This window comes from Methanosphaera cuniculi, assembly GCF_003149675.1.
In the GTDB taxonomy this organism is placed as follows: Archaea; Methanobacteriota; Methanobacteria; order Methanobacteriales; family Methanobacteriaceae; genus Methanosphaera; species Methanosphaera cuniculi.
The window spans coordinates 57,672-115,342 of the sequence record NZ_LWMS01000020.1 but is presented as its reverse complement, the minus strand read 5'-3'; the positions used below and the strand labels follow the sequence as shown (position 1 = coordinate 115,342).

Here is a 57,671-nt window from a genome sequence, read left to right as displayed (position 1 = left end):
TTAGGTGATCTTCTTAAAATACATAAACCAAAACCAGATTCACATAAAAATCAGAATGGATCCATACTAATTATTGGATCAAATAAAGATTACATTGGAGCTGTAGTATTTGCAGCAACAGCAGCACTAACACAACATGTAGATCTTGTTTATATTGTAGTACCTGAAAAATCAGCACCAATCATCAAACAATATAATCCAGAATTCATAGTACGAAGTACACCAGGTGATACACTTACAGATGAAAGCTATGATATGATATCAGATCTAATTGAAAAAGTTGATGCAATACTTATAGGATCAGGATCAGGAGTAGATGTAAGAACTGGTAAATTATTTAATCATATTATAAAAAGTGTAGATAAACCAGTAGTAATAGATGCTGATGCACTAAAACTTGTAGATATTGAAAATACACGAAATAAGAAAGTTATAATAACACCTCATGTACATGAATTTATGACATTTACAGATGAAAAACTACCTGATATGATGGATGAAAAAATAGAATTACTACAAAAACTCTCAGATGAATACAACCTGACAATACTACTTAAAGGTGTAGTTGATATAATAACAACACAAAAAGATTATAAATTAAATAATACTGGTAATGCAGGTATGACTATGGGTGGAACTGGTGATATACTAGCAGGTTTAACATGTGCACTTGTTACAAAAACAGATTCATTATTTGATGCAGCATCAATAGCAGCCTTTATAATAGGATATGCAGCAGATAAAGCACAAAAAGAACATGGAGATTACTATAGTATTGATGATATTTTTAATAATATTAAAAAAATAGAAGGTATATAATTACCTAAAAATATTTCTTCTATTTTTTTTTATCTAAGCTATAAGTGATAATAGTATTAACAGTAGTACTCCCGGAACTCCACCAAATCCTGAAATTACTACTGTAAGTAGATTAATTGGAATAAAAATACCAGGTATTAGATTTGCAATAAATAATAAAATCCATCCACCAAGCAAGTATCCTAGTATTTTAAGAATTGTACCACCATATTTAAAGATAATTTTTAATGCAATAATAATAACTAGAAGAGCTATTAAAAATTGTAGTATTTCATAAAACATTTAAATGGTAAACCTCCTTTTTTTGTATTTTTTTTAATCTTAATTTTATTTATTTTATTATTTCATCCTATATTTTAAAGTATTTTTTATTTTTCATGTATTAATTAAGGTTATATTTTTATGTTCTTTTTAATAGATTGGATATTATATAATATATATTTTTTATTTTGACTTAAAAAAAAAGTAGATTATTATTTTATAATACATAGGATGTGTAAATTGTGGGTTCATTAAAATATGTGGTATTTAATACCGAAATTGGTGAAGTCGCTCTTATCTGGGATGGTGATAATGATGTTATTAAACAAGTTATTCTTCCTGATGAAAGTGGTAAATATAACTACTCAAAAAATAATTTCTCAGGAGTACTCCTTGAGGAAAATTTATCAGATTATATTATGAGTATTATTGAGGGAATTAAAGATGTTGTAAGGGGTGTTGAGGTTAACTTTAATGATGTTGAGCTTGATTTTTCAGATTTAACAGATTTTCAACAAAAAGTTCTTGAAAAACAACTTGAAATTCCATATCAACATGTGGTAACCTATAAGATGCTTGCTCATTTAATTGGTAAAGATAAAAGTGCAAGACCTGTTGCTAATGCTTTAGCTTCAAATCCATTTCCACTTATAATTCCATGTCATAGAACTGTTCGTGCTGATTGGCATGTTGGTGGTTATAATGGTACATCTGATGGTAGTGTTAAGAAGTTTCTTTTAGAACGTGAAAATGTTCAGTTTGATAAGGATGTTGTTAAAAAACGCTACCGGTTAACTTATGATAATTTAAGACCTTCTATGAGTGTTTTATGATTCACTCATAATATCTTTTTTTTTAAACATGAATTTATTATAATTGTGATACTTTTAAGTTAAATCTACATAAGTTATAAGTTATAATAGAATAAGTTCTTAATTATAATACATAATTTAACATATAATTACTAAAAAAATAAAGTTATTCTAAAAATAAATTTTAGGGAGGAGAAGTAAATAAGTTATCTTATTTAAAAATCGTTTGAGTACAAATATTTTTTTTTAAGTCTTATATTTTTTCATCTTCATCAAGAGCAAGTCTCATTGTATCTGAATCTTGTGGCATGTAGTAGAGGAAGTCTTCTGCTGCACGTCTTACATCTGATGATCCGATAATGTAACGTCCTGCAATGATGATATCTGCTCCATTTTCTAGTGCTGTTGTTACTTTTTCTGGAGTTACTCCACCTGCAACAGCGATAAGTCCACGTTCACCGAGTAATGATTTAATTTCTTTAATATTACCCCATTCGGATTGTTGTTCATTATCATTATCACGCATTGTTTCAGAATCAATATTTCTGTGTAATAATACTATATTTGGTTTAAGTTTGAGTTGTTCAAGTTTAGCTGGTATGTCTGATACATTCATCATATCAAGGATTGAGTAAATTCCTTGTTTTTGACATTCATGTATTGCTTTTTCTATTGATTCGTTTGTTCCAAGTCCTGATATTGCTACTGCATCAGCTGTTTCATCTGCTGCCATTTTAACTTCTACACGACCAACATCGAGTGTTTTAAGATCAGCAATGATGAATGCTCCAGGTCTTTCTTCACGGATTTTACTTATAATTTCTACACCGAATTTTTTAACTAGTGGTGTTCCTGCTTCTATAAGTATTCTTTCACGTTTTGGAAGTGCTTGGATAATACTTCTCATTTTATCTTCATTATCAAGATCTAATGCTACTTGTAAGTAAGGTGGGTTCCATAATTTCATAGCTTTGAATCCCATTATTGGGTGTGTTCCACGGTCTTTTTCTGCTAATACTTTATCAACAGATGGATAGTTTTCAAGTGCTCTTTTTATTGCAAGTTTTGTTGCACCATAGTTGTATTGGTATATTTTACGGTAGTCTTTTGCTGATGGGTCAATGAATACATTTACCATAAGTACTATATCATCTACAATATCTTTTGGTATAATTTCTTCTTCTACTGCATCTGCTACTGCTCGTCCTACTGCTGTTTGTGCAGGACCAAAGATTTTACTTGCATCATCAAGGTTTTGTACTGTTACTTTTGGTATAATTAGTGTTGCTGGTTTTGTTGCAAGGTTTGGTCTAATTACAGCAAGTAATGGTGTGTGTCCTACAGACATGCTTGCCATATTTGTTGCAAATGCTGTACCTACAGGTCCTTTTTTATCTCCAATAAGTAAGTCAATATGTGCAAGTTCTGGTCCATCTCCGATTAATGCTTCTCCTATTTCATACATAATATTTTATTCTCCAAAATAATTCCTAAAAAATTTTCTTTTTATTATTAAATTAAATTATTCTATAAAAATTTATTATATCTTCTCTTTTTTTATTCATATAATAGCAGATTACATCATAATATCTTTGATTTTCTACTATATCCAAAAAAAAGTTGATATTATAATATTATATTAGTATCTTATTAATTATTAAATTAATGTTTAATATTAAAAAGAAATTATTAACCTTATGAAAATAAATAATAAATAAAAGAATGTTTAATAATTAATTTACCACAACACCCTATTAGTTTTAAGGAAAGATGAGAAAAATGAAAATAGATACACATATTCACAGTAAATACTCAAAAGACTCAATAATGCCACTAGAAGATATTATAAGATGTAGTCGTGAAAAAAACTTAAAAGCTATTGCAATATCAGATCATGATGAAATTGGAGCAATAGAAGCTATAAAAGATGTAGAACATGATGGAATAATTGTAATACCAGCAGAAGAGGTAAGTACATCAGAAGGACATATTGTAGCACTTGGAATTACAGAATACATAAAACCACTCCAGACACCTGAGGAGACAATTGACCAAATACATGATAATGGTGCTATAGCAATAGCAGCACACCCATACTGTTTTTATCGAAGTGGTGTAGGATCTATGGTAACAGGTCTTAATATTGATGCTATTGAAACACGAAATTCACGTTATATTTTAGGAGTTTCAAATTACAGAGCAAAGAAAACTTCAGAAAAATATGACATTCCACCAATAGGATCAAGTGATGCACACTTTATAGAAGGAATAGGAAGTTGTTATACACAAATACCAGAAGCTTATGATGTAGAAGAAATACTTAAATATATAAAAAAAGGAAAAACATCAGCACATGGAATAAGAACACCAATGAAAGCAATAATACGTGAAGTAATACGAAAAAAAGGACAAAGAACAAAGCCAAAAATAGAATAAAATAAGTTTAAATTTAAAAAAAATAGTCTAAGGGAAAAATAAGTTATATCTTACTTTTTTTTATCCCTCATTTTCAGAAATTAACTCTTTTTCATCATCATATAAATCTTCTTCTGATGGTGCATAGAATCTATCACCAATAATAGTTGGTATGATAGCACTAAGAATTAATACACCTGTAATAATACTATACTCTGTTGTTGTGATAAGATTATTAGTTTCACCATATAATGCTGCTACAAGACCAAATGTTAAACCAGTACTAAGAATTAATGTAATATAAATTTGATTCCTACTAAGAGCACGTCTAATGACAGGATATGCACCAATAAATTTTGCAACTTGACGTACAGCAAAAAGTGCAATAAACAAACTAAAAGCACTAAGAATAATAGGAATTGATACCTTAGTTCCACCAATAATAAAGAATATTGGAGTAATTACACTAAATACAACAATCTGAAGTCTTTCAATCATATTATTTTTATTATTTTCACTAAATGGTTTAGAAAGCAATGCTCCTAATAAAAATACTGGAAGTAATGCCTGTCCTCCTCCAAGAGTTGCAAAAAACATAAGTAAAATAATTAATAAAATCACATACTTAATTTCAATTTCATTACGTTGCATACTAAAAGTTTTACTTTCAAAAAGAACATCTGAAAACTTATAAGCAAATGCTAAAATAACAACAGATGCAATAATGAATATGAGTGTGTAAATATCTTGTTTCATAAATAAAACACTCAAAGTTAACGCTGTACAAACATTAATAATGAAAGTAGAACCCATAAGGATTGTACCCATATTCTTACCTGATAAACCATGATCAAGAATCACAGAATACACAATAGCAATAGATGTTTCAGATAAAGCAGTAGCTGTTAGTAAAGATGCAACAAAACCCCATCTAAATGAATAGTATGCAAATAAGAATACAAATATAAATGAAATTAAAAACGATCCAATACCAATACCAAGACATGTTTTAATATTACGACGAACAATATCAAAATCAATTTCAGTACCTGCAAGGAAAGTTAAAAGCATACCGCCAATACCAGCAATATAAACCATCCAAGATTCAGGCTGTAAAAGTCCAAGATTTCCTGCAATAATACCAAGAACAATCTCAATAACAGAAACAGAAAAACTCAACTTAACTGAAATAAAACTTGAAAGAAGAATTAAAACAGCAAGAACCAATGGAAAAAAATCTGCAACTACAATAAATAAAACCTCCCATTAAAATAAATGTTATCTAATTATTATTTATATTAAACATTATTATTAAAACTTTATACAGTAAGATAAGAAAATCTATAAAACATAATTAACTAGAAAAATATGGTTATTTAGGTTAAAATTTTAAAGATTTAATGAAAATAAAGAAATTTTACAAAAATACTATAAAAAAGAGAGGTGAGGATATGGATTTGAAAATTTCATGGTTATAACTATGAGTATTTTTCCAATTAAAGAAATGGATATTTTTTTTTCTCATGTATAAATTTTAAGTTCATATATGTGTTTATCTACTATTATGTGTGATGCATAAGTATTTTTATATCTTTTTTTTGGATAATCAAGTAGTGTTTTATTTCTAGTTGTATCTGTAAATGTATAATACTCTGCATATGTGTTTATTGTGTTGTTTATCTTTGATATTGTATCTGTTGTATTTATGTTGTTATCTGTTTTATATGATAATATACTAAGAATGTTTTCATCTTCATAGTTTGTATTTTTAAGTTCAACTAGTATGTCTGATGGTTTTATATATTTATCTTCTACTTCATAGACTACATGTTCATTGTCAAATATGTAGTATCCAAGTCCTATTAGTGTTGTTAATATTATTATTCCAATTAGTGCATCATATACTAGAAAGTATCCTTTTTCATTCATAACGTTTTCGTATTTCATCTACTATAAAATTCTTTTTATCTATGGCTTCACGTGTTTTTTCATCTATTATATGGGCTGATTCATCAAAGTTATTATCTGTTAGTTGGTCAATAATCTTTTTTATTGGCGTGTATGCTGATTCTCTGAATTTTGGTTTTAGAATTTCACTATTTCCATATTTATCTTCAATGCAAGTATATCCTGTATCTGTGATTTCACCAATAATATCAACTTTTATGTTTTCTGATCTTAACATTTTCATGATATTATCTGCTTCATTTTTATCTGCAATAATCATAACTGAATCAATTGAAACTCCTAGTGGATCTATTGCTAGATCTTCTAGCATTCCAAGTACGTGTGGATTTATAAGGTCTAATATTTTTTGTTTATATAATTTAATTCCAAGGTGTGTGGTTTTATTTATTTCATTTGTATCTCCGTTAATTCCACCATTTGTAATATCTGTCATTGCATGTATAACATCAGATTTAGGGTAGTTATTTAGTAGTTCTGCTGCTTTTATGAATTGTATATTCATGGTTTGTTCAATTACATCTGTATAATCATTATATATTGATGTTGTTGTAATTGTTCCTCCACCACAACCTTCTGTCATTAGTATTACATCACCAAGGCATGCTTCACTTCGTGCTGTTGGTTTATGATCTGATATTCCTACAGCTCCAACAGCTCCTGTTAGTCTATCTCCTAGTACCATATCTCCACCTATTCTTAGTGTACTTCCTGCTACTAGTGGTACATTTGTTAGTTCTGATACTGCACATATTCCTGCTGTAAAATCTAGTATTTTTCCAATATCTCCATCATCAGCTAGGTGTATGTCACTTATTAATGCTACTGGTGTTGCTCCCATTACACATACATCACGAAGTGTAGCTCGTGCTGTATGAAATCCTGCTAAGAAAGGATAATCACCAAGACGTGAATGTATTCCATCAATGGCTGTTGTAATATAATGTGTATCATCTACTTTTATTACTCCTCCATCATCTTGTGCTATTGGATCTACTAATGCATTGGTTTTTGTATTTTTGATTATTTCAGCTATTTTACTATGCACATAGAAGTCTCCTTCACCTCTAGATCCTACTCCAAATTCACCCATTTTAATGTTGGTATGTGGATATGTAAGAAGATGTTCTATATTTTCATGATTTAGATTTTGTGTGGTTATTATTTCATCTACTACTGTTTTACTTAGAAGTTCTGCTTTATCTTCAGGTATTTGTTTGTAGTGTATGATTATATCTTTTAGATTATCTATTAGTTCATCTTCATTTTTTTCATTTTTTAAGCTTGTTTTTATAAATTCTTCTATGTCCATAAGTATAAACTCACATATATTTTTTTTAGATAAAAAAAAGGGGTAGAGTAATTTTTTTTTTTAGTGTCTATATTATTTTTTTTGATAAATTATTCTTTTTTTTAAGATTATGTAGTATTTTTATTGTTAATATGATAAAAAAAGTTTTATTTATTTTAAAAAAAGTAAAAAGATAATAAAAAAAAAGGAGTAGTAATGAGGGAAATTAAAGTATTTTTTTTTATTCTATTGTATTTACAAATTTACGTAGAATATTTAATCCATCTTCTCCACTTTTTTCTGGGTGAAATTGTAGAGCATGGATATTATTTTTTCCTATTGCTACTGGTACTTTTATTCCATAATCTGTATAAGCTGTTATTATACTTGGATCTTCAGGTTCTATATAATATGAATGTACAAAGTACATATACTTATTATCTGCATCAGTAAGTAGACTTGTATTGTTCTTATCTGTTTGATTTACTGTTATTTGATTCCATCCCATATGTGGTATTTTATATTCATCTGGTAGTTTAAATCTCTTTGCTTCTCCTTTAAATATGTCAAGTCCTTTAACATCTGGTGTTTCTTCACTTCCTGTAAATAGCATTTGTAAACCAAGACATATTCCAAGTAGAGGTTTATCATCATGAATATGATCATATATGAGATCTTTATAGTTGATGAGATTTTCCATTACAGCTCCAAATGCTCCTACACCTGGTAGTATTAGTGCATCAGCATCACGTATCATATCTTTATCTGATGTTATGCTTACATCTGAACCTATTTTTTTAAATCCATTATATATACTTCTAAGATTTCCACTTCCATAATCTAACATTACAATGTTTTTACTAATAATAATCACCACTTATTATATGATATTATAGTGTTCGACTTACACGTTCATAGTCTTCTAAGTTTTTAAATGATTTGGTTGCATCAATTCCCATCTTGGTTGTTGTTCCATCAATTTCTGCTACTGGGTCAAGTGATGATCCTCGTGCTTTTGGTATTATAATTACATCATCATCTGCTTTAACACGTGTTGCTATTGCATATTCTACATCATTAGGATCAAATATGTCAATATCATCATCTACTATTACACAATGTTTTAGTGATGGATGTGCTGATAATGCTGCCATAAGTACGTTTTTAGCATCACCTTCAGTTTGTTTTTTAATTGATACTACAGCATGAAGCCAACAACATCCTCCTTCTGTTAGTACTACGTTTTGTACTGTTGGTAGTGTGTTTTTAACACTATTATATATTCTTGGTTCTTGTGGTAAACCTTGAAGTAGTTTATGTTCATTTCCAGCAGGTAGTATTGCATGATAATATGGATCATCTTTATAATGCATACGTGTTAATTTAATTACAGGTTCATCACGTATCTTATCATATGTATCAGTTAAATCAACAAATGGTCCTTCAGGTTTTCTTTCTTGTGGCATTATTTTACCTTCAAGTAGTATTTCACATTCTGGTGCTTGAATATCTACAGTTTCACAGTTAATAAGTCTAAGATTACCTTCTTTAAATGTGTTTGCAACTTCAAGTTCATTATCATTTATTGATATGCTTGTTGTACTTGCAAGTAGTACTGATGGATCAAGTCCTATTGCTATTGCTACTTCTAGTGGTTCATTTAATTCTTCTGCCTTTTTATAGTAGGTGTATAGATTTCTTGGTACTATTCTTATTCCTAGTTCATCTTTTGAATCTACTACCATTCGGTGTATTGATGCATTGGTTTGCTTGGTTTCAGGATCTTTTGCTATTACTACTCCTGCTGTTATGTATTTTCCCATATCTTCTGGGTAGTATTTGAGTATTGGTATTTTACTTAGATCTGCAGGTTCATTATTTGGGTATACTTCATCATAGTTTACTACTGTTTCAATTGGTGTTGGATTATTTGTTGCATTTATTATGGTTTGTGTTAGTTCATCTACTGTTGTATTTACAGATTTTGCTATTTTATTTCTAGTATTACATATTCCTGATATTATGTTCATATCTGAGTTTTTTATGTTTGTAAATATTACTGTGTCTGTTGGGTGTTGTTTTAGGATTTTGGTTATTTCATATTCTGTTGATACTTCATCATCTATTTCTATTATATTTTCCGTATCTACTTGGTCAATTAGGCGTGTCATAATTTATCTCCTTTTTATTATAAAACTTCTTTATTCATAGTAGTTGTTTCTATGTAGGGAGTTTGTAAATTTGTTTAATGCTTCTTTTATATTTTCATCATATATTGATAGTATACGTGCTGCATATAATGCTGCATTTTCACCTGCATTTAATCCCATTGTTGCTGTTGGAACACCTGGTGGCATTTGTACCATTGATAGGAGTGAGTCTATTCCCTTAATGTGACTGCTACATGGTACTCCTATTACAGGTTTGGTTGTGAGTGATACTATTGCACCTGATAGTACTGTTGATAGGTTAGATACTACAATGTATAATTCTACTTGATTATTTACATCTTTTATGTATTTTTCAAGTTTTCCAGGTGTTCTAGTGGCTGATATTACTTTATATTGGCTTTTTATATCGAGTGTGTCGAGTGTTTGTGTTATTTTATGTACTATTTCCATGTTTGAATAGTTTCCAGATAGTATTAATACACGAGTGTCACTGTCAAGTTCTAGTTTTTTATCAATTACTTCTGGTGGATGTTCTACTCTTTTTGTTCTTTGGTAGTGTTTTCCTGCTATTTTTGATATTACATCATCTTCTGCTATTTGCATTTTTTCATCATAGCCTTTTCGTACATTTATTAGTTCTTGTTGTACATCTTTATCATTACATGCAATTATCTGACATGCTAGCCATGCTGCATTATCTCCACGGTCTATTCCCATTGTTGCTACTGGTGTTCCTAGTTGCATTTCTGTACTTGCAAGTAGTGCATCTATTCCTTCCATACTTCCATTTACTGGTACTGCTATTACTGGTTTTGTTGTATAGGATGCTATTACACCAGGAAGGTGTGCTGCTAGTCCAGCAATTGCTATGAATACTTCTACTTCATCACTACAATTAAGTACCACATCTTTTATTCTATCATGTGTTCTGTGTGCTGATGCTACACGTAAATCATAGTTTATATTCATATCTTCTAATACATTTACAGCTTTTTGTGCAATTTTATAATCTGATCCACTTCCGAGTATGATCATTACTTTTGTTTGAATACTAAAAATCCCCCAAAAAATTATTATTATTTTTTTTTTATCAAATATGTTTTGTATATTATATAATATTGTTTTTTATATTATTTTTACTTTATTTTTTATAAAACAATGATGTGGTTGTATTTTTTTATAATAAAAATAAATACTTTATATGATAATCAATATAATATTTAAATATTAAGATAAAAACCAGTTAAAGTTAATAATTATATAATATAATTCATTAATGGAATATGAAAAATATTTTTTTTTAAATAGAGTGGAAAATTGATTATTTATTAGGGAGTTTTGGATATTGAATTTCTTACCAGAATGTGTTCTAATATTACTTACCATGTTATTTTTCCTAGGTTTTGGAGGAAAACCTAAGAAGTATCATAATGTTTCTGTTATAATTCCAGCATTTAATGAGGAAAAATCAATAGAACATGTAATTAATGTGGTAAAATCTATTAGTAGCATAAATCAGATAATTGTAGTTGATGATGGATCGGATGATAGTACATATGATATTGTCTCACATATCCCGGGTGTATTATTACTTCATCATAAACATAATAAGGGAAAAGGATCTGCTATGAATACAGGTCTTAAAAAGGTTGATAATGATGTAATTCTTTTCCTGGATGCTGATTTATGTGAAATTAGTAAAAAACAGGTAGAAGCAATAATTAATCCAATTCTTAATGGTGATGCTGATATTACAAAAACTAAATTTAAAAGAGCAGCAGGGCGTGTAACTGAACTTACAGCTAAACCATTACTTCAATTTTTCTTCCCAGAACTAGGTTTTGATCAACCTTTAAGTGGACAGTTTGCAACAACTAAGAAGTTTATTGATACAATTGATCTTGAAAATGATTATGGTGTTGATATAGGAATAATACTAGATGCTGAAGCTCAGGGTCTTAAGATTGTAGAAGTTGATATAGGATCAATTGTACATGATCATTCAACACTCAAAGAACTTAATCTTATGGCTAATGAGGTTGTACGTACAATTGTTGATCGTGCAATAAATTATGGTCGTCTTACAATGGTGGATGATCTTGGTAATTCTATACGTATGGAGATTATGGGATTATCACTTATTACATTTGGAATTTTTGGTATATTTTTCATAAAATTTATGAATTTAATAGTATCTGTTGCAATTATAGTAATAGGTCTGATAATATCAATATATTATATTGTGCGTATTATTAAAATGTCAATACGTGTATATCGTCAGAGTAATCTTTCATCACGTGAGATGATTGTTGTATTTATGAAAACACATTTTCCAATAATAATATCAATAATCATATTACTATTTATATCAGCATCACTTCTTGGATCTGTTAGTATATCATCAAATCAGATATCAATAGAACCTATAAGTAAAAATATGATAATTCCAACATCAAGTCATTCAAATCAGAGTGTAGATATACGAGGACCATATATTATATCTAATGCTCTTGAAAATGAACAAAATCTAATACGACTTCCAACGTCGGCTCTTAATACGTTGCAAGCTAATTATGGAGATTATATTTATATAAATGATGAAAGATATCAGCTGGAACAATCAGTAAATCGAGAAAATGACTTAATACGTATACCATCAGATGCACGTGAAGCACTAGATGTAGAACCTGATACAACAATACGTGATTCAGATTTAAAATCAGAATTTGATGGAGCATATCTTGTTCATAATATTGACATAAATGATATGTCAAATGAAACAATAAACAATACAACTAATGTTAATCTTAACACAACAAATATGAGTGTTGGAACATATCTAACAGATGATTCAACTGATGAAATGGTATTAACAGTATATATTAATAATACAGAAATTGGAAAAACAACAGCATCAATAGAAGAGAATGCTACATATTCAATATATATAAATGGACAAATAGAAGATAATCTGAAAATAAATACAACCACAAATGGATCTGTATTTAACATGACATATGATAATAACACCATAGTTAATGTAACAATGGAATCTACAAATTCAACTTCAAATGTGAAGTTTGCAAATGATCAATCATATGTTAAATTCCTTAACATCCATATAAATGATACAAGTGACTAAAAATTTTATTAATTTTTTTCACTTAATAAAAATTTATTTTTTTTTCTCTTTTTTTTCATATAAAATAAGTTTAAAATTTAAAGATAGTAGATTAAATGAAAGGAAAATAAAAATATAACTATTATAATTTAGAATAAAATTACTAATTATTATAATCTGATATTAAATCCCTTTCTTTTGTTATGTCATCATTATTATATACTTTTTCTAGAATGAAATATTTAAAAGCATATTATGAAAAAAGATGATAAAACCTAAAAAACTAGTAAAAACTTTATAATTTAATGAATTAATAAAAATAAATTTAAAAAAATTAAATATAATATGAGATAAAGAATATGATTCATACAATAAACTAAAATCACATAAGAAAGTTGAAAAAATAAAACAATAAAATTAAATTAATATAAAGAAATATAAATTAAAATATAATAGAAAAAAATTAATTTCTGAAATTCTAAAAAAATTAAGGGAATAAAAAAAATAACTATATGAGAGAATATAATAATAAAAAAAATTTTTTCTAAAAAAAAATAATAACTTACAACGGTGATACAAATGAATGAAACCATAGGAATGATACTATGTGGTGGATTTGGAAAAAGACTAAGACCAGTAACAGAAACAGTACCAAAACCACTCGTAGAACTAAAAGATGATTACACAATACTAGATAAACAAATCTTTGACTTCAAAAGTGCAGGAATAAAAAAAGTAATACTACTCACAGGATTCTTAGGTGAAAAAATAGAGGAAAGATATTCAGACAACTACATGGGTGTAGAAATAGAATATGTAAAAGAAGACCAACCACTAGGAACACTCAATGCAATAAGACTCGGAATGGAACACATCGATGATAACACACAATGTGTAATAAGAAACGGTGATGTAGTAGCAGATCTTAGTATCAAAAAAATGGTAGAACAAGGAGAAAAATCACCATATGACTTCAGCATATTCATAACACGAATGGTATCACCATATGGAATAGTAGAACTCAGTGGAGATAAAATAGTATCATTTAAAGAAAAACCAGTACTAGACTACTATATAAATGGTGGAATATACTTCTCTAAAGGAAAACTAGACTTTGGATCATACCAAACAGGAGATATTGAAAAAACACTATTTCCGGAACTAGCAAAAGATAAAAAACTCGGATACTACCGTGAAAATGATCTATTCTGGATGGCAGTAGATACAAACAAAGAACTACAACAAGTACAAAATGAGTACAGAAACCGTGAAGATAAACCATGGGGATATGAAAAAATACTCATAAACACAGAAAAATATCTAACAAAAGAACTCTTCATCAAAGAAGGATACCAAACAAGTTACCACTACCACCCAAATAAGGATGAAACAATGTACATTGTAAGTGGACGTGGATACATAGAATTTGAAGATAAAAAAGAATACTTCAGCACAAAAGATACAGTAAGAATTGAACCACAAACACCACACACAATAGTAGCACTAGAAAACACAGTACTTCATGAAGTATCAACTCCTGATTTAGATGATACAGTAAGAATCAAAGACTTCTATGATGCTGAAACACCAACAGGAAAACGATAAAATTATAATATTTTAAATTTTCCTAATATTTACCCCTCTCTTTTCTTTTTTTTTAACAAATAACTAATTTAATTAAAACTTTTTTTTAAAGATAAATATCTTTTACTTCCAAAATCAGATAAAAAAGAGTTGGAAATCCATAATGAAGTAATAATTAAAGATGTTAAAATAAAAAATCCAAATGACAATGGAAAACTTGATGCAATTTTAATTAAAATAACTTTAAATTAATAATAAGGGGGGAATTCTTTTTGAATATTATATCGTTGTTTTCAGGAGCTGGTGGTTTAGATCTTGGATTTGAAAATCAGGGTTTTAATATTATATGGGCAAATGAGTATGATAAAAGTATTTGGGATACATATAGATATAATCATAAAGATACATTTCTTGATACACGTTCTATTTGTGATATAAATTCTGATGAAATACCATCCCAAATACGTGGTATAATTGGTGGTCCACCATGTCAAAGTTGGTCAGTTGCAGGTTGTATGAGGGGAATTGATGATCCAAGAGGGAAATTATTTTATGATTATCTTAGAATTCTTCAAGATAAACAGCCATATTTTTTTGTTGCTGAAAATGTTCCAGGAATACTAAGTCGACGAAATCATGATGCTTTTAAAAAAATTATTCGTGAATTTGAAAATTGTGGTTATAATGTTTGTTTTTCTCTTCTTAATACATCAGATTATGGTGTTCCTCAAGATAGAAAAAGAGTTATAATTATAGGATATAGAAAGGATCTTGGTATTGTATTTGATTTTAATAATTTAAGAAAATCTAGAAATACATGTAGTTTGTATGATGCAATTTATGATCTTCCAGAACCTTTAGCTGCATTATCTAAGAATAAGTCTAATTATGATACTGGTGAATTTTTAAATAATGAATATTTTATTGGTGATTTTTCAAGTATTTTTATGAGTCGAAATAGAATCAGAAATTGGGATCAGCCAAGTTTTACAATTCAGGCAAGTGGTAGACAAGCTCCTATATTTCCTGGATCAGATCCAATGATTAAAATAGAAAAGGATAAGTGGGAATTTAGTGGTGATAATTATAGAAGACTCTCTGTTCGTGAATGTGCTAGAATTCAGACTTTTTCCTGATGATTTTAAGTTTATTTATGATAATGTTAATGATGGGTATAAAATGATTGGTAATGCTGTTCCTGTTAAGTTTTCTGAATTAATTGCACAACAGATAATGTGTGATTTAAACTCTTCTTAACCATTTTTTTCATATCTTTTTTTGTAATCTTTATTTTATTTCATTTTAATTTAGATTTTATAGTATATTAGTAGTTGCTTATATTCTATTTTGTTGTTTTTATTTTTAATTTAAATATATCTTTTATATATGTTGGATATTTGTTTGTATATAATGATTTTTCAGGTATTTTATAATACTAATATTGATGTTAGAGTATACTTTAAAATAGTTATATAGGTGTTGTAGTATGATTTTAGAAGTTGGTTTAAATTTTTATTATTACTTATGATGTTGGTTTGTTGTTAATAAATATAACACTGTTATAATTGGTATTTTTAGACCTCCTATAATTTACATACACACATATAGCACATGTTTTTAAATGTTATTATGTGGAATTTAAAATAGAGTTGTATGTAAAATTTAATAAAAAAACTACTTGATGGTCAATAATCATGATAGATTACAGATATTATACATACTTAAATAAAGCTAATATAATTCTAAAAAATTAAGTACTTAAAATGTATTTATGGAATATGGTGATCTTTCATAATTGCTTTTTTTCATGCTTTTTATAAGATTAATCTTTTAGTAAATTTTTCTTTAAAAAATTCATTAGATTAAACGCTTAAATGAGCTTATTTTCTATGATACGTTACTTGAAAAGGTTTATATAATATGTTTTAAAATATATGAACTACAAGAAAATTTTTTGAATAAGTCTTCTATATTTTATATTGGAAGATTATTTTTTTCAAAAGTATTATTTTTCTTGTAACAAAAAAAGTTAACCTTTTTTTTCAGGTGATGAGTTATTTATATCTTTTTTTAAATTTCATAAAAAAAAATAGTATAAATAAAAATATGGTCGAAAAAAAAAAATAAAAACTCTTTAAAAAAAAGGGGAGAGAATAAAAATATTTAAAATGGTACAATTTAGCTTAAAAAATAGGGTTGTCTTGCCTTTTTTTATTTTTATTTGGAGATAATGCTAATGGTAGAAATGAGGAAGTAATCATCTTTTTTATTTAATTAGAAAGATAAGTTATATGGAAGAAGAATTTTAAAATCACACCTTTAGTTGTTATAATATTATTTTTTTTATACCAAATACAAATTTTATAGGAATTATATAAAATAAAGGTGTGCTTATTGTTAGCCATTAAAATACAAAAGATAATTAAACTGATAATCAAAAAAAATGAAAAAAATAAAATGATAAAAAGGATCGTTTTTAATATTAAGGGAGTTTAAGCGTTAGTTTAGTAGATGTTATCATTAAAAAAAATCATGTGTAAAAAAAAGATGCTCAAAAAAAAATAGATTCTCAAAAAAAGATAACTTTAAGTTTACTTTCAAAGAAAAACTGCAATATTGTATCACATCATAAAAGTTTTTTTCTTAAATACTTTAAATAAAAAGAATAATAAAAAAAAATGAAGAATTACTAATAGCTATAAGTTATATCTTTTCATAAAAAAGGATGAATACTTCTAAATTGATATTTTTTTTGACATAATAGGAATTGGTATGTTTTAAATAAAATAAAAAATAATTAACACTTCTATAAAATTAAGAATTAATGACTCCACGTATAAATTGAAAAAAAATTCTAAAAAAAAGAAAAACATGCTACAACTTATGATGTTATATGTTCATATTTAAAAAAAAGAGAGGTAAAAAACACGTGTCTTTAAAGTTAATGAAGTATTATTTGATATTTTTTTCCATTTTCTTAGCACCTAAAAATAAAACTTTCTTATTATAAAGAAGTTTTATATTTTCCTCATCACCTTTTATATAAAATAATCTATTTTTTTTTAACTTAAATAAATCTAAATTTATAGTCTTAATTTAGTTTTATAACAATTAATGTGGATAATATAAATTATTAATTATTAAAAAAGATACTCTGTTTATTTTATTATTTGATTTTATTTTTTAGTTATTTTCTGATGATATTTTTTAAATATGATAAATTTTATAAGTTTATTGTAATATCAAATCTTTTTTTATAGTTTTATATTTTTAAAAAAATATACACTTAATTATCAAAAAGAAAACTTTTTAATTTTTTTAAACATTTTTTTTTAATTATAATTCTATGGGAGGAAAAAAATATTTTTAGAAATAAAAATAACAAATTTTTACTCACAACTTTAATAGTATTTTTATTATTAATATCAGTTAATGTGATTTCAGCAACAGATGATAATACCTCACATGTTTTATCTGATAATAATGTTAATCATATAACAACATCAATTACTGATAGAAATAATAATTCAAATATATTAAATACTAAATCTGTGAATAAAACTATTAAAAAACAAAGTAATTATGAAGTAAACAACTATACAGAACTTTATAATACTATTGAATCAATAAAAACTAATAAAACTTGTGATAATCCTACAATAACATTAAATAAGGGAAATTATACAATTAACCAGTCAATTAATTGGGGTGATTCAAGTAGTGCTAAAAACTTAACAATATGTGGTGGTAAAGATCTTGTAGTAATTAATGGTCAAAAAACAAGTCAATTTATTAATGTATCATGTGGATATACACTTAATTTAATGAATTTTTACATACAATATACAAAAGCTGTAAATGGATCTGCAATAAATAATAATGGAAATGTAACATTAAAAAATATATCATTATACCAAAATCAGGCAACAAGTAATGGTATAATATATAATAATGGTAATATGACAATTACAGATTCAAATCTTGGAACAAATACAATTACTGCTAATGGAACAATATTTAACTGTGGAAATCTAACAATAACAAACTCAACAGCTTTATCTAACACAGCATATAAATTTGGTGGAGTAGTTTATAATAAAGCAATATTACAAATAACAAACTCAAACTTTACAAACAATAAAGCTAACATGGGAGGTGTTATTTATAATGAAAAAACGGCAAATACCATGATAAACACATCAAATTTTAATCGTAATCGAGCTGATAAATATGGAGCTATTGTCTATAACTTAAATGAAACATTTATTTATAATTCCAATTTTACATCACAACAAACACAAAATGGTGCAATTGCATATAATAATCGTTCACATATGTTTATAGATAATTGTAACTTTATAAATAACCAAGCTCCTAATGGAGGAAATGGTGCAATAACATCAAATTACAATGCTTATGTTGTAATTCAAAATTCTAGATTTAATAATAATACAGCATATAATGGTGCAATAAACTATAACACACAAAGAAGTGTAGTTAATATTATAAATTCTAACTTCACAAATAACAATGCAAGTTTTGGTGGTATAAACTATAATTATATGAATTCACAACTAAACTTAATAAATTCAACTTTAAAAGATAACTATGCATTTTATGGAGGAGTTAACTATAATATAGGATCAAACATTACAATACAAGGATCAAATTTCATATCTAATAGTGCAAAAAAATGGTGGATGTAACTATAATAACAAAGCAAATTTAACCATATTAAATTCTACATTTACACAAAATAAAGGTCGTGGAATGACTGAAACTGATTTAAATACTAATGGAAGTACCATATATAACATGGGTGGAAATGTATCAATTACAACATCTAATTTCACAGATAACCTGGCAAATATGGGAGGAGTAATATATAATAATGGATCTATTAAAATAACATATTCTAACTTCACAAATAACATACAATATCAAAGTACCAATCAATGTAACATAACAATTTATACAACATGTAACTTTATTTTACATGATACAAACATTACAATAAATTATGGATCATTAGGAAATAAAACACAACTTTACATCTACTCACCAATTATAAATGAACAACTTAATTTAGAAGAAAATGTAACCTTTATGACAGATGGATCTTATAATGAAGTAACAAAAGATCAAACAACAAACCAGGTATATATGTATACATACTTTGGAATTTATCAAAACCAGATAACATCACACGTAGAATATCTTAAACCAATGGAAAATACTAATATAACACTAAATTATGATAGAAAAGCAAGTATATACGACATGATGGATAATATTACAATAAAATCATGTACTAATATGACCATAGTAGCACAACTTAAAGATAAATATTCAAATATAATACAAGGTGATGTAGATGCTACTATTAAGATAAATAACAAAGTATATGCAACAACAACAATTAAAGATGGACTTCTTAATACAGTTATACCAACAGCAAATCTAAGTGCAAATACATATACTCTAAAAATTATAACAAATGAAAACACACTCTATAATAGTGCAACAATAGTTACTAAAATCACTGTAGTTAAGCGTAATATATCAGATATTATTTTACCTAATGTAACAATTAAAACATTCACAAACCATACACTAGTAGCACAAATAAAAGATGAACAAGGAGAACTGCTTCATAAAACTACAAAGATATGTGCAAAAATTAATGGAGTAACATATCTACATAGTAATATCACAGATGGATTACTTCATATTAGCCTAAAAACAGATACACTAAGACCATCCACATATAATATAACCATAATATTAGGTGAAAATAACTTCTATAATACTAAAATATTAAATTATAAACTTACATTAATAAAACGTAATGTAAATATGATAGCAACCACAAACAATGCAACCACATATGGAAATCTTCTTATCAATACAGTAGTATCAGATATAGATGATCATGTGGTAAATGATGGATTTGTATTATTTAAAATTAATGGATGTACACTTAAAGATAATAATGGAAATGATATACATGTGTATCTAGATAATAATCATGCATTCTTAAATTACTCCATACCATTTTCAATGAGTGGAATAACATACAAACTAGAAGTTGTATATAATGGAGGATACAAATTTAATAATCTTAGAATCAATACAACATTTACACTAACAAAACGATTAATTAGTCCTGTTGAAATTGAACCAATAGTACAACTTACACAAACTAACACAAACATAAAACTTACACTACATGATATAGATAACAAACCAATAAAAGGAACAAATAAAATATGTGTTAAAATAAACGGAGTAACTCAAATAAATACAAATATTAAAAATGGAATTATTAATTTAACACTACCAACAAATACATTTAAGCAACGTGAATATGATGTTCTTATACGAATAGGAGAAAACTCAGTATACAAACAATGTGATATCCAATTCAAACTAAACATCATAAATCGTAATGCAACAATAAAAACCAAACAAAACACACCAATAATAACAAACAACACACTCAAACTAAACACACAAGTTACAACACCATATAAAATAGTAAATGATGGTTTCATAACATATAAAATCGATGGCGAAACAATAACAGAAAATAAAACACCAATTAAAGTAAACATAACAAATGGATATGCAAACTTCACATACAAACTAAGTGAAAAATATAAAACAGGAATACATAACATAACAACAACATATCACAACTCATACTATAACACAATAACAGATGTTATACAAATAAAAATATAAAAAAAACTAGAATAAAAAAATACTCCTCTCCCTTTTTAACTATTTTTTTTAAAATTTCTCAGATACATAATATTATCTTAGATTAGTTAAAAAAAAGTTATAAAATTAAAATTTATCAAAAATAAAAAAAAGAGAGGGTGGTAAAAAAAAATCAGAAGATTCACACTAAAATAAATCTTCTTAAATTTCCATCTAATTTAGAAAATAATATTATCTATTTTTTTTAGAACATTTGTTTGCATATAAAAGCTATATGATCCTTTTCATATGGATTTAGTTTAATTTCTTCAATAACCTTTAATCCTTCTTCTTCTAAGTGTCGTTTTTCTTGTTTAAAGATTTCATTTGGATTTCGTGTTACATCAATACTTCGAGCTTTAATCATAAGAATTCCAACAGTATCTTCTTTTGAAAACATTTTAAAATTATCTATAAATAATTTTGTTTGCTGAGCTTGTGCAACATCACTATAAATTACATCAACACATTCCACATAACTTTGATAATTTTCAGGTCTTGTAGCATCCTCAAGAAGTGGAATTAGATTTTTCCGATTTTTAGATACATCAAGAAATTCTCTCATCATTGTTGGTGAAAACTCAACTGAATATATCCGTCCTTCACTACATATATCTGATATATGTGATGGTGTAGTTCCTGCTGATGCTCCAAGATATAATACTTTTGAATCTTTTTTAAAAGGAAATGTTCTAAGTCCTTTTATTATTGCTGCTGCAAGTTTTGATCGTCTTGGATTCCACAGTCTAAATTCTTTATCTTCATGTTGAAGTAATGTTTCCTGGTATACTTGTTTAGTAGGTGTTAGATTTACTGTTGCAATTTGATTATCTATCTGATATACATTTTCTCCAATTTGTTGTATTTGCATTCTGTATCTATCCTCCCATTTTTTTTAGTAGTTATAGTCTTCTTTTCTTAGTTTTTTCTTGTTTCTTTTACGTTTTTTTCCTTTTTGTTTGCGTTGTTTTTTCTCTTTTTTATTTTTCTTATTTTTCTTATCTTTGGATTTCTTGTTTTTTCGTTCTGGGAATGGATGATCTTTTCGTATTTGTTCAATTCTTGTTTCCATATCTTCTTTTAGTGTTGGATCAAGTATTTTATCTCCAAAAGCATCTTTTCGTGCTGCTATTGATATTTTTGATGCAATTGTTCTTGCTATTTTTCCACGTACCCACCAATTAGATCCACGAAGATTAGGATGTTGATAGATTAATCCATGTTTCGGTGGATTTTCACCAGTTTTAAGATGTCTAAATGTTGCTTTTTCAGCTCCCATTATTTGTACTGTGGAAGATGGAAGTTTAGCAAGATTTTCAAGTCCATTAATATGTGCAATAAGTTTTGCTCCAAGATTTGCACCTGCAACAGAGTAGAGATTTGGTGCTACTTCTATCATTTTTTCTTTAATGTATTCTTCTAATGTTTCTTTAGTATCATATAATGAACATATAGACTCAGCAAAACTTTTAATAATTATAAGATCTGATTGTTTTACTGTAATATCATTGTAATCATATAATTCTATATCGGTATTATCAAGTAAACTGCTTTGTTTTATATTTTCACGAGTAGTTTCATTAGCTACTAGTTTTGCATATAGTTTATGGTTATGTAGTTTTTCAAGTTCTGGTAGATATGGCATACACCATTCATGTAATCTTTCTATGAGTTTTCCAATAGTTTCATCTATTTCATCTAATGAATTTATTGTTTCTACAATCATAACATCATTAAATTCAATTGAACTTCGTATTTTATCCTGTGTCACTTGATTAAATGTAGTATTTAGATCTTCTGTTATTTGTTTTGTATCATTTAGTGTTGTTATTTCACTTATAATTTCATCAAGATGTTTACGAATATATTGTCCCTGTTTTGTTGTAGTTTCACATGTAACTGTTTTATATTGTGCATATTGTTGTGGCTTGTTTGTTTCTATTATTATTGTATCATATTGTTTTTCTAGTTTTTGGATTAATTCAACTGGTAATAGTTTGTTTTGACTTATTTGTTCAATTGATTCTACCTGATCTTCAAATAATGTATAGTCAATAATATTATTTTCATGATTTGTAGCTATAAATCCAAAGCTTGTTGTTGTTATATAGCATTTCATAGTTATAGGTTTAATTTTTAAATTTATTAAAAATTTGTATTAAAAAAAAAGATGTGAGTTAAGAGGGGTGGTGAAGTTAATAATGGGAGTTAGTCTATATGGTTTTATATATCTTTTCAATTATTTTCTTTGATATATTTTCTTTTGAATCTAAAGTGAGTTTAGTAGTTTCATTTTCATCTATAATATAAACTTCATTATCATCACTTCCTGCTCCTCCACCTTCAACTAGAAGGTCATTTGCTATCATGATATCGGTTTGATATTTTTCCATACGATCTTTTGCACGTTTTATTAGTTCATCTTCACTAAGTCCTGCTTCTGCTTTAAATCCTACTACATATATTGATGGTTTTATTTGTTTAATTTCTTTTAGTATTTTTGGTAGTTTGCGGAATTTTATTGTTACATCTTCATTTGATGATATTTTACCCTCATTATATTGATCTACTTCAAAGTCTGATATTGCAGCAGCTGATATGTAGATGTCAGATTCAGCTATCATATTTTTTATTACATGCATCATCTGGGATGTTGTTTCTACATCTATTTTTTTAATTTGTTGTGGTACATCTACACTCATTTGTCCACATACAATTGTCACATTTGCACCTTGTCTATATGCTTCTTTAGCAAGTTCTAGTCCCATTTTACCTGAGCTTCTATTTGTTATTCCACGCATTGCATCTATTGGTTCAAATGTTGCTCCTGCTGATACTATAACATTCATATCTTTTAGCTTGTTTTCTGATACCATTTTCTCAGATTCAAGTACTACATCATCTATTGCAGGGAATTTTGCCTTATTTTCTTTATTTACTGGTTCTAAAAATTGTGCATGTGGTTGTTCAGTTTTAATTTGTTCTATTTTATCTTCAACTGCCTTATACATTGAAATGTGCATTGATGGAACAAATAGTATTGGTGTTTTATATCCACTTGCTGTTAATAGCATGGTTGTTACTGGTGTATCAGCTATTTTATTTGCAAATTTACTTATTGTATTTGCTGTTGATGGTGCTACTAGTATTAAGTCGGCTCTTGCATTTGTTACATGTTCTACATATCCTGTTATCTTGGTTATTACAGGATGTTTGGTTGCAAATTCCATTGATAATGGTGTTATAAGTTCACATGCATCAGGTGTCATGAAGCATTGTACATCAAATCCTTTCTTTTGAAGTGCATGTACAAGTTTCAGATCTTCTACTGCTGCTATACTTCCGGTAATACATAGTATTATTTTCATTTTTTTAACTACTCCCTTAATAGTTTTTTTTCCAAATTTATCCAAATCTTTAGTTATTTAAGAATTGATTTATTTTTGATCCTATTGTATTAAAAATTGAATTTCTTTCTTTATCACTTATTAGTTTAAATGTTCCAGCTACTAGATCATAGTTTCCTCTTTGTTGTTCATATTGATCTACTGGTGTTGAAAATAGTATTACATAGATTTTACTATCATTCATTTTTATCCATGTTGCAACATGTTCTTTTTGTGATCCGTCTGGTTCATTTATTATGTATCTGTGCATTACAACAGAGTTATTATGTATACTGCTGTTTTTTTCTTCTATATTAATATAATTACCATCTGCAGCTAAAAATTGGTCATTATATGCACAAGCGTTTTGTATATCATTTCCATATGCTGCTGGTGCTTGTTGTATTACTACAGATATTCCAGGATTTTCTGTATTTGCAACTGCTCCTACAGATCCTTCTGCTACTGAGTTTGCCTCACTCCATGAGTCTGGGTATTGGAATGTTATACCATTTTTTTCAAATCTTTGTCCTGATGCTGTGAGGCTATCAAGATTATCTATGATAAAAAATGCTGCTAGTATGACAATAATTATTCCAACTATTGTCATTAACACGTTTTTCTTTTTCATTGATTCACTCCTAATATTTTCTTTTTTTTTCCTAATTTAGTTTTTTTTTATCTTATATCTATTTAGCTAAATTTTTCTATTTTGATGATCCACCACTAGATGAACTACTACCTGATGATCCACTACCAGATGAACTACTACTTCCACTTGAGTGTGATCCTGAGTTACTACCTCCACTTGATGGTTTTTTACTACCACTATTTGATGATGATGATCCACTATATGCTTTTGATGAACTTGAGCTTTTCTTTGTTGTGGATTTTACAGTTGAAGCTGGTGTGGATGTTGAAGATTTTGTTGTTTGTGCTATAGTTGTATTATTTGCTGTTGTATTATTTGCTGTAAGATTAGTTGCATTTGCTATTGCATCTGGGCTAAATGCTGAATCTCCTACTGTAATATTGGTTTGTTGTTGTTTTTCAACAGTATTAAGTGTTGATACTCCAGCAGCAAGTCCTATTGCAAAGGCAATTATTACAACTACGATAAGAATTTTACGTGCAGTTCTTTTACTAAATACACTTTTATCAGAAATATCTTTTGATTCTATCTTTGTATATTCATCTACAAAGTCATCATATAATTCTTCTTTTCGTGCTTTTTTCTCTTTAATTTTGTCTGGATCAAATCCTTTTGCTTCTTGAAGTTTGGTTACTGCTTCTTTATTTCCTAGTTTTCTTTCATATCTTATTCTGAGTGTTTCATAATCTTCTTCATTTATAAAACCTTGTTCTCTTTGTTTTTCTAAATTTTTTAGTTTTCTTTCTATTGTATGTCGAGAATCATTAGGTATATTAATTCCCCCTCAACAGTTTATAGTTTCATAAGAACCTAAAATTTTAAACATTTTAACTTTCTTTTCAACTTTCATAAGAACTCTAGATATATTTTCATCTAGTTTATGTCCTTCCATATCAATAAAAAACAAGTATTTACCCATTCCTTCTTTTGATGGTCTTGACTCAATATGTGTAAGGTTCACATTTTCTTCTTTAAATTCATATAGTACTTTATAAAATCCTCCAGGTTTATCATCATATAATGATATTATGATTGATGTTTTATCATGACCTGTTGGCTTTGTTTTTGCATCTTTTTTAAGTACTAAAAAGCGTGTTACATTATTTTTATAATCTTGTATATTTTCATCAATAATTTTAAGATCATACTTATCTGCTAGCATCTTATTTCCTATTACTGCTGCTGTTTCTATTTCTGTAACATAACGTGCTGCATTTGCTGTACTTGGCATACTTTGAACAGGTTTTTTAAGTTTATAAATATATTCACGACATTGTGCTAGTGGTTGTTGGTGTGAGCATATAACTTTTATTTCATCAATTGTTTTTCCATGTTGTATGAGTAGGTTATGTTTTATTGGTATTTGAAACTCTTGTATAATTTTTATATTATTAAAATTAGTTAAACAATCAAGAGTTATTAAAACAGAACCTTCTGTAGAATTTTCAACAGGTACTATTGCCATGTCTATCTTATTATCTTCTAAATCTTCAAAGATATTTAAAATAGTTGGATATGGCTTTATTTCATCTGTTTCATCTACAACTTTAAGTACTGCTTCGTGTGAAAATGTTCCTTCAGGACCTAAGTATCCGACTTGTTTATTTTTATTCATTAATTATTATTTTTATATTATAAAGTTAATTAATTCTTTTATAATTATGAAGCTTCATTATGTATTTTACTAGATGTATGAATATAAAAAAAAGGTATTTAAAATTTAATAAAAAAAGTTTTAATGGAGGTTATGGGGGTGTATACTACTGTTATACTCTTATTTCTAGTAGTTTCCACGTTTTCTGTTTTGGTCATATACGAATTTTAGAATATCTGATTTTGTTATCATTCCTTGTACTTTGCTTCCATCATCTGATACTGGTATTCCACTGTATTCTTTATCAACCATGATATGTGCTACATCTGATACTGTTGCATCTTTTGGTTGTGTTTCAATGGTTTGTGACATGATTTCTTGTACAAATAAGTTTCTAATTTGATTTGCTTGGTATTTTTCTGGTACTCGTTTTTTAAATTCAATGATTGTTTTTGTCATATCTTTATCTGTTAGAATTCCTGCAATTGATCCTGAATTTACAACTACAAGTCTTGATATTTTATTATCTATCATTAGTGTTCTTGCATGTACAAATCTGTCATCAGGTCCTATTGTTATTACACGTTTGGTCATTATGTCTTTTATTGGTGTTGTTGTGTATGGTTCTTTATCTAAATGTTTTAGGAAGTCTCCTTTTGTTACAATTCCCACAATTTCTTTTGTTTGTTCATCTACTATTGGTATTCCACCAATATGGTTGTCAACTAATTTTTTAAGAATTTGTAATTTTGAGTCAGTTGGAGCTGCTGTTATTACATCTTGTGTCATTATTGTTGAAACTCTCATGTGTGAGAGTGGTATTTCTTCATATTTTGCTGAAGCTATTTTTATTGCCATATCTTTTTCTGTTATAATTCCTACTAATTCTTTGGTTTTTGGAGATATAGCTGGTAGTCTGGATATTTTATGTTTTTTCATAAGTTTTAAAGCATCAACTATTGTTTGATCTTTATTTACTGTTATAACATCTTTAACCATTATTTTATCGATTGTCATTGCAATCAGCTCCTTTTATTTGATTGTTTATATTCACAATTAAGTAATGTTCTTAGATTGTGTCTTAATTATAAGTATTTTCAATTATGATATAAAAAAGTATTTACATTATTTTTACTTTTTTATTTGATTTTTTGTGTTATTTGCATATTTTTAGTTCGTTTTCTATGTTTTATTAAAATTTAGTAGATAAAATTTTTAAAGTTTTATTTAATAGTACTATATATTATGAATAATTTTTTTATGTAGATGGGATGAAAAAAAAATCTTATTTTTGAAACTCCTTACAATTAATCTTCTTTCCTTTTTTTTCATCATCTAAAAAGTATCTTTTTAGAAATTTAAAATAAAAAACACATTCTTCAATTTTTTTTTTGATGATTTAAAAGCAATTTTTCCCCTTATATCTTTAATTTAAAACTAAAATAATATAAGTTAACTCTTTTTTTTTGAATGTGTAATTAAATATTAAATTTCAATACTTTCCCATTAAATAATAAACTTCCTATTATGTTGTGCAAATCTTTTCTTTTTTTTTATTCTACTATTGCTTTTAGAAGATCACGAACTGTTACAATTCCTACAAGTTTATTTGTATCTTCATCTACTATTGGTATACCTTTAATACTGAATTTTTTCATTAAATCTATGAGATCTTCTGTTTTTTCATACATTGGTGCAGTTATTAAGAAGTCTTCCATAAGATTATCAATTGTTACATCAACTACATCATTTCCTTCATTTGAAAATAGTTTTGCAAATAGTTCATGATCACCTAAGTATTTAAGTACATCTGATGCTGTTACAACTCCAAGTATTTTTTCTTCTTTTGAATTTGAATTTGGATCTTCTCCAACTATTGGTATACGACGTAGAGAGTTTCTTACCATTATCTTAGTTACACCTTCAATTCTTGTTCCAGGAGTAGTTGTGATAATATTATCTGTCATTAAATCTCGTGCTTCACGTCCAAAGATGAGTTCTTTTAGTTTTGATACTACATCTCCTTCTGTTATCATTCCAATGATTTGTTCATCATCATCTATGATTGGCAGTCCACCAATTTTATCTTTTATCATTACTGATGCTGCATCAATTATAGTGTCTTTATAACTCATGGTTTTAACATCTTTTGTCATAATTTCACGTATTGGTGCATTAATAGCTGATAGGAAGTTTCCATTGTATTTTTCTGTTATTATATTATATCTTTTTCCTCCACCAAAGAAATCAAGAATGTCCATTGTTGTTATGATCCCAAGTATTTTACCAGATCCAGGTTCTGTTATTGGTACACGTCTAATATTATTTTTTGTCATTAGGTTTGCAACGTTAATTATTGGTGTACTTGGTGTTGCTGTTATTACATCTTTTAGTGCAACACTCATTATGTCTCCTTTTTCATTGGTGATTTGTATTTCGAAGTCTTCATCTGCATTTTCGATTCTTTCGATTATTTTATTTTTCATTGCTAATCGCATCTCCATATTTTTTTTTAATACTTATTTGATTTTGTTGATTTTTACCTATGTTATTTTGTTTTTCTTATAGGTTAAATTTATTGGGTAAATTTATAAGTATATTTTATTTGAACTTAGTCTTCATCTTCTGATTTTAACTCATCAATACAATCAGAACATAGATAGAGTCCATCATACTTATCAAGTGATCCATATACTCCACAATGTTCACATACTCCCTCATCAAGCTCTTCGTTATCAGAATAACTTGAATTATTTGTCTGTGAATTTTCAAGGTAAATATCATCAAGACCAAGTTCTTCAATAAATATTTGAATTAACTCAGGTGATACTCTAACAATATCAGTTAATGTTAAAATTCCCTTTAATTCATCATTCTCTGTTACAAGTACAACTTTTGAGTTGTTTTCAATCATTGTCTTTGATGCTTCAGCTAGTGATGTTTCAGGTCTTAAGCCCACATAATCTTCCATTACCATATCTGCTGTTACATCTTGGGGTGAAAGATTTTTTGATACAACTTTTGAAATAATATTATTTGTTGTAACAATTCCTTTTATTATTTCATCTTCTATAACCACGGAACTTATATCGTTCTTTGTCATCAATTTAGCTATATCTGCGATTGTCACATCACTTGTTGATTTAATAACATTATGTGTCATTGCATCCTTGATTTCTATATCATTCTTTATTTTTAAATCCATGTTAATCAACTCCGGGTTATGTTTTTAAGAATAACATAATCAATAATATAGCTTTTCTTATTAATATATTACGCATGAATTTTCATAATAAAATCCATTTTTATAATAAATTTTTAATAGTTCGTCTATATATGAATGTTTTTTATATTTTTAAATGGATTAAAATAGAAAAAGTATAATAACATAAAATATAAATCTATAATTGTTATGCAATAATAAAAATTGTGTAAAAAAAAAGAATTAAACTATTTTTTTCTAATTTTTTATAAAGAAAACTACTAACTATTTTTTTATTTATTTTAAAAATTACTAAAATTAATATTGATTAAATAAAATTTGAAATAAAATATCCAAACTTCTTTTAAAAAAAAGTATTTATTTTTCTAAATTTTTAATTTTAGTAGGATATGAATAACTATACTATAAAAAAAATATTAAATATATAAAAAGGTGGAGAGTAGAAAGGTTCTCTTTTTTAGTAGGATATCCTTCTTTTTTTATTCTATGTTCATGTATTTGTGAATTTGAGGTATTATTGATACATTAAAGCTTTTTCCAACAATTTCTGATATTTTAAATAGTTTTGTTTTATCTTCCCATAGACTCATTGGACTTACAGGTTGTATTATTATCTCAGTATTTGCTGATGCTACTTTAGATATATCTTCCATTATATCAGCTATATCTTGTTTTTTTGTTGTTGGACTTACTACTATTTTAATATAATACTTAGTATTTGTATCTTCAAGTATTTTTATTGATTCAAGTTCTTTAAGATATAATTCACGCCAGTTTTCATGAGAGTTGAAATATTCTGGTAATTTTATATCCATTGATACAATATCTATTACATCTGTTAGTTTTTCTAGTTCATCAGGTAGTGTGGCATTTGTTTCAAGCATTGATTTGTATGGATATTTTTTGAGAAATTCATATATGTAATCAGCGTGTAGTAGTGGTTCTCCACCTGTAATTTCAAGTGAATCAAAATCAGAACTCATTAATGTTTGTATTTCTGTGTTTAATTCATCAATTGTGTAGTTTGTTGCATTTTCTGTTGTTTTACTATTTTGTGTATCACAGTAGTTACAATCAATATTACATCCTGCAAATCTTATGAAGATTTGTCTTTTTCCAATTAGTTGTCCTTCACCTTGTAGGCTTGAAAATATTTCTATAATACCACAAATAACTAAAAACCTCCCTAATATCTTATTATTCTTTTATAATGTTTTATGATATGATGCTCCTTGTCCAATTCCTTCATTTACCTGTACTTCTATATAATCTAGTGTTGATGTATCAGGTAATGCTTCTACTATTTTTTCTGTTATGTATATTGATAATGATTCTGCTGTTGTTGATGGAATTGGTAGAAGTACAACATCACTTTTTGGAAGTTTATATTCACAATCTCCAAGTAGTGTAAATTCTATTGTTTTATCATCCTCATATGTAACTTCTAAATCTGGACTTTCAATTGGTATTAGTACTCTATGATCTAGTGTTTTACATATTTTTCGTGTAATATCTTTTAGTACTTTAAAATCTATTACAAAACCAAATTGTCCACTTCTTTCACCTTCAACTTCAACATCTACAATATAACTATGTCCATGTATTTTTCCACATGACTTATGTCCTATTACCATGTGTGCTGCTGAAAATCTTAAGTTTGTATGAATTCCATCTAAGTTTACTTTCATTATTAATAACCTCTATTTATATATCATAATACTTTATTTTATTTAATATATTTTTTCTTTATTTTTTTTGATCTAGAATACTTTTGTTTTTGTAATATCACACATTATTGTGTCAATAGTTTCTATGTATGTATTTGCAATTTCATCTTGTAATTGTTCAATTTCACTTAGTGTCATACATTCATCATCAAGAGCTGATGTATTAACATCACTTGGTGTTCCTTTTGTTGTAATGTTAAGTGCAAAATGTATTTTCATACTACTAATTGATGCTGTTGCAATAGATACTGATAATTTTCTATCATTAATAAAAATATCATCACCATCTTGTGTTGTTTTAATACCATAATTTAGTAGTTTATCACGTGTGATCATAACAAGCATTCTCTGACGATGATATGCAAGTTTCAGATTTCCTGGCTGTTCATCAAAATGTTCAACAATAAAATGAAGCATTTTATCTCCTTTTATGTCAAGACCTACATCTTCATAGTCAATAAGATTATCACCAAGTATATTCATAGGACCCATCCATGAAACAATTGTTGAATCTTTAACTCCAAATTCCTGAAAAGCCCATGAAGGATTAATTTGACTTCCATCATATTCATTATTATCTTTCCATTTTAAATATTGCATATCATATCAAACCTCAAATATTATTTACTACTAATAATTTATGTACTTTTATAAATTTAAAAATTATTACAATAAAATATGAAACAACGTATATGTAAAGCTAAAATAAAAAACCTATAAAATAACTCCTTAACATTACATAAAACTAGTTATATAAACATTTTATTACTTTAAAAAACAAAATATAAACTAACACATATCAAAAAATAAAAAAAATCATTATAAAGAGGAAATTATAAAATATGAGACAAAAAAATAAAATACTAATCATAATTCTCATAATCATAGCATTCATACTAGGAGTATACTCATATTCATCCTATGATACCTATCAAAATCTAACAATGGATGGATTAACATGTGAAGTGCCAGAAAGTAGTGTGAATGTAACAAACCAAACAGATTATCAGATATATGAAAACAACAAAGAAAACCTGAAAATAATAGTATATAACAAATACCCAGATAATGAAAATATAACAAATCAAACCACAAGTTTTGATGATGTAAAAAACACAGCACAAAAAGATGCAAAACCAACAACAAAAAACAATCAAACATTTAACAAAACACCAAGTGGACTATGTAGTTATTATGCTGATTATTCAGGACGAAATGTATTAATAACAACACCAGATGAAAATACTATGATTCATATACTCCAAACACTAAAAGTAGAACTATTAGAACAAGTAGATCTTGAAAATAATGCAACAGATAACCAAACAACAGTAAATAAAGATACAAACAATAAAGATGCATCATCAAATACACAATCATCTTCTAAAAAATCAAGCAGTAAAAGTAGTTCAAAAAGTAGTGGTGGTGGAGATGATGGATATCATTATTCACCTCAATATGGACAATATGTTAAATCTTACACAACATCTGATGGAGTTCAACATATACGGGGTAGAGATGGATATCATGAATACTATAACCCTCATACTGGACATATTCATTCAAAGTTTCCAAATGGTGTAGAATATGATGATTATTTCACATGATTAACTTTCTTTCCTTTTTCTTATTTTTTTTTAAAAGTTTTTTTATATGATGAAATTAATATATGATGATTAGATAAAAGGTAGGTATTATTTTTTTTTGAGAGTACTTATCTAAGGAATAAATATTTTTTATATTATAAAAAAAGTAGGATAAAAATAATTTTTTCAGGAGATAATGTTTTTTTATGACTAATGCTATTACTATACGTTCAGTTGATAAACCTGGTGTTTTAAAAGAAGTTACTAATTTTATTGCTAGTATGAATATTAATATTTCATATACTCATCTTTACATGGATTCTGATGAGCATGCATCTACTTATATTGAGCTTGAAGATGTTGATGATATGGATCATCTAGTTGATGAGCTTAAGAAGTTAGATGAAGTTGTTGATGTTACAGTTTCTCCTTCTATGGATGAAGTATGGGGTAAACGTATTATTATTATTGGTGGTGGTGCTCAGGTTGCACAAGTTGCTCTTGGTGCTATTACTGAGGCTGATCGTCATAATATTCGTGGTGAACGTATTAGTGTTGATACACTTCCTTTAGCAGGTGAAGAGAAGCTTACTGAAGCTATTTCTGCTGTTAGTTGTCTTCCACGTGTTGGTGTTTTAGTTCTTGCTGGTTCTCTTATGGGTGGTACTATTGGTGGTGCTATTGATAAGATTAAAAATGAGTATGGTGTTAAAGTTATTAGTCTTAACATGGTTGGATCTGTACGTGAACATGCTGATTTAGTTGTTACAGATCCGGTTCAAGCTGGTGTGATGGCTGTTATGACTGTTGCTAAGACTGCTAAGTTTGATATTGATCGTGTTGATGAAGTATTATAGATGTGTAATTATTTTTAATCTTCTTTCTTTTTTTTTTACTATTTTTTTTTATACTGGTTTTTCTTTAAGTTTTATGTATTCGCCGATTGATTCGCGTGTTGTTCCTATTGTTAGGTTGTATGTTTTTGTATTATTTGTTTTATTTGTTACTTCTTCACATACACCTGATGCAATTACCCATTCATTATTTTGTACTTCACCTGCATATGTATGGGTATATGATACTAATTTATCAATTTTTACATTAGGACCTTCTATTATTTCCACATCTGATATGTCATATATAGATGGTGTGTCAAATGATTGTTTATCTTCTTGTATTTTACATTTGATTTTCATTTTTCCTATTTGTTTGTAGTAAAGTTCATCTGTATTTATTGGATCATCAGGATTCATAGTTGAAAGTATATCAAATAGTGTGTTATCAATTAGTCCTCTGTTATTTTTACGTTTTTCATAGAATATGAATTCATCAAAATCTAGTGAATCATCTTTTATTCTTTTATTATATACTCTTTCCCAGAATTCACCTTCAATAGGATTTAGTATACTTTCAGGATCTTCTTTGAGTTTTTTATATAGTAATCGTGCTTTTTTATGATTATCTAGTCCAAAGATTATGAAGTCAATGTCTGATGTTTCACTTTTTTGTAGTCCTGGTAGTGTTGATCCTGTTATTCCCATGTTTTCATAGCTTATATCACATTCATTATGGAATATTTCTGCTAATTTTTGTATCTTACCTATATATGGATCATCACTTTTCATGTTTAATATTTCATCTAGTCGTTTAATTGGACTTAGTATCTTTTTAATATCAGTTGTTGGTACTCCCATCATTTTCTTGTTTTCTACATTCCATTTAAACAAGTAGTTAGGATGATGTTTTTTTATGTATTCATAAGCTTCATCAGAATCAACTTTACTATACTTCAAGTTTTCATGTGATCTATCACCATTTTCATCTGGAACATATCTTAAAAATGCTATAATATAATCTTCCGGATGTGTATATGTATTAACTGCAAAAAATAAGTCATCTTTAGTTTGAATAAAATAACGTGGTCTAATATTCATATTAAAATAATTCCCTTTAAGCTTTGTATAATACTTTTGTAAATTTATAAATTAATAACTTACTTTGAAACTATTATAAAAATTATTGTTCATGAATTATTAAAATTTATTTTAAAAATTTTAAAGTAATATTTATATAGTATGTTTTATAAAAACTTATAATTGTAAGAGCATAAAATTATTCTTAAAAAAAAATATCTTAATAAAAGAATAGAAAAATACTTAATCTTTTATAGTATTGCTTAAAACAACAAATTAAGTAATATTCGGACAATAACACACATGTATATAATTACATAATAAGAAACTTTACAGAAAAAAAGCAGATAATAACCAAATCTTTATACATCATAAAAAAGGAATTATAACAAAAGTATATACTCACACTTTAAATTTAGTAGGAAAAATAATGCTTAAAAAGGAGAAGTCTCCCCTTTTTTTTAAATTAAAATCTGTAAAGTATCATATAATAAGATAAAATTCACTTATAAATTCAGATAATAGCTAAAAATTTAGATAATTTAAGTTTTAAGAATTAGGACAATACTGTAAAATCAAATGTAAATCATGAAATTATAAAAACGTAAAAATCCCATTATAAATATGAAATAAAAAAATAGATGTTAAAATGTTTTATTTTGAAATAAAAATATGAATATTTAAATCATATAAAATAGATAGTAAGATATTTTTTTTATTTTCCTTTAATTTTTACTTTTTTTTTAAATCTTTTTTTTTACCAGAAATTTATAATATAAAAGTACTCTAATTTTTTTCATAAATAACCTGGATACTTAAAAAAAGGTAGCTATACTAGTTTTATAATTATTTTAAAAAGTATTTAAAAATAAAAATAATAGTTAAAAAATAGGGTTTATTTTTTAATAGATATTTTTTTTTGGGTGGTTAAGTTTCTTATTTTAGTAACCCATTCTAAATGCGTCAGTTAGTTTTTTAAAGAAGCTTCTTTTTTCTTGTTTTTCTTTAACAGATAATTTTATTGCATATCCACAATTTGGACATAAATATAGGTCACTTCCACATCCACAGTTACAATCTACTGTTTCTGCTTCATCTTCATTAAATGTGGTTCCACATAGTTTGCATTGTGCCATAATTTATCATCTCATATTTTAGAGTTTTATTGATGCTTTTAGTTTATCAATTATTGATGTTTTATCTTTATTTGAGTGTGGTCTTGGCATGTCATGTCCACAGTTTGGACATCTTATATTACGTCCATTACATCCTCCAAAAACACAGTTACATTCACAGTCTTTAGATTTATCAGGGTCAAACCTGCATCCACATAGTCTGCATTGTATTTCTTCTGCCATTTTTTTAAATGCTCCTTTAGATTTTTTTTATATTTTATTTTTATTCATCATCTTTTTTATGGTATTTTTTTGTGTTTACTCCTCGAATCATTGTTTTTCATCTCCTGTTTTTATTTTAAAAATTTAATAGTATAAGAAAAAAAGGTGTTAAAAAAATATAAAAGAATAGTATAAATCTATATACTAATTCTTTTTTTTACTAATCTAGGTATATCCTAGTAGTAATCCACCTTGGTATACTATGAATGATAATACATATGCAACTACACAACAGATAATTACACATGCTGCTACCCATTTCCATGAGCCTGTTTCTTCTTTTATTGCTCCTAATGCTGCGAAACATGGTACGTATAGTAATGTAAATACCATGAAGGATAATGATGAAAGTGGTGTGAATAATGTTGGTATAACTTCACTAATACCATCTTCACCTACTCCGAAGAGTGTTCCAAATGTTGATACTACAATTTCTTTTGCTATAATACCAAGTACTAAAGCAACTGAAGCTTGCCAGAATCCGAATCCTAATGGTTTAAATATAGGTGCTACTATGCTTCCTATAATTCCAAGAATACTTTCTGCTGAGCTTTCATCTACTCCTAATGGTAGGTTACTGAGTATCCATACAAGTACTGAAGCTCCTAATATGATTGTACCTGCTTTTTTAATGAAGAGTGCTCCACGTTCCCACATGTGTAAGAGTGCACTTTTAAGTGTAGGTATTCTATATGGTGGTAGTTCCATGATAAATGGTGCTGATTCTTCTGCAAATACTGTTTCTTTTAGTAGACGTGCTACTAATACTGCTACAACCATACCTAAAAGATAGATTGCAAATGTTATTTCTGCTTCGTTTTGTGTGAAGAATACTGCTGTAAATAATGCATATATTGGTATTCTTGCACTGCATGAAATGAATGGTAATGCTAGCATTGTGGATATTCTGTCACTTTCATTTGAGAGTGTTCTTGTTGCCATAATACCTGTTACATCACATCCAAATCCTAAGATCATTGGTATAAATGCTTTTCCGGATAGTCCCATAATTTTGTGCATTGCTCGGTCAATTACATATGCTGCACGTGCTAGGTATCCTATATCTTCTACTAAACTTAATAAGAAGAACAATATGAATATAATTGGTATAAATGTAAGTACTGAACCTACTCCACCAATTACACCATTTAATACGAATGATGCTAATGCTCCGTCTCCAAGCATAGGTGTTAGATATTCAATTAATGCTGAGAATCCTTCATCAATAAGATCCTGGAATGGTCCTCCTATTGTGTAGGTTAGGTAGAATATAATATATATCACAATTAAGAATATTGGAATTCCTAACCATTTGTTTGTTACAATACTATCAATTTTATCTGTTAGTGTTTTCTTTGATCCAGCTGGTTTTTTAACACATTTTTTCATGATTGTTGCAATTTGACCGTATCTAGCATCAATAAATGCGTCATCAAGTGGCTGGTGTACAATTTCTTCTACGTGTTTTCTAATTTCATCAAGTTTTTTAAGTTGATCTTTGTCTGCTGATTTTTTAGCAAGTTCCATTACTTCTTTATCATTTTCAAGTAATTTTATTGCTACCCATGTTGATGGTGCTGAACCAACTTTTAAATTTGGAAATAGTGCACGTACTTCATTTATGTGATCATCAAGTTCAAAACCATATGTTAGTTCGCCTGATTTATCTACAGGGTTTTCTGTTGATTCTATGGTTTTTCTTATTAATTCATTTAATCCTTTTCCTTCTCTTGCATCTATTACTACAATTGGTATTCCTAGTGTTTTTTCAAGTTTTTTAACATTTATTTTAAAACCTGCATCTTCTGCATAGTTTAACATATTAAGTCCAATTACAGTGTTTGCTCCTGTTTCGAGAATTTGTAAGGTTAAATATAAGTTTCTTTGAATATTTTCTGCGTCTATTATGTTTATTACTGCATCATTATCTTCAAAAATGATTGCATCTCTTGATACAATTTCTTCTGCAGAATAAGGTGTTAGACTATAGTTTCCAGGAAGATCTATTACTTCAATTTCATAGTTATTGAATTCGAAGATTCCTGCTTTTTGTTCAACTGTTTTACCTGGCCAGTTTCCTACGTGTTGTTTTAGTCCTGTTAAATGGTTAAATACAGAACTTTTTCCTACGTTCGGGTTTCCGGCTAGTAAGAATTTTAATTTTTCCATATCATACCTCTCAAAAAATTTAGGTATACCTAAATCTACTTTTATTATTTTTTAAAATTTCCTAATCTAAAACTTCTAAAAAATAGGAATTCATATCTTTAATAATAATAAAAGTATTCCTAGTAAAATTTTTTTTCTTTTTATATGTAAAGTAAAAATAAAATGTAAAAATTAAAAAAAAGTGTAAATTTATTCTAGCTCAATAGCTCGAGCTTCATCTTTTCTTAATGCAAGATTGAAACCTTGAATTCTTACTTCTATTGGATATCCTAGAGGTGCTTTACCTTTAAGTTCAATAGGTGTTCCTGATACAATTCCCATTTCTCTTAGGCGTTTTGCAATTTCACTTTTTGAAGTGTAATTTTTTATAATTCCGGTTTCTCCTTTGGTTAAATCATCAACTGTTTTGCTCATAATAAATTACTCCTTTAATTTTCATGTAGTGTTATTATATTTAACTTTAATATAAAATTAGGTAAACCTAATTTTTATAATAATACTATACTTTTAATACTATATAAACATTATTATTTTACTTGAAATAAACAAAAATATAAAAAAATAAACTAAATTTGATGAAAATCTAAAAAAAAATAAATTAAATTAATGTTTGTTCATATTTAAGTAAACCTAAATTGATAAAAATAAAAAAAACTAGAAAATTATTATAAAAAAAAATTATCAGAAAAAATAAGGATAAAAATACAATAAAAAAAAGTTCTTAAAAAAAAGTAAAAATTAAAAAAATAAAGTAAAAGAAAGAATAAAAAAATATTTATTCTTCTAATGCTTTTCTCTCTTCATCTAATTTATGTTTAGCTATTTCATATGTAACAAGGAAGTTACTATCATCAAATACTGGAATAACTTCTAAGCCTAAAGCTTCATGTTCTTCGATCCATTGATCATTAAGAACAGGAACTTCTAATTTAATTGGTTCATCTTGATGATTTACAACAATTAAATTTCTAAATGATGTTCTTAGCTCTACAATATAACCTGCTAAACCTATTATATGATGTGGTCTTAATACGATTTTCATTTAATATCACCTATTTAAAAGAAAGCAAGTAACACTGCTACTATAGCTATCATTGTTATTCCTATAACTGTAGGATAGAATTCATTATTAGTAAATAATGGTGAAAGTGCACTTACTACAGCTACAGCCATTGTCATAATTATAGATACGATAATTGGTACAATCATTGTAATACCAAATACAGGTGGCATACCAAGGAATAATGTTGAGTATACACAAGCACCTACAAATATTAATAAAGCATGAGCCATTACATAAACTGCTCTGTATTTTGCCATGTACTCAAGGAGAGGACCTTGAATAACATCTGAATGACCTTCTAAGTATGCAAATGGATTTGCATTTAAAATGATCATAAATCCAATAAAGAACACAACTGTACCTATAAGACCTGGTAATGTGAATAAGAATGGACCTGTAATTTGTTGTACTGCAACAATTGTTGAAAGATCAATACTATTTGACATTACAGCAGGTATGAATAAAGCTATATAAAATGGTAAACTACCATATGATATAAGTTTTAAAGCACGGTTTGCACTAACTTCTTCGAAGAATGATTGTTTTGCATTAATGTGTTTTCCACCTTTTATCTGATCCGGGAACGGCATTGTTTTAGATAAAAGTGATTTTGAAAATGAACTCATGAACACATATAATACTTCTTCTAGTTTTAATAATCCTACTACTGCTACAAGACTAGCAAATGGTCCCCAAGCAACCATAACTTGAGGTACTAATATTATGAATAATGCTGTAACTACTATGAGAGTACATAGTGGAAGCATGTTATATACTTTTGGTAATATTGCAGATGGTTTTAATGTTTCTTTAAAGAAGAACTTTAAAGTTGTATATACACCAGGACTTGCAAGTTGAGGACCGAGTCTTTGTTGTACTCTAGCTTCAGATTTCTTTTCAATTCCTGGTAACCATAAACATACAATAGAAGCAATTATAAACGCACCTATAACATAACCAATTGATGTTAATATATCCATTTTATTTCTCCTATAATTTAATTACTTGTATTGCTCTATCTGTACAGGTAAAACATGGGTCACATGATACAATTGCAAGTTGAGCATCCTGAATTGGGTGACCAATACATGCTTCTTGCATTGCAGCAATATTTGACATTGATGGTGTTCTGATAATACTTGATCTTACTTTACCATCTTCAAGACCATATGAATGGTAACATACACCACGAGGTACTTCTATGTAACTTTTAAATACTGGTGAGTCACTCATTTCCCAGTCACGGTTAACAACAGGTCCATCAGGTAAGTTTTTAATAACTTGTCTGATAATTTTTGTTGATTCAAATATTTCTGTAGCACGCATAAGTATGTTTGCACGTACATCTCCACCATCTTGAGTTATAATATCAAACTCAAATGGTTCATATTCAAACATTTCTGTTCTGTAATCATATTCATATCCTGTTGCACGTAGGGAAGGTCCTGTTACGTGTAAATCAAGTGCTTGTTTTCGTGATAATTGACCGGTATCTGTAATACGGCTCATTACCATAGGGTCTGCTATAAACCTTTCAGCAAAAGCTCCTACTTTATCATCAATGTAATCCATTGTTTCAAGGATTTTTTGTTGTTCTTTAAGGTTTAAGTCAGCTCTAGGTCTGATACCACCAAGTACAGAGATACCATATTGTACTCTGTTTCCACCCATCATGTATAAGAGTTCCATTACAGATTCCCTGATATAGAATATTCTCATAGCAAAGGTTTCATGACATAATACTTCAGATCCGTGTCCTAAGTATAGCATGTGACTGTGTAATCTTTCAAGTTCTTCTGCAAGAACACGAAGATACACTGCTCTTTCTGGAATTTCAATACCTATAGCACCTTCACCAACACGACATGAGTTGTATATGTGTCCGTTTGAACATATACCACAAACTTTTTCTGATAGTGCATTAGCTTTTTCTACAGGTAATCCTTCCATAATTCTTTCAATTCCTCTATGGTTTAAACCTACAGTAATTTCAGCATCTTTAACAATTTCATCTTCAATGAATAATCTTACTCTGTAAGGTTCTAAAGCTGCTGGATGTACTGTACCCATATTTAGTTCTGTTTCAAAAACTTGTCTTTCCTTAGGTGTACAAGTTGTTGCTCCATCTATTTTTGTAACCATATAAATACTCCTTAATAATATTTAATCCTTTAGTTCTTGTATTATTGGTAGTAGAGATACTACTCCAGCTACAACATCTTCTGGTCTTACTGCACATCCAGGTATTTTAGCATCTACTGGAATAACATTATCCACCGGTCCTTCAATTTCTTCAGATGGAAGTTCTCCGTGTATGTTTTTGTAAACTCCACCTGTAAGTGCACATGCTCCTACTGCTACTACAAATTTAGGATTTGGTATTGATTCATAAATTTTAAGTAGAGGTTCTTTTGTCCAGTAGGTTACAGGACCTGATACAACTAAAACATCAGCTTCTCTTGGGTTCCATGTTAGATATACATTGTATTGTTCTATATCGAATTTTGGAGATAATACTGTGTTTACTATTTCTATATCGCAACCGTTACATCCACCAGTATATACTAGCATTAGATGTATAGATTTTTTACGAGATTGTGATTTAATTCCCATTATATCCCCTCTAACTTATTGTTCCTCTGCAGCTTTTTCTGCTACATTTTCTTCGTTTTCTGTGATTTGTGCATCTTTTGCAGCTTGTGCTTCTTTTCTTTTAAGAAGTATAGAATCATCAGTAAGGTATTCTGCTAATTCTTTCATTTTCTTATCTGAAACTTCTGCTGGATCTAAAAGCATACTGTTGATGTCTTTATCACATTTTGTTCCAACATCGTTTGGATGAATTGTTGCTGCTACTCCAAATAGTGCATAGATAGGACAGAAATCATGACATTGATAACAATGTACACATTCAATTTCATTAATTTCAGGAATTGCTGTTTTAATTATACCTGGTATAATTTCCACAGGTTCTACTGGGTTCATTACAATTGCTTGTGTTGGACATACTGTTGCACATCCACCGCATCCTATACATTCTACTTTTGCTACTTTTGGTGATGGTTTTATGTTACCATTTAATGCATCTTCACGTAGTTGTAGATCTGTACGACATTCGCTTCCAAAGATTAATCTTTTTAAGTTTACATATATTCCTTCAATAAAAATTTTTCCTAAACTCATATTGTTGCCTCGTAGTTTCTTTGTATTTTTATTGCTCTAGCTGGACATGCTGTTTTACAAGCTCCGCAGTATATACATCTTTGGTTGTTAATATGATAGTTACCATCATCATCTATGCTAATTGCTTTAAATGGACATGCTTCTTTACAACGTCCACATTCAATACATAGGTCGTTGTTAAGCATTGAGTATCCACTTGCAATTTTGATTTTGAGTGGTGTTGTTTTAGGAATTGCATTTACAGGACAATACATTGCACATTTTTCACAAAGTACACATTTATCAAAGTTTACTTTGATTTGTCCATCTTCAAGCCATAGTGCATCTTTTGGACATACTTCTATACATAGTCCACATTTAATACAGTTAGGTTTGATTTCTCCATCCCATGTTGTTCTTCCAAATTTACGTGCATCATATTTACATTCTTTTACACAAATACTACATTCTACACATAATCCTTCTAGTGTAATTTTTGATTCAGGTATAAGTTCAAGTACACCTTGTGGACATGCTGTTGTACATGGTGCATGTTCAATATCTTTTGCACATGGATGATCTGATCCATTTACAAGAGTACATTTATCAACTTGGTATCTGAGTCTTTTATTAATTACATCTAAAGCATCTGTAGGACATGCATCTGCACAAAGTTTACATTCAATACATGATATCATTCTTGTATCATTTTCAACATCATAATCAGGTTGATTAATTGTTAATACAAGATCTTCTGCTACAATTGCTTCATTTGGACATTCTATTAGACATTTGTAACATATTGCACATTTTTGCATGTCAATATGATATTCTCCACCTTCTTCAATAGGTCCAATTGCATTTCTTGGACATACATCTATACATATATCACACTTGGTACATACACCAGGTTCAATGTATGAGAATTTAATTGAATTAGTTGGACATACATATGCACATCTTCCACATTCTATACAATCTTCAAAGTTGGTTCCGATGTTAACTCTGTTAACCACATCATTTTCCATTTTAACTGGTCTTTTTGGTTGTGGTTTTCTTGCATTTTGTGGACATGGAGCTACACATACTCCACAGTTAGAACATAATCCCATTAATTTTCCATCTTTTATTGTGATAACACTTACAGGACATACATTTATACACATTCCGCATGTGTTACATTTTGTCCTATCTACTACATAACCGCCCAAATCATTTTTGAAGATTGCTTTGTTTGGACATACTCTTTGACATTTACCACATGTTATACAACTTACAGCTTTGCCGTCAACTAATTTAATTGCATCAGTAGGGCAAGCTTCTACACATTCACCTGAGCCATTACAATCTTTTGTTGTTAAAAACATTTCTTATTACCCCACTTAAGCTTCATATTTAGTTCCAAATAATGCTCTTCCAATTATTGCTCCAATAATTGCTACTACAAATCCAGGTCCGAGTGGTAATCCACCATAGTATGGGAATGTACCAAGCCAGTATGCAACGATAATTGCTCCGATTATTATTGCAATCCATGATGAAGTATTAAGGTGTATTCCTTTTGTTGGGTTTTTATGCATAATTGCACCAACTAGTAATCCCATTATGAAACCACATATTGTAGGTCCAACGTATGCTACTCCAAATAAATTAGGAGCTATTGATTCTAAAACCATAATTTTTTTCCTCCTAGTCTATTTCCTCATCATCAACATAATCTTCTCTGTATTTTGTTACACCATAGAAGAGTATTACTAATGTTGTTAATCCGATAAATACTTTTAAACCAACTACAATGTTTAGGTATGGTATAATTCCTGCGTGAAGTGCGTCAGGGTAATTAAATATACCTGCTGTTGCTGATGGTATTAATCCGTATATGTTTGTTCCTACGTTATATAGGAATGATCCGCCAAGGAATAATCCACATAAACCTAATATTACATATAATAACGCTCCACAGCTTTCGATTATGGACATTCTTTCGTGTGATAGGTTAAATGGATTATCTTTTAATCCGTATGTTAAAATACAGAGAATTGCTCCGGAAGCCATCATTGTACCTCCCTGGAATCCTCCACCCGGTGTTATGTGTCCACCTAGGATGGTCATAGCTCCGTATCCTATCATAATGAATGATACTGGATATCCTATTAATTTAAGAAGATCACTCATCGTCGTCGCCTCCAAGGTTTACTTTTCCTCTTCCGAATACAAGCATTGTTGTTACAACAGCACTTACTAATATTAATGCTTCACCAAGTGTATCGAATCCTCTGAAATCAAATACGATGTTGGTTACAAGGTTAGGTGCTATGTTTACTCCAATTCCTTGGTATATGTAGTTTATTCCAGGGAATATCATGTAACTGAATTGGAATACTGAATTTAGGAAGATTACTGTTACGATAAGTATTGCTAATGCTGATGCTAATTTTCTTATTGTGGAATTCATATTATACTAACCCCCACATTGAATATTAATGCAATTATTGCTAGTGCTATTATTGCATAGAACATCATGTTGTTTAGACTATCATTGTTTTCTTTGTACAATTTAGGCATTATTGGAGATACATATACATACCCGATCATAAGTGCTACTTCTACAACTACCATTAAAGGAAGACTTACAAGTCTTATTGTTAATGCTGCGATAAGTACAGATGCCATGAAGAGTAATTCTGCTGACATGATTGAAGAAGTTTGTACTCCTGGTATTAATGTTTCTTGTGGATCTAACCCAAATGTACTTTTTAGGGATGCTACAAGTTTTTCATACATTTTCATATTATCACCTTTATAGTATTAGGGCAGATAAAGCCATTATGCCTAGATTGTCAACTACTAATCCTGGGAATAGACCTACTATTAAGCTTATTATAAGGAATAATACCATAACTGCCATTGTTGTTTTTGGTATTTTTGCTTTTGATACTTTAAGGTCGTCAGGTTTTTGTCTTAGGAATATCATGTATGTGATTTTTAAGAATGCAAGGAATGTTACAATACTTAGTATGATCATGATTATTGCTAGTTCTGGGATTCCTTGTACCATTGCTGCTTGACAGAGCATGTATTTACTCTGGAATACGTTGAATGGTGGAACTCCTGCCATAATAAATCCTGCTAATACTATAAGTAGTGCTGCCCATGGCATATCTTCAAGTAATCCTCCGAGTTTTGAAAGTTTGCTTGTTTTGGTTTTGTATAATACAAGTCCAAATCCTGCAAATAGGAAGGATGTTACTACAAGTTCGTTAACTGCTTGGAATAATCCTGCTGTTATACTGTATACTGATCCAAGTCCTAGACCTACTCCGATGTATCCTAGTTCTCCTACAGCTAAGTATGCGATTACACGTTTGTAGTCGTCTTGTACCATTGCCATACAGATTCCGAGAATCATTGCAAGAACTGATACTGCAAGTATTACCATTTGTACTACTGGTAGGTATCCGAAGATTCTTAATATAATTAGTCCTATTGCAATACATCCTATTACTGAGAATGATTGAAGAACCATTGATCCGCTTGATAATCCTTTACTATATATTTCTGATTTTATTGCGTTAAATGGTGGTAATCCTGTTGCATATAACCATCCATAAAGTAACATACCTGCTGCGAATAATAATACTGGGTTTGTTGGGTCAACTGCACCTGAGTGTATCATTAATACTATATCTGATATGTTTACGTTTCCTGTTAATCCGAGTATAAGTGCGATACCTAATAACATGAAGGATCCACCTACTTCTCCGAGTAACATGTATTTTAAACCAGTTTCATAGTTTCCACGTACTCTTGATACAAGTATTAAACCTACTTGTACGAGTGCTGCGATTTCGAAAAATACGTATAAGTTAAATATATCATCTGTGAGTATGAATGCCATTAATGCTGCTGTGAGCATGAATAATAGGTATAAGTATACTCCTGATGTTTTCTTTGTTTCTACAATTGATATGAATACTGCACACATTGCAACTATTCCTAGTATGAATAGAACTGTTTGTTGTCCTGGTCCAAATACGTAGGTAATTGCTGGGTGGAATAATTCTAATACTGAGCCTGAAATAATGCTATTTACAGCTGTTGGTATTTGTACGCTTAATCCACCATTTATTAGTGGTTGATAAGCTCCGAAGAATTGTGTTCCGTATGTTGCAAGTATTGGTACTAATGCAAGACATATAGCTCCGATAAATGCTAATGCTTTTGTTGTTTTTTGTGCACCGTGTAATAGGTTTACAAGTATTGCACAAATTATTGGGATAATTACAAGTAGAGGTATAAATATTGTTCCATCCATTAGAATCTACCTCCATTTATTGTAGTGATAGTATTACTCATTCTTTATCCTCTCCTAATCTTTTATCATTTAAAAGAGTGGATGCATTGAGTGTTCCATGTCTTTTATATAATACTATTGTAAGTGCTAGCATTACAGCTAAGGTACTTGCACCAATTACAATACTTGTAAGTACAAGTGCAAATGGTAGTGGATATGATGCATGGCCTAGGAAGTTGTTTACATCCATTCCTTGTAGTAAGATGTATGTTATTCCATTAGCTCTGTAACCTAGTGAAACTAGTAATAAGTTTACTCCATCACCTATAAATGCTGCTCCAATAATTTTCTTAAGAACGTTATCTAGATATACTAATGCTACTACACCGATCATCATTAATAATGCACCGGTTACTAAAGCACCTAGTTGAATTGAACTAAATACCATTATAGATCACCTTCATCTTTTGATATAGGTTCTTCTCGTGTTTTTAGAACTGCAATTGCTACGAGTGTTGGTATAATAGCTGCTCCAACTACTGCTTGAGTTAAAGCTACATCTGGTGCAAGTAGCACTTGATAAATTGCTGCTACTGCAAATCCACTTACACTGGTTAAAACTGCCATTTTAAGAAGATCTTTTTGCATTAAGCAAACAATAGCACCTAGAATTGCAATTATATATAATACCCATGGGATTATATTTTGAATTACTAAAGTTAAATCTGCCATTTTATTGCTCCTCCTGTTCTCCACGGAAGTGTCCTTTTGCGATTGCATGAGTTGCAAATGGTGCTAATATAAAGTATACTACACCTAATGCTGGTTGTCCAACTAATATGAGGACAAGTACGCCAACCATATCTACTATACCTAGAATTTCTAGTCTAGCAAATACGTTGTATTTTACATCATCATCAGTATTACATATTAGTCCTTTAGTAGCACACAATATGAGTATACCACCAATTATAAGTAAAATACCAATAATAATTCCTACAGGATCACCTATTGTTAAACTTATTTCTGCTGTTGCCATTATAAATCTCCTCCAGCGAGTGCGTAGGCTGCAGCGATTGTTCCAACAGGACTTAATATTAATATTGCGAATGCTATGTCTCTACAAAATTCAATTGCTGCTACATTATATACTAATGTTAAGAATATTGCTAATGCAATTGTAAAACCAGCAACTCCTGCTAGTGCTGAACCTGTGGTTTTTCTTGCACCTATTCTTATATTTGCAATCATGTAAATTATTAAACATAACATTAGGAACAATTCAGATAGTGTTAAAAAATCCATCTCATCACCCTATGTTTATTCTAACATTTTTTTTATATATGGCTCAAGAGGTATGATTGCCTCAGTTGCACGAGGTGTAATAGCAGAAACTGTTAATACACGTTCATCTTGATCCATGTCTACAGTAATTGTACCAGGTGTTAATGTGATAGTATTACTGAGAATTGCTAAAGATACTGGTCTTTTAAGATCAGGTCTGATCTCTACAACTACAGGATCTACATCTCCCTTGAGACTGCAAGCAGCTGTGTCAAATACTGCTTTTATTATTTCGACTACTAATACTACGAAAAATTCAATTCCGTAGAATATTCTAGTTAAAAACATAAATTAAACTCCGTTTTTATTATAAAATTTAAATCAATTAGCTATAAAAACTCCATACTTAAAAAAAGAAATTATTCAAAATTAAGTATATAGTATATGTATATTTATAAAAATCAACATATTTAATTGTTATGAATAATGATAAATACATATAACACATGTTAATTTTAAATAAGGGGATTAAAATAAACTAAATATCCAACAGCAACAACTAACCATATAATAAATAAAAACAAAGCCATTTTTTGATGAAACTTTCTTTTTATAAAAGGTTTAAATAATGATAAACCGGCAGGTGTCCTTAAATCCAAAATCAAATGACTAAGACCACCAACTAAAAACATACCAAAAACCACATACCAATTAAACATACCAAAATCAAAGCCAAACAACACAAGATAAACAGCCAAAGCTAAGATATACAACATCAAATAACGTCTATGGATAACAAAATAACCAATTAACACCATCACAATAAAAACAATACTACTAAAAGGAACATTCACACCAAAATCAATACACAAACGCATCAAAACAGACACAAAACCCATAAACATAAAACTAAACAAACATGATAAAACAACAATACCAACTAAAGTATGACTAAAACCACGATGACGAGAAAAATAAAAAATAACACCCAAAAGAATTAAAACTAAACCAGAAAGCACATCACCATTTAAAAAGAAAAGTAAAACAGATAAAACAACACCAAAACCAATCATAGAATAAACCTTATGTTTATTATTTTGATGATCTAAATCAGGAACAGAAGCACCAAGTAAAGCAAAAAACAAATAAAAAACATTACTAATAAAAGGCAATCCAAATAATAAACCAGCTAAAGCATGAGACCTAAAAGATGACATAAATACTAATCACACTCCTAAAAAAAATAAATTTTATTTTAACTAAACTATATTTATATAAATATCTAACTATTAAAAATTAAATATTTTATTTATAATTACATAAAATTAAATCATAATTATAAAAATACAATAAAGGATTCATAATTAAATTTAAAGATAAGATTTATATTAAAGTTTAAATAGTAAAAAATTAGCTTGTTAAGTAAAAAAGATATTTTTTTTGAAATAATTTAAAAGATATAAAAAAAGAGTATAATGGGAGGTTAATATGAAAAAATCACTTATTCTAGGTCTTTTTTTACTTTTGAGTATTCTGCACCTTGAATGTCGTGGTATTTTACCATTCCAATCATTTCTCTTTGGTCAATACCTTTATCATCAAATGATACATCTTCTTGGTTGTATAATGCACATGGTGATTGTTTTGTAATTACTTTCATTGATCCTTTATGTAATCTTACTTCAACTATACCATTTACACGTCTTTGCATGAAGTCATTTACAGCGTCAAGATCTTCTCTGAGTGGTTCATTCCAGTGTCCATCATATACTAGTTCTGCATATTTTTGGCTGATCATTTCAGCAAATTTAATTTCTTCACGACTAAAGATTAGTTTTTCAAGTGCTTGGTGAGCTGTGATGAGTAGTATTGCTCCTGGTGTTTCATAGTTTTCACGTGATTTAAGACCAATTATACGATCTTCAATCATGTCTATTCTTCCTATTGCATTTTTACCTGCTATTTCATTTGCTTTTCTAATTAATGCTACAGGTGCAAGTTCTTCATCATTAATTTTTACAGGTTCACCATTAACAAATTCTATTTTTACAATTTCTGGTGTGTCTGGTGCATCTTCTGTTGAGGATGTCCATGCGTAGATATCTTCTGGTGCTGCATTTGCTGGGTTTTCAAGAAGTCCTCCTTCGATTGATCTTCCCCAGATGTTTTCATCTATACTGTAGATTTTTTCTGATGGTAGTGGTATGCCGTGTTCTTTTGCATATTCTTGTTCTTCTGTTCTTGTTAGGTTGTAGTCTCGTACTGGTGCTACAATGTCTAGGTCTGATTCTGATCTGATAGTTGCTTCAAATCTGAATTGATCATTTCCTTTTCCTGTACATCCATGTGCTATTGTTGATGCTCCTTCTTTTTCTGCAATTTCCACAATTTTTTTAGCTATTAATGGTCTTGCATATGCTGTACTTAAAGGATATCCTTCATATAATGAGTTTGTTTTTATACATCTGAATGCATAGTCTTTTGCAAATTCATCTTTTGCATCAATTGTATAGTGTTTTGATGAACCTATTTTATCTGCTGCTTCTTGTGGTCTTTTAATTTCATCTTCTGGTTGTCCTACATCTACACATGCTGTGATTACTTCCATACCATATTTTTCTTCGAGTAATTTTACACAAACTGATGTGTCAAGTCCTCCACTGAATGCTAATACAACTTTTTCCATGTTATTTGTCACCTTTTTATAGTTTTATTTATTTGTTATAAAAAATATTTTTTATTATTCCTTAAAATTTTTAGATTAACAATCTTTTTTTTAATTACTAATTTTTTTTGTATTGTTAATTAAGTATGTATAAATATATCTTTTTAATTTCTTTTAAAATTTATGATATAAGAATGTAATTTTATTATAAAAAAAAGAAAGTTTATTTTTAAAAAAAAGGGGAAGGTGGTTATAAAAAGTATAAAAAAATATTATACTTTTGCTTTTAAGCTGTCATTTGTTGTTATTTGTGTTGTGTTTTTGCTTTGTTTTACTGGTGTGTTTTGTACCATAAAATTTACATTTATTTTATTTACGTTATATTTACGATTTGGTCCTGATATGATTGTTAATGTTTTTATACCGTTGTTAAATTTAAGATCTTGTGCTATTGTGATTGTTCCATTTTCTACTATCATACGGTCAATAATTGTTTTTCCATTGATTTTTAGTGTTACTTTTGTTCTTATTGCTACGTTTTTGTTTGTTATTGCATCTTTAATATCTGCTTTTATCATTAGTTTTCCATTTTCGTAATATACACTTGTTGGTTGTATAAATACATTTGATGGTATTATTGTTACTGTTTGATTTACTTCTACACGTGCGTAGTTTGCATTTGAGAATACTGCAGTTAATATATAGTCTTTTGCTGCGTAATTACTTGGTATTGTGTATGTTAGTGTTGCTATTCCATTAATTACGCGTACTTTTATTCTGTTTCCATTTGCATCTTTTAATGTTACTCCATTAAGTTTGAAAGCTACATAACCGTCTTGGATTAATTTACCATTATCTGATATTATTGCTGTAATGGTAATATTTTCACCGGCAAATACTTCATTTTTAACTGTAATTTGAATGTTTGAGTTTGTTGAACGGTCTACATTAAGTATTTGTGTGTAGTTTTTAATTGGTAGATAGTTGTTATTTTCATCTACGTAATCTATGTTTATATTTACTTTCATTGTGTTTGGATGAATTGTTATTGTACTTTGAGTTCCATTAATTTTGTATGTTTTACCATCGATTGTTACATTCATAACTCCTGTAATGTTTTGATGGTAAATTCCTTCTATTTTTATTGTGATATTTGCATCTTGATTATATTTAATTGGTGTATTGTTTGTTATATTTATAAATGAGTGGAATGGCATTTGAGGTGTGTTTTCTGATATGTTTGCTGCAAATACTGCTTCATCTCCAAGTATTGATTCACTATTTATATCTGTTAGGTTAATTTTATTGTTTGTAACTGTTGCTGATGGTGTATTTATTAGTGGTATTCTATCATTTAGTGGTGTTTCTACTACTGCATTTATTGTATTGTTTTGTATTATGAATTTTGTATTATCATCTTCTGATTTAATAACTGTTATAGGATTTACAGATGTTGCTTTTATTATGTTATTTATTATTTTTACATCATTTGCATTGTTTATAATAGGTGTTATAGTATTTTTTGAGTTAAATTCAATGTTAATATTTGATATATTTGTTTTTATAGCATCAGAGGTTATTGTTATTGGTATATTTTGAATTATAGCATTATGTGTTGTTGATATAATATTAATTGGTTTATTTATTACTATTTTAAAGTCTGAATCTTTAAGATCTGCAATTATTCCTTGGAAATCAAGAGTATCTCCAATTAACACATTATTTGATAGTTGATAATCATCTTTTTTAATAAAGAATTGTTCTATTGTATCATTTGTTATAATGTGTGTGTTACCATTTCTTGTACCATTTACAAAAATTGCATTTAGTTGTGTTGTAATATTATTTGATGTTATAGTTTGTATTGCTTTATCTTCAACATTTGATGTGTCAAATATATTATTATAAATTGTTACATTATCTGAACTTGTACATATTATAGCTGCTGTTTGATCACTACATCCTGTATCCATGACTGTTATATTATTAAGTGTAATATCAGTATTTGGACTATTTTTCATATTAATAGCATTATTATTATATATTGCTCCATAAATATCAGGTATTATTGTAGTCTTGCTATTTCCTTTTATGTTAATTGTATTATTTGTTATATGAGTATTTGCTGCATTTTCAGTTTTAATAGCTGTATTATATGCTCCTGTAAGATTCATTCTATTATTATTTATGGTTGAATTTTCTGTATTATATAATTCTATAGCTGTATTTAATGTAGCATTAATATTGATATTGTTATTTATAATGGTTATATTGTTTCCAGGGGTTGTTCTGCTTGATGAAATAATAGCATATGATATAGATTCTGTATCATTAAGTTGTGTTGTATTTCTACATACACCTTTAATATCATTGTTTGCTATTGTAACATTAAATGATGGATTTGCAAGTTGAATAGCATTTATGTATGTTTCACCATTTATGGTAAATTTATTGTTTGAAATATCAGAATTGTTAAGTGTTGCACTTATAGCATATACATATACACCTTTTGATGCTGATATTGTGTTGTTTATAATATTTACATTATTTCCGCTAATAATTTCTATAGCATCTATTGTACCATATGCTTGATCTTGACTATCAGCTTTTTTTGTAACAGTAATGTTATTTCCACAGATAGTTACATCATCTCCTTCTGAACTTATTGCAGCTGTATTTACGTAAGATTTAGGGTAATAAGTCCAATCTATTGGTGCATTTGGTCCTTCTACTTTAATTGTATTATTTATAATTTTAATTTTTTCAGCAGTACTTTTAATAGGTATTGCTTCTCCTGTTTGTTTTATAAGTTCAATTGTAAGATTTATTATTTTTGTATTTTCACCTTCAGTAGTAATTATTATTGGAACATTCCGAATTACAGCATCTTGTGTTGTTGAAATTAATTTAACTTGTTTGTTAATTACCATTTTAAAGTTTGAATCTGTGAGATTTGCAATTGTTCCTTGGAAATTAAGAATATCATGATCTGATACATTATCTGCTAGTTGATATCCATTTTCTTTAATGAAATATTGACTTATTGTATTATTTGTTATAATATATGTATCTTGAAGTGTACCATTTATATAAATTGTATTTTTATCATCTAAAACATTTGATGAGCCAATATTTTGTATTGTTTTTTCATCATTTGATGTGTTAATTATATTATCAGTAACTCTTATAGTACTTGATTTATTTAGTATAATAGGTGCTGTTTGTTCACTACATCCTTTGTCCATGACTTTCATGTTATTGTTTGTGATATTTACATACATACTATTTTCAAGATAAATTGCATCATTATTATATATTACTCCATAAACACCAGGATATGTTACAATTGAACTATTACCTGTTGAATTTATTTTATTATTTCTAATAATAGTTTTAGGTGCAAGATTTCCTTTAATTCCTGTTGAATATACACCAGAGAGGTTCATTTTATTATCAGTTATTATATTATTTTCTGTGTTAAATAGTTCAATTCCAGTATTTAGTGTTGCATTAACATTAATTGTATTATTTGTAATGTTCATATTAGTTGCTTTTGATACACCTGATGCTATAATAGCATATGCTTTTGATTCATCATATGAAAGTGGTGTTGTATTTTTACATACACCTGTGATAATATTATTTGCAATTCCTACATTTGATCCTGTTGCAATCATATTTCCTATTTGTATTGCATTGATGTATGATTCACTGCTTATATTAAATTTATTATTTGAAACTCTTGAGTTTGTAATTGCTGCACTTATAGCATATACATATGATGCTTTTGATGCTACTATTGTATTGTTTATAATATTTACATTATCACCATTAACAATTTCTATAACATCTATTGTACCATATGGGTCATATGCACTACCATTTGCTATGGTAACGTTAATATTGTTTCCACGAATGGTTATGTCATCACCTTGTGAGCTTATTGCTGCTGTGTTTACTTTCATGTATCTTTCACTAGATGAATTATACCAGTCTATTGGTGCATTTGGTCCTTCTATTTTTATGTTATTATTTAATATTGATACATTTTCAGCTGTATTTAGAATACCAAGTGTTATACCTGCTGGTTTGTTGTATGTGATGTTAATATTTGATAATGTTACACCCATTGCTTGGTTATTTATTGCTTTTGTTATGTTTGAATTACTTATTTGGATGCTGATATTTGTTAGAGTTGAATTTTCAGCATTTTCTGTTATTGTTATTTGTCCATTTTTTATGATACTATTTTTACCTGCAAGGTATATTCCTGGTTTGTTTATTTGGAAAGTTTTATTTTCAAATTTTCCATTAAGAATAATTGATGAGTTTGCAGATATTTTATCTGATAGTTTTCCTGAGTTTGTGAAATATTGATTGTAGTTTGAAGAGTTTACATTTACTGTTGTATTGGATGCTTTTTTAACAGTTTTTACATCTTTTAAATCTTTTTTTGTATTTTTAATTATCTTATTTTCAGATTTAACATCTGTAGTTATTGTATCTTTTTCTACTGGTGTAGTTTTTTCTACATTAATAATATCATTTGTACTTGTTGTATCTGATATTGTTGTTGTATCATTATTTTCAGTTGCATTTATTGAGCTAACTGAAACTAATATTAAAAGTAGTGTTAAACCTAAGAATAAAAATTTATTTTTTTTATTCATAAAAAATCATTTTTTCCTCCAAAACTTGACTTTTTTTTATTATTCCTATTTTTTTAACTAGAATTCAAAATTACTTTGAAATATGTTAGTAAATTAATTTTTAACTAAATTTAAAATATAATGAATACTTGCTTTAATATTTGAATTAAAAATTATATAAATACTACTAAAATTATCAAAAAAATATCCGAAAAATAACACTTTAATTTCAATATAATCAAATAAAATAACTTAAATAAATAAAATAGTATTAAATAGTTAATTAAACTTCATAAAAATAATAATAAAAGTAAATTAAAAAAATATAAAAACAAAAAAACGAAGGGGTAGAATCAAAAAAATTATCTTTAAAAAAAATGAATACATCTTAAAATACAAATATAAGTTAAATTCTCAAATAAAATATAAAAAAAATAATTAAAAAAAAAGATGGGGTGGAGTATAAAAAATAAATTCCACACTACTTATTCTTGATTTTGACGTAGTAGTTGTGTGAAACTTACTGTTGGTTGTGGTGGTTGTTCTGTTTGGATTGTTGGTTCTTCTATTTTTTCACGTTTTGCTCTGATATCATCAAGTTGCTCTGCAATTTTAGCCATTGCATCATCTTTTCTTATTTGAACCATGTTTTTATTAATAACTTTTTGTTCTTCTTTTGCAACTTCAATATCATGTTTTTGTTTTTCTTCAGCTTCAAGTTGTTTTTGATCTTCAATAGCTTCAATTTTTTCAAGACATTCTGCTGCTGCTTGTGCTAGTGGGTCAATTACTTGTGATACTGGTGGTGCGTATGAAAATTCCATTGTTACAACTTCATCACATGTTAGTTTTTGTGATATTATGGTTGTCATTGTATCTACTCTTTCTGCTACTGCTTCTTGTCCAAACATTTGACATCCAATAATTGTTCCATCAAGTTTTGCAATGAGTTTTAGGAATAATGGTTTACTTCCAGGATAATATCGAGCACGAGATAGTGAATCTACATTACTTACTACAACATCAATTCCATTTTTCTCAGCTTCTTGTTGTGTGATTCCTACAGCTCCCATTTCCATGATTCCAATTTGTGATACTGTGGAGTTAAGAACTGGTTTAAATTCTAAGTCATGTCCTACTAGGTGGCGTGCTAGAATTATTCCTTGTCTTACAGCTGTTGTACCTAGAGGTGATAATGTTTTTTCACCAGTTATAGCACTTGTAACTTCTACACAATCTCCTGCTGCATATACGTTTTCAACTGATGTTTCCATGTGTTCATCTACATCTATTGCAAATTGTCCTAGTTCACAGCCTATGCTTTCAGCTAGTTCAGTTTGTGGTCTTACTCCTGTTGAGAGTATTACCATATCTGCTAGTCTTTCTTCTCCATCTATTGTTACAGATTCTACTTTTTCATCACCATTAATAGATTGTACTGCTGAGCCTGTGAGTATGGTCACGTTTTTATCTTGTAAGTGTTTTTGGAATTTATCTGACATTTCTTTGTCAAATGATCTTGGGAATAGTTGTGGCATCATTTCAGCAATAGTAACATCAATTCCTTTATTTGCTAGTTCTGATCCTAATTCTAGTCCTATTGCTCCTCCTCCAACTAGTACTACACGTTTTGCATTTTGTGCGTAGTTTTGAATTTCTTTTCCATCTTCTACTGTTCTTACTTTAAATACTCCTTTGAGATCTTT

At 28.2% G+C, this 57,671-nt stretch carries 56 protein-coding genes (2 of these 56 cut by a window edge); 12 read left to right on the top strand and 44 right to left on the bottom strand.

Annotated elements, in window-relative coordinates:
• A protein-coding gene (locus MSCUN_RS03925; RefSeq protein WP_095607910.1) for an NAD(P)H-hydrate dehydratase crosses the window boundary here: on the top strand, window positions 1-819 show its 3' portion. Its footprint begins 666 nt before the window's first position; the window shows 819 of its 1,485 coding nt (coding positions 667-1,485); its start codon lies beyond the left edge, outside the window; the stop codon is at window positions 817-819.
• A 33-nt stretch (window positions 820-852) separates the two neighbouring features.
• On the opposite strand, the gene MSCUN_RS03920 is transcribed toward MSCUN_RS03925, so the two are convergent.
• Window positions 853-1,101: a pro-sigmaK processing inhibitor BofA family protein gene (locus MSCUN_RS03920; RefSeq protein ID WP_095607909.1), complete on the bottom strand. Its 249-nt coding sequence runs from the start codon at window positions 1,099-1,101 to the stop codon at window positions 853-855.
• Window positions 1,102-1,340: 239 nt separating this feature from the next.
• Here MSCUN_RS03920 and MSCUN_RS03915 point away from each other — a divergent pair, with 239 nt between their 5' ends.
• A complete protein-coding gene (locus MSCUN_RS03915) occupies window positions 1,341-1,913 on the top strand; it encodes a methylated-DNA--[protein]-cysteine S-methyltransferase (RefSeq protein WP_143744841.1) in 573 nt (190 codons plus the stop codon).
• 232 nt (window positions 1,914-2,145) lie between these two features.
• Here the strand turns inward: MSCUN_RS03915 and MSCUN_RS03910 are convergent, their stop codons facing one another.
• Window positions 2,146-3,357, bottom strand: coding sequence for a bifunctional 5,6,7,8-tetrahydromethanopterin hydro-lyase/3-hexulose-6-phosphate synthase (locus tag MSCUN_RS03910; RefSeq protein ID WP_095607907.1), 1,212 nt, complete (start codon window positions 3,355-3,357; stop codon window positions 2,146-2,148).
• 314 nt (window positions 3,358-3,671) lie between these two features.
• Between MSCUN_RS03910 and MSCUN_RS03905 the strand changes: the two genes are divergently transcribed.
• Window positions 3,672-4,328: a PHP domain-containing protein gene (locus MSCUN_RS03905; RefSeq protein ID WP_095607906.1), complete on the top strand. Its 657-nt coding sequence runs from the start codon at window positions 3,672-3,674 to the stop codon at window positions 4,326-4,328.
• Window positions 4,329-4,388: 60 nt separating this feature from the next.
• Here MSCUN_RS03905 and MSCUN_RS03900 read toward each other — a convergent pair whose 3' ends face one another.
• The 6 genes from MSCUN_RS03900 to purE form a co-directional block, all read right to left on the bottom strand.
• The gene (locus MSCUN_RS03900) at window positions 4,389-5,534 is read right to left on the bottom strand and encodes a cation:proton antiporter (RefSeq protein ID WP_245837613.1); all 1,146 of its coding nucleotides are present in this window, start codon (window positions 5,532-5,534) and stop codon (window positions 4,389-4,391) included.
• Between the two features lie 294 nt (window positions 5,535-5,828).
• Window positions 5,829-6,254, bottom strand: a complete 426-nt coding sequence (locus MSCUN_RS03895) for a hypothetical protein (RefSeq protein ID WP_143744840.1) — start codon at window positions 6,252-6,254, stop codon at window positions 5,829-5,831.
• Entirely contained in the window at window positions 6,229-7,584 is a 1,356-nt protein-coding gene (locus MSCUN_RS03890; protein ID WP_095607903.1) for an AIR synthase-related protein, read from the bottom strand. The genes MSCUN_RS03895 and MSCUN_RS03890 overlap by 26 nt, the downstream gene beginning before the upstream one ends.
• Window positions 7,585-7,804: 220 nt before the next feature.
• Window positions 7,805-8,410 carry an imidazole glycerol phosphate synthase subunit HisH gene (gene hisH, locus MSCUN_RS03885; protein ID WP_095607902.1) on the bottom strand — a complete coding sequence of 202 codons (606 nt, stop codon included), beginning with the start codon at window positions 8,408-8,410 and terminating at the stop codon, window positions 7,805-7,807.
• A 43-nt stretch (window positions 8,411-8,453) separates the two neighbouring features.
• Complete coding sequence (locus MSCUN_RS03880) at window positions 8,454-9,734, bottom strand: UbiD family decarboxylase (protein WP_095607901.1); 1,281 nt, start codon at window positions 9,732-9,734, stop codon at window positions 8,454-8,456.
• A 30-nt stretch (window positions 9,735-9,764) separates the two neighbouring features.
• Window positions 9,765-10,769, bottom strand: a complete 1,005-nt coding sequence (gene purE / locus MSCUN_RS03875; RefSeq protein ID WP_245837612.1) for a 5-(carboxyamino)imidazole ribonucleotide mutase — start codon at window positions 10,767-10,769, stop codon at window positions 9,765-9,767.
• Between the two features lie 310 nt (window positions 10,770-11,079).
• Here purE and MSCUN_RS03870 point away from each other — a divergent pair, with 310 nt between their 5' ends.
• From MSCUN_RS03870 to MSCUN_RS03850, 6 genes are all read left to right on the top strand, one after another.
• Window positions 11,080-12,876: a glycosyltransferase gene (locus MSCUN_RS03870; RefSeq protein ID WP_095607899.1), complete on the top strand. Its 1,797-nt coding sequence runs from the start codon at window positions 11,080-11,082 to the stop codon at window positions 12,874-12,876.
• Window positions 12,877-13,434: 558 nt separating this feature from the next.
• A complete protein-coding gene (locus MSCUN_RS03865; RefSeq protein ID WP_095607898.1) occupies window positions 13,435-14,460 on the top strand; it encodes a sugar phosphate nucleotidyltransferase in 1,026 nt (341 codons plus the stop codon).
• A 251-nt stretch (window positions 14,461-14,711) separates the two neighbouring features.
• On the top strand, window positions 14,712-15,575 hold the full coding sequence (locus MSCUN_RS03860; RefSeq protein WP_245837611.1) for a DNA cytosine methyltransferase: 864 nt from the start codon (window positions 14,712-14,714) through the stop codon (window positions 15,573-15,575).
• Window positions 15,544-15,696 (top strand): DNA cytosine methyltransferase, encoded by a 153-nt coding sequence (locus MSCUN_RS08405; RefSeq protein ID WP_245837610.1) that lies wholly within the window; start codon window positions 15,544-15,546, stop codon window positions 15,694-15,696. The genes MSCUN_RS03860 and MSCUN_RS08405 overlap by 32 nt, the downstream gene beginning before the upstream one ends.
• Window positions 15,697-17,873: 2,177 nt before the next feature.
• Window positions 17,874-19,145: a hypothetical protein gene (locus tag MSCUN_RS03855; protein ID WP_095607897.1), complete on the top strand. Its 1,272-nt coding sequence runs from the start codon at window positions 17,874-17,876 to the stop codon at window positions 19,143-19,145.
• The gene (locus tag MSCUN_RS03850) at window positions 19,123-21,183 is read left to right on the top strand and encodes a hypothetical protein (RefSeq protein WP_095607896.1); all 2,061 of its coding nucleotides are present in this window, start codon (window positions 19,123-19,125) and stop codon (window positions 21,181-21,183) included. Before MSCUN_RS03855 ends, MSCUN_RS03850 begins: the two co-directional genes overlap by 23 nt.
• 223 nt (window positions 21,184-21,406) lie before the next feature.
• Here MSCUN_RS03850 and MSCUN_RS03845 read toward each other — a convergent pair whose 3' ends face one another.
• The 4 genes from MSCUN_RS03845 to MSCUN_RS03830 form a co-directional block, all read right to left on the bottom strand.
• On the bottom strand, window positions 21,407-22,072 hold the full coding sequence (locus MSCUN_RS03845; protein WP_095607895.1) for a fibrillarin-like rRNA/tRNA 2'-O-methyltransferase: 666 nt from the start codon (window positions 22,070-22,072) through the stop codon (window positions 21,407-21,409).
• A 24-nt stretch (window positions 22,073-22,096) separates the two neighbouring features.
• Window positions 22,097-23,320: an NOP5/NOP56 family protein gene (locus MSCUN_RS03840; RefSeq protein ID WP_095607894.1), complete on the bottom strand. Its 1,224-nt coding sequence runs from the start codon at window positions 23,318-23,320 to the stop codon at window positions 22,097-22,099.
• 94 nt (window positions 23,321-23,414) lie between these two features.
• Window positions 23,415-24,569, bottom strand: a complete 1,155-nt coding sequence (gene coaBC / locus MSCUN_RS03835; protein WP_095607893.1) for a bifunctional phosphopantothenoylcysteine decarboxylase/phosphopantothenate--cysteine ligase CoaBC — start codon at window positions 24,567-24,569, stop codon at window positions 23,415-23,417.
• Window positions 24,570-24,618: 49 nt separating this feature from the next.
• Window positions 24,619-25,218 (bottom strand): PsbP-related protein, encoded by a 600-nt coding sequence (locus MSCUN_RS03830; RefSeq protein ID WP_143744839.1) that lies wholly within the window; start codon window positions 25,216-25,218, stop codon window positions 24,619-24,621.
• A gap of 254 nt (window positions 25,219-25,472) precedes the next feature.
• Between MSCUN_RS03830 and MSCUN_RS03820 the strand changes: the two genes are divergently transcribed.
• The gene (locus MSCUN_RS03820; RefSeq protein WP_095607891.1) at window positions 25,473-25,862 is read left to right on the top strand and encodes a hypothetical protein; all 390 of its coding nucleotides are present in this window, start codon (window positions 25,473-25,475) and stop codon (window positions 25,860-25,862) included.
• 161 nt (window positions 25,863-26,023) lie between these two features.
• Here the strand turns inward: MSCUN_RS03820 and pheA are convergent, their stop codons facing one another.
• The 7 genes from pheA to MSCUN_RS03785 all read right to left on the bottom strand — a co-directional run bounded on the left by pheA (window position 26,024) and on the right by MSCUN_RS03785 (window position 32,383).
• A complete protein-coding gene (gene pheA / locus MSCUN_RS03815; protein ID WP_095607890.1) occupies window positions 26,024-26,854 on the bottom strand; it encodes a prephenate dehydratase in 831 nt (276 codons plus the stop codon).
• Between the two features lie 165 nt (window positions 26,855-27,019).
• On the bottom strand, window positions 27,020-27,850 hold the full coding sequence (locus MSCUN_RS03810) for a CBS domain-containing protein (protein ID WP_095607889.1): 831 nt from the start codon (window positions 27,848-27,850) through the stop codon (window positions 27,020-27,022).
• A gap of 536 nt (window positions 27,851-28,386) precedes the next feature.
• Window positions 28,387-29,319, bottom strand: coding sequence for a CBS domain-containing protein (locus MSCUN_RS03805; protein WP_170104036.1), 933 nt, complete (start codon window positions 29,317-29,319; stop codon window positions 28,387-28,389).
• 125 nt (window positions 29,320-29,444) lie between these two features.
• A complete protein-coding gene (locus MSCUN_RS03800; protein WP_095607887.1) occupies window positions 29,445-30,038 on the bottom strand; it encodes a CBS domain-containing protein in 594 nt (197 codons plus the stop codon).
• Window positions 30,039-30,535: 497 nt separating this feature from the next.
• Entirely contained in the window at window positions 30,536-31,135 is a 600-nt protein-coding gene (locus MSCUN_RS03795; RefSeq protein WP_245837617.1) for a radical SAM protein, read from the bottom strand.
• A gap of 126 nt (window positions 31,136-31,261) precedes the next feature.
• Window positions 31,262-31,744: a 6-pyruvoyl trahydropterin synthase family protein gene (locus tag MSCUN_RS03790; RefSeq protein WP_095607885.1), complete on the bottom strand. Its 483-nt coding sequence runs from the start codon at window positions 31,742-31,744 to the stop codon at window positions 31,262-31,264.
• Window positions 31,745-31,816: 72 nt separating this feature from the next.
• A complete protein-coding gene (locus tag MSCUN_RS03785; protein WP_095607884.1) occupies window positions 31,817-32,383 on the bottom strand; it encodes a DUF366 family protein in 567 nt (188 codons plus the stop codon).
• A gap of 242 nt (window positions 32,384-32,625) precedes the next feature.
• Between MSCUN_RS03785 and MSCUN_RS03780 the strand changes: the two genes are divergently transcribed.
• Window positions 32,626-33,390 (top strand): hypothetical protein, encoded by a 765-nt coding sequence (locus MSCUN_RS03780; protein ID WP_095607883.1) that lies wholly within the window; start codon window positions 32,626-32,628, stop codon window positions 33,388-33,390.
• A gap of 185 nt (window positions 33,391-33,575) precedes the next feature.
• On the top strand, window positions 33,576-34,226 hold the full coding sequence (locus MSCUN_RS03775; RefSeq protein WP_095607882.1) for a DUF5612 domain-containing protein: 651 nt from the start codon (window positions 33,576-33,578) through the stop codon (window positions 34,224-34,226).
• A 48-nt stretch (window positions 34,227-34,274) separates the two neighbouring features.
• Here the strand turns inward: MSCUN_RS03775 and MSCUN_RS03770 are convergent, their stop codons facing one another.
• From MSCUN_RS03770 to MSCUN_RS03650, 25 genes are all read right to left on the bottom strand, one after another.
• Complete coding sequence (locus MSCUN_RS03770) at window positions 34,275-35,303, bottom strand: DNA polymerase subunit beta (protein WP_095607881.1); 1,029 nt, start codon at window positions 35,301-35,303, stop codon at window positions 34,275-34,277.
• Window positions 35,304-36,223: 920 nt separating this feature from the next.
• Window positions 36,224-36,418, bottom strand: coding sequence for a hypothetical protein (locus MSCUN_RS03765; RefSeq protein ID WP_095607880.1), 195 nt, complete (start codon window positions 36,416-36,418; stop codon window positions 36,224-36,226).
• 18 nt (window positions 36,419-36,436) lie between these two features.
• Window positions 36,437-36,640, bottom strand: a complete 204-nt coding sequence (locus MSCUN_RS03760; RefSeq protein ID WP_095607879.1) for a hypothetical protein — start codon at window positions 36,638-36,640, stop codon at window positions 36,437-36,439.
• A gap of 204 nt (window positions 36,641-36,844) precedes the next feature.
• Window positions 36,845-38,848 carry a ferrous iron transport protein B gene (gene feoB / locus MSCUN_RS03755; protein ID WP_095607878.1) on the bottom strand — a complete coding sequence of 668 codons (2,004 nt, stop codon included), beginning with the start codon at window positions 38,846-38,848 and terminating at the stop codon, window positions 36,845-36,847.
• A gap of 189 nt (window positions 38,849-39,037) precedes the next feature.
• Complete coding sequence (locus MSCUN_RS03750) at window positions 39,038-39,262, bottom strand: FeoA family protein (protein WP_095607877.1); 225 nt, start codon at window positions 39,260-39,262, stop codon at window positions 39,038-39,040.
• 361 nt (window positions 39,263-39,623) lie between these two features.
• Complete coding sequence (gene ehbP, locus MSCUN_RS03745; protein ID WP_095607876.1) at window positions 39,624-39,890, bottom strand: energy-converting hydrogenase B subunit EhbP; 267 nt, start codon at window positions 39,888-39,890, stop codon at window positions 39,624-39,626.
• Window positions 39,891-39,904: 14 nt separating this feature from the next.
• Window positions 39,905-40,891: a respiratory chain complex I subunit 1 family protein gene (locus MSCUN_RS03740; protein ID WP_095607875.1), complete on the bottom strand. Its 987-nt coding sequence runs from the start codon at window positions 40,889-40,891 to the stop codon at window positions 39,905-39,907.
• Window positions 40,892-40,901: 10 nt separating this feature from the next.
• Complete coding sequence (locus MSCUN_RS03735; RefSeq protein WP_095607874.1) at window positions 40,902-42,053, bottom strand: hydrogenase large subunit; 1,152 nt, start codon at window positions 42,051-42,053, stop codon at window positions 40,902-40,904.
• A 21-nt stretch (window positions 42,054-42,074) separates the two neighbouring features.
• Window positions 42,075-42,524, bottom strand: a complete 450-nt coding sequence (locus tag MSCUN_RS03730) for an NADH-quinone oxidoreductase subunit B family protein (protein ID WP_095607873.1) — start codon at window positions 42,522-42,524, stop codon at window positions 42,075-42,077.
• 15 nt (window positions 42,525-42,539) lie between these two features.
• Complete coding sequence (locus MSCUN_RS03725; protein ID WP_095607872.1) at window positions 42,540-43,094, bottom strand: 4Fe-4S dicluster domain-containing protein; 555 nt, start codon at window positions 43,092-43,094, stop codon at window positions 42,540-42,542.
• Window positions 43,091-44,440: a 4Fe-4S binding protein gene (locus MSCUN_RS03720; RefSeq protein WP_095607871.1), complete on the bottom strand. Its 1,350-nt coding sequence runs from the start codon at window positions 44,438-44,440 to the stop codon at window positions 43,091-43,093. The genes MSCUN_RS03725 and MSCUN_RS03720 overlap by 4 nt, the downstream gene beginning before the upstream one ends.
• A gap of 15 nt (window positions 44,441-44,455) precedes the next feature.
• Window positions 44,456-44,749 carry an energy-converting hydrogenase B subunit J gene (locus MSCUN_RS03715; protein WP_095607870.1) on the bottom strand — a complete coding sequence of 98 codons (294 nt, stop codon included), beginning with the start codon at window positions 44,747-44,749 and terminating at the stop codon, window positions 44,456-44,458.
• Window positions 44,750-44,762: 13 nt separating this feature from the next.
• Window positions 44,763-45,248: an MnhB domain-containing protein gene (locus tag MSCUN_RS03710; RefSeq protein ID WP_095607869.1), complete on the bottom strand. Its 486-nt coding sequence runs from the start codon at window positions 45,246-45,248 to the stop codon at window positions 44,763-44,765.
• Entirely contained in the window at window positions 45,241-45,528 is a 288-nt protein-coding gene (locus tag MSCUN_RS03705; RefSeq protein ID WP_095607868.1) for an EhbH, read from the bottom strand. Before MSCUN_RS03705 ends, MSCUN_RS03710 begins: the two co-directional genes overlap by 8 nt.
• Window positions 45,525-45,863 carry an energy-converting hydrogenase B subunit G, EhbG gene (locus tag MSCUN_RS03700; protein ID WP_143744838.1) on the bottom strand — a complete coding sequence of 113 codons (339 nt, stop codon included), beginning with the start codon at window positions 45,861-45,863 and terminating at the stop codon, window positions 45,525-45,527. The genes MSCUN_RS03705 and MSCUN_RS03700 overlap by 4 nt, the downstream gene beginning before the upstream one ends.
• Window positions 45,864-45,873: 10 nt before the next feature.
• Window positions 45,874-47,388, bottom strand: a complete 1,515-nt coding sequence (gene ehbF, locus MSCUN_RS03695) for an energy conserving hydrogenase EhbF (RefSeq protein ID WP_095607866.1) — start codon at window positions 47,386-47,388, stop codon at window positions 45,874-45,876.
• A 37-nt stretch (window positions 47,389-47,425) separates the two neighbouring features.
• Window positions 47,426-47,815: a cation:proton antiporter subunit C gene (locus MSCUN_RS03690; RefSeq protein ID WP_095607865.1), complete on the bottom strand. Its 390-nt coding sequence runs from the start codon at window positions 47,813-47,815 to the stop codon at window positions 47,426-47,428.
• Window positions 47,815-48,099 (bottom strand): DUF4040 domain-containing protein, encoded by a 285-nt coding sequence (locus MSCUN_RS03685; RefSeq protein WP_245837609.1) that lies wholly within the window; start codon window positions 48,097-48,099, stop codon window positions 47,815-47,817. Before MSCUN_RS03685 ends, MSCUN_RS03690 begins: the two co-directional genes overlap by 1 nt.
• Window position 48,100: 1 nt before the next feature.
• The gene (locus tag MSCUN_RS03680; protein ID WP_095607864.1) at window positions 48,101-48,406 is read right to left on the bottom strand and encodes a cation:proton antiporter; all 306 of its coding nucleotides are present in this window, start codon (window positions 48,404-48,406) and stop codon (window positions 48,101-48,103) included.
• Window positions 48,406-48,672 (bottom strand): hypothetical protein, encoded by a 267-nt coding sequence (locus MSCUN_RS03675; RefSeq protein ID WP_095607863.1) that lies wholly within the window; start codon window positions 48,670-48,672, stop codon window positions 48,406-48,408. Before MSCUN_RS03675 ends, MSCUN_RS03680 begins: the two co-directional genes overlap by 1 nt.
• Before the next feature lie 15 nt (window positions 48,673-48,687).
• The gene (locus tag MSCUN_RS03670) at window positions 48,688-48,999 is read right to left on the bottom strand and encodes a monovalent cation/H+ antiporter subunit E (RefSeq protein WP_095607862.1); all 312 of its coding nucleotides are present in this window, start codon (window positions 48,997-48,999) and stop codon (window positions 48,688-48,690) included.
• 167 nt (window positions 49,000-49,166) lie between these two features.
• Complete coding sequence (locus MSCUN_RS03665) at window positions 49,167-49,868, bottom strand: metal-dependent hydrolase (protein ID WP_095607861.1); 702 nt, start codon at window positions 49,866-49,868, stop codon at window positions 49,167-49,169.
• Between the two features lie 284 nt (window positions 49,869-50,152).
• Window positions 50,153-51,337: an argininosuccinate synthase gene (locus MSCUN_RS03660; protein WP_095607860.1), complete on the bottom strand. Its 1,185-nt coding sequence runs from the start codon at window positions 51,335-51,337 to the stop codon at window positions 50,153-50,155.
• A 251-nt stretch (window positions 51,338-51,588) separates the two neighbouring features.
• Window positions 51,589-55,986, bottom strand: coding sequence for a beta strand repeat-containing protein (locus tag MSCUN_RS03655; protein WP_095607859.1), 4,398 nt, complete (start codon window positions 55,984-55,986; stop codon window positions 51,589-51,591).
• A gap of 464 nt (window positions 55,987-56,450) precedes the next feature.
• A protein-coding gene (locus MSCUN_RS03650; RefSeq protein WP_338041715.1) for an NAD(P)/FAD-dependent oxidoreductase crosses the window boundary here: on the bottom strand, window positions 56,451-57,671 show its 3' portion. 366 nt of this gene lie beyond the right edge of the window; the window shows 1,221 of its 1,587 coding nt (coding positions 367-1,587); its start codon lies beyond the right edge, outside the window — the gene reads right to left on this strand; it ends in the stop codon at window positions 56,451-56,453.

What these genes read in the sequence shown, in the direction of transcription:
- MSCUN_RS03920 (WP_095607909.1), bottom strand. Translation starts at nt 1,101, where the DNA reads ATGTTTTATGAAATACTACAATTTTTAATAGCTCTTCTAGTTATTATT.
- MSCUN_RS03910 (WP_095607907.1), bottom strand. Translation starts at nt 3,357, where the DNA reads ATGTATGAAATAGGAGAAGCATTAATCGGAGATGGACCAGAACTTGCA.
- MSCUN_RS03905 (WP_095607906.1), top strand. Translation starts at nt 3,672, where the DNA reads ATGAAAATAGATACACATATTCACAGTAAATACTCAAAAGACTCAATA.
- MSCUN_RS03895 (WP_143744840.1), bottom strand. Translation starts at nt 6,254, where the DNA reads ATGAAATACGAAAACGTTATGAATGAAAAAGGATACTTTCTAGTATAT.
- MSCUN_RS03890 (WP_095607903.1), bottom strand. Translation starts at nt 7,584, where the DNA reads ATGGACATAGAAGAATTTATAAAAACAAGCTTAAAAAATGAAAAAAAT.
- hisH (WP_095607902.1), bottom strand. Translation starts at nt 8,410, where the DNA reads ATGTTAGATTATGGAAGTGGAAATCTTAGAAGTATATATAATGGATTT.
- MSCUN_RS03880 (WP_095607901.1), bottom strand. Translation starts at nt 9,734, where the DNA reads ATGACACGCCTAATTGACCAAGTAGATACGGAAAATATAATAGAAATA.
- purE (WP_245837612.1), bottom strand. Translation starts at nt 10,769, where the DNA reads ATGATCATACTCGGAAGTGGATCAGATTATAAAATTGCACAAAAAGCT.
- MSCUN_RS03865 (WP_095607898.1), top strand. Translation starts at nt 13,435, where the DNA reads ATGAATGAAACCATAGGAATGATACTATGTGGTGGATTTGGAAAAAGA.
- MSCUN_RS03845 (WP_095607895.1), bottom strand. Translation starts at nt 22,072, where the DNA reads ATGCAAATACAACAAATTGGAGAAAATGTATATCAGATAGATAATCAA.
- MSCUN_RS03840 (WP_095607894.1), bottom strand. Translation starts at nt 23,320, where the DNA reads ATGAAATGCTATATAACAACAACAAGCTTTGGATTTATAGCTACAAAT.
- coaBC (WP_095607893.1), bottom strand. Translation starts at nt 24,569, where the DNA reads ATGAAAATAATACTATGTATTACCGGAAGTATAGCAGCAGTAGAAGAT.
- MSCUN_RS03830 (WP_143744839.1), bottom strand. Translation starts at nt 25,218, where the DNA reads ATGAAAAAGAAAAACGTGTTAATGACAATAGTTGGAATAATTATTGTC.
- pheA (WP_095607890.1), bottom strand. Translation starts at nt 26,854, where the DNA reads ATGAATAAAAATAAACAAGTCGGATACTTAGGTCCTGAAGGAACATTT.
- MSCUN_RS03810 (WP_095607889.1), bottom strand. Translation starts at nt 27,850, where the DNA reads ATGACAATCGATAAAATAATGGTTAAAGATGTTATAACAGTAAATAAA.
- MSCUN_RS03805 (WP_170104036.1), bottom strand. Translation starts at nt 29,319, where the DNA reads ATGAAAAATAAAATAATCGAAAGAATCGAAAATGCAGATGAAGACTTC.
- MSCUN_RS03800 (WP_095607887.1), bottom strand. Translation starts at nt 30,038, where the DNA reads ATGGATTTAAAAATAAAGAATGATATAGAAATCAAGGATGCAATGACA.
- MSCUN_RS03790 (WP_095607885.1), bottom strand. Translation starts at nt 31,744, where the DNA reads ATGAAAGTAAACTTAGATGGAATTCATACAAACTTAAGATTTTCAGCA.
- MSCUN_RS03785 (WP_095607884.1), bottom strand. Translation starts at nt 32,383, where the DNA reads ATGCAATATTTAAAATGGAAAGATAATAATGAATATGATGGAAGTCAA.
- MSCUN_RS03780 (WP_095607883.1), top strand. Translation starts at nt 32,626, where the DNA reads ATGAGACAAAAAAATAAAATACTAATCATAATTCTCATAATCATAGCA.
- MSCUN_RS03775 (WP_095607882.1), top strand. Translation starts at nt 33,576, where the DNA reads ATGACTAATGCTATTACTATACGTTCAGTTGATAAACCTGGTGTTTTA.
- MSCUN_RS03770 (WP_095607881.1), bottom strand. Translation starts at nt 35,303, where the DNA reads ATGAATATTAGACCACGTTATTTTATTCAAACTAAAGATGACTTATTT.
- MSCUN_RS03765 (WP_095607880.1), bottom strand. Translation starts at nt 36,418, where the DNA reads ATGGCACAATGCAAACTATGTGGAACCACATTTAATGAAGATGAAGCA.
- MSCUN_RS03760 (WP_095607879.1), bottom strand. Translation starts at nt 36,640, where the DNA reads ATGGCAGAAGAAATACAATGCAGACTATGTGGATGCAGGTTTGACCCT.
- feoB (WP_095607878.1), bottom strand. Translation starts at nt 38,848, where the DNA reads ATGGAAAAATTAAAATTCTTACTAGCCGGAAACCCGAACGTAGGAAAA.
- MSCUN_RS03750 (WP_095607877.1), bottom strand. Translation starts at nt 39,262, where the DNA reads ATGAGCAAAACAGTTGATGATTTAACCAAAGGAGAAACCGGAATTATA.
- ehbP (WP_095607876.1), bottom strand. Translation starts at nt 39,890, where the DNA reads ATGAAAATCGTATTAAGACCACATCATATAATAGGTTTAGCAGGTTAT.
- MSCUN_RS03740 (WP_095607875.1), bottom strand. Translation starts at nt 40,891, where the DNA reads ATGGATATATTAACATCAATTGGTTATGTTATAGGTGCGTTTATAATT.
- MSCUN_RS03735 (WP_095607874.1), bottom strand. Translation starts at nt 42,053, where the DNA reads ATGGTTACAAAAATAGATGGAGCAACAACTTGTACACCTAAGGAAAGA.
- MSCUN_RS03730 (WP_095607873.1), bottom strand. Translation starts at nt 42,524, where the DNA reads ATGGGAATTAAATCACAATCTCGTAAAAAATCTATACATCTAATGCTA.
- MSCUN_RS03725 (WP_095607872.1), bottom strand. Translation starts at nt 43,094, where the DNA reads ATGAGTTTAGGAAAAATTTTTATTGAAGGAATATATGTAAACTTAAAA.
- MSCUN_RS03720 (WP_095607871.1), bottom strand. Translation starts at nt 44,440, where the DNA reads ATGTTTTTAACAACAAAAGATTGTAATGGCTCAGGTGAATGTGTAGAA.
- MSCUN_RS03715 (WP_095607870.1), bottom strand. Translation starts at nt 44,749, where the DNA reads ATGGTTTTAGAATCAATAGCTCCTAATTTATTTGGAGTAGCATACGTT.
- MSCUN_RS03710 (WP_095607869.1), bottom strand. Translation starts at nt 45,248, where the DNA reads ATGAGTGATCTTCTTAAATTAATAGGATATCCAGTATCATTCATTATG.
- MSCUN_RS03705 (WP_095607868.1), bottom strand. Translation starts at nt 45,528, where the DNA reads ATGAATTCCACAATAAGAAAATTAGCATCAGCATTAGCAATACTTATC.
- MSCUN_RS03700 (WP_143744838.1), bottom strand. Translation starts at nt 45,863, where the DNA reads ATGAAAATGTATGAAAAACTTGTAGCATCCCTAAAAAGTACATTTGGG.
- ehbF (WP_095607866.1), bottom strand. Translation starts at nt 47,388, where the DNA reads ATGGATGGAACAATATTTATACCTCTACTTGTAATTATCCCAATAATT.
- MSCUN_RS03690 (WP_095607865.1), bottom strand. Translation starts at nt 47,815, where the DNA reads ATGGTATTTAGTTCAATTCAACTAGGTGCTTTAGTAACCGGTGCATTA.
- MSCUN_RS03685 (WP_245837609.1), bottom strand. Translation starts at nt 48,099, where the DNA reads ATGGCAGATTTAACTTTAGTAATTCAAAATATAATCCCATGGGTATTA.
- MSCUN_RS03680 (WP_095607864.1), bottom strand. Translation starts at nt 48,406, where the DNA reads ATGGCAACAGCAGAAATAAGTTTAACAATAGGTGATCCTGTAGGAATT.
- MSCUN_RS03675 (WP_095607863.1), bottom strand. Translation starts at nt 48,672, where the DNA reads ATGGATTTTTTAACACTATCTGAATTGTTCCTAATGTTATGTTTAATA.
- MSCUN_RS03670 (WP_095607862.1), bottom strand. Translation starts at nt 48,999, where the DNA reads ATGTTTTTAACTAGAATATTCTACGGAATTGAATTTTTCGTAGTATTA.
- MSCUN_RS03665 (WP_095607861.1), bottom strand. Translation starts at nt 49,868, where the DNA reads ATGTCATCTTTTAGGTCTCATGCTTTAGCTGGTTTATTATTTGGATTG.
- MSCUN_RS03660 (WP_095607860.1), bottom strand. Translation starts at nt 51,337, where the DNA reads ATGGAAAAAGTTGTATTAGCATTCAGTGGAGGACTTGACACATCAGTT.
- MSCUN_RS03655 (WP_095607859.1), bottom strand. Translation starts at nt 55,986, where the DNA reads ATGAATAAAAAAAATAAATTTTTATTCTTAGGTTTAACACTACTTTTA.